At 60.5% G+C, this 57221-nt stretch carries 47 protein-coding genes and 2 pseudogenes (1 of these 49 running past the window's edge); 22 read left to right on the top strand and 27 right to left on the bottom strand.

Annotation, left to right across the window (positions count from 1 at the left end):
- Positions 1 to 72 precede the first annotated feature (72 nt).
- From G6N73_RS38525 to G6N73_RS07965, 3 genes are all read right to left on the bottom strand, one after another.
- On the bottom strand, positions 73 to 768 hold the full coding sequence (locus G6N73_RS38525; RefSeq protein ID WP_206078728.1) for a response regulator transcription factor: 696 nt from the start codon (positions 766 to 768) through the stop codon (positions 73 to 75).
- 332 nt (positions 769 to 1100) lie between these two features.
- Positions 1101 to 3332, bottom strand: a complete 2232-nt coding sequence (locus tag G6N73_RS07970) for an ATP-binding protein (protein ID WP_165025741.1) — start codon at positions 3330 to 3332, stop codon at positions 1101 to 1103.
- On the bottom strand, positions 3329 to 3856 hold the full coding sequence (locus G6N73_RS07965) for a putative pterin-binding protein (protein ID WP_165025739.1): 528 nt from the start codon (positions 3854 to 3856) through the stop codon (positions 3329 to 3331). The genes G6N73_RS07970 and G6N73_RS07965 overlap by 4 nt, the downstream gene beginning before the upstream one ends.
- 342 nt (positions 3857 to 4198) lie before the next feature.
- Here G6N73_RS07965 and G6N73_RS07960 point away from each other — a divergent pair, with 342 nt between their 5' ends.
- The 4 genes from G6N73_RS07960 (at position 4199) to G6N73_RS07945 (ending at position 11429) form a co-directional block, all read left to right on the top strand.
- Positions 4199 to 4477: a Flp family type IVb pilin gene (locus tag G6N73_RS07960; RefSeq protein WP_165025736.1), complete on the top strand. Its 279-nt coding sequence runs from the start codon at positions 4199 to 4201 to the stop codon at positions 4475 to 4477.
- 353 nt (positions 4478 to 4830) lie between these two features.
- Entirely contained in the window at positions 4831 to 5241 is a 411-nt protein-coding gene (locus tag G6N73_RS07955; protein WP_165025734.1) for a hypothetical protein, read from the top strand.
- Between the two features lie 339 nt (positions 5242 to 5580).
- Complete coding sequence (locus tag G6N73_RS07950; protein ID WP_165025731.1) at positions 5581 to 8169, top strand: CHASE domain-containing protein; 2589 nt, start codon at positions 5581 to 5583, stop codon at positions 8167 to 8169.
- The gene (locus G6N73_RS07945; RefSeq protein ID WP_165025729.1) at positions 8169 to 11429 is read left to right on the top strand and encodes an EAL domain-containing protein; all 3261 of its coding nucleotides are present in this window, start codon (positions 8169 to 8171) and stop codon (positions 11427 to 11429) included. Before G6N73_RS07950 ends, G6N73_RS07945 begins: the two co-directional genes overlap by 1 nt.
- On the opposite strand, the gene G6N73_RS07940 is transcribed toward G6N73_RS07945, so the two are convergent.
- The 5 genes and pseudogenes from G6N73_RS07940 to G6N73_RS07920 form a co-directional block, all read right to left on the bottom strand.
- Positions 11426 to 12298 (bottom strand): hypothetical protein, encoded by an 873-nt coding sequence (locus G6N73_RS07940; RefSeq protein WP_206078727.1) that lies wholly within the window; start codon positions 12296 to 12298, stop codon positions 11426 to 11428. The two genes, G6N73_RS07945 and G6N73_RS07940, sit on opposite strands and share 4 nt — an antisense overlap.
- 309 nt (positions 12299 to 12607) lie before the next feature.
- Complete coding sequence (locus G6N73_RS07935) at positions 12608 to 13615, bottom strand: hypothetical protein (protein WP_165025725.1); 1008 nt, start codon at positions 13613 to 13615, stop codon at positions 12608 to 12610.
- Between the two features lie 379 nt (positions 13616 to 13994).
- Positions 13995 to 14396 (bottom strand): hypothetical protein, encoded by a 402-nt coding sequence (locus G6N73_RS07930; protein WP_165025786.1) that lies wholly within the window; start codon positions 14394 to 14396, stop codon positions 13995 to 13997.
- On the bottom strand, positions 14389 to 15051 hold the full coding sequence (locus G6N73_RS07925; RefSeq protein ID WP_206078726.1) for a hypothetical protein: 663 nt from the start codon (positions 15049 to 15051) through the stop codon (positions 14389 to 14391). The genes G6N73_RS07930 and G6N73_RS07925 overlap by 8 nt, the downstream gene beginning before the upstream one ends.
- 574 nt (positions 15052 to 15625) lie before the next feature.
- Positions 15626 to 15952: pseudogene (locus tag G6N73_RS07920) on the bottom strand (hypothetical protein); the annotation flags it as partial.
- A gap of 318 nt (positions 15953 to 16270) precedes the next feature.
- On the opposite strand from G6N73_RS07920, the gene G6N73_RS07915 reads away from it, so the two are divergent.
- The 4 genes from G6N73_RS07915 (at position 16271) to G6N73_RS07900 (ending at position 22732) form a co-directional block, all read left to right on the top strand.
- The gene (locus G6N73_RS07915; protein ID WP_165025721.1) at positions 16271 to 17545 is read left to right on the top strand and encodes a metallophosphoesterase; all 1275 of its coding nucleotides are present in this window, start codon (positions 16271 to 16273) and stop codon (positions 17543 to 17545) included.
- Positions 17545 to 21066, top strand: a complete 3522-nt coding sequence (locus tag G6N73_RS07910; RefSeq protein ID WP_165025720.1) for an AAA family ATPase — start codon at positions 17545 to 17547, stop codon at positions 21064 to 21066. Before G6N73_RS07915 ends, G6N73_RS07910 begins: the two co-directional genes overlap by 1 nt.
- 218 nt (positions 21067 to 21284) lie before the next feature.
- Positions 21285 to 21767, top strand: coding sequence for a hypothetical protein (locus G6N73_RS07905; RefSeq protein WP_165025718.1), 483 nt, complete (start codon positions 21285 to 21287; stop codon positions 21765 to 21767).
- 221 nt (positions 21768 to 21988) lie between these two features.
- Positions 21989 to 22732: a thermonuclease family protein gene (locus tag G6N73_RS07900; protein WP_343044568.1), complete on the top strand. Its 744-nt coding sequence runs from the start codon at positions 21989 to 21991 to the stop codon at positions 22730 to 22732.
- A gap of 20 nt (positions 22733 to 22752) precedes the next feature.
- Here G6N73_RS07900 and G6N73_RS07895 read toward each other — a convergent pair whose 3' ends face one another.
- From G6N73_RS07895 to G6N73_RS07865, 7 genes are all read right to left on the bottom strand, one after another.
- A complete protein-coding gene (locus G6N73_RS07895; RefSeq protein ID WP_165025715.1) occupies positions 22753 to 23424 on the bottom strand; it encodes an OmpA family protein in 672 nt (223 codons plus the stop codon).
- Positions 23406 to 23795: a hypothetical protein gene (locus G6N73_RS07890; protein WP_165025712.1), complete on the bottom strand. Its 390-nt coding sequence runs from the start codon at positions 23793 to 23795 to the stop codon at positions 23406 to 23408. The genes G6N73_RS07895 and G6N73_RS07890 overlap by 19 nt, the downstream gene beginning before the upstream one ends.
- 128 nt (positions 23796 to 23923) lie before the next feature.
- Positions 23924 to 25189: a hypothetical protein gene (locus G6N73_RS07885; RefSeq protein ID WP_165025709.1), complete on the bottom strand. Its 1266-nt coding sequence runs from the start codon at positions 25187 to 25189 to the stop codon at positions 23924 to 23926.
- A 116-nt stretch (positions 25190 to 25305) separates the two neighbouring features.
- Positions 25306 to 25548, bottom strand: coding sequence for a hypothetical protein (locus G6N73_RS07880; RefSeq protein ID WP_165025706.1), 243 nt, complete (start codon positions 25546 to 25548; stop codon positions 25306 to 25308).
- A gap of 36 nt (positions 25549 to 25584) precedes the next feature.
- The gene (locus tag G6N73_RS07875) at positions 25585 to 25947 is read right to left on the bottom strand and encodes a hypothetical protein (RefSeq protein ID WP_165025704.1); all 363 of its coding nucleotides are present in this window, start codon (positions 25945 to 25947) and stop codon (positions 25585 to 25587) included.
- 175 nt (positions 25948 to 26122) lie between these two features.
- Positions 26123 to 27565, bottom strand: coding sequence for a hypothetical protein (locus tag G6N73_RS07870; RefSeq protein WP_165025701.1), 1443 nt, complete (start codon positions 27563 to 27565; stop codon positions 26123 to 26125).
- Positions 27566 to 27849: 284 nt separating this feature from the next.
- The gene (locus G6N73_RS07865; RefSeq protein WP_165025698.1) at positions 27850 to 28092 is read right to left on the bottom strand and encodes a hypothetical protein; all 243 of its coding nucleotides are present in this window, start codon (positions 28090 to 28092) and stop codon (positions 27850 to 27852) included.
- An 83-nt stretch (positions 28093 to 28175) separates the two neighbouring features.
- Here G6N73_RS07865 and G6N73_RS07860 point away from each other — a divergent pair, with 83 nt between their 5' ends.
- Entirely contained in the window at positions 28176 to 28757 is a 582-nt protein-coding gene (locus tag G6N73_RS07860; RefSeq protein ID WP_343044567.1) for a PIN domain-containing protein, read from the top strand.
- A gap of 55 nt (positions 28758 to 28812) precedes the next feature.
- Here the strand turns inward: G6N73_RS07860 and G6N73_RS07855 are convergent, their stop codons facing one another.
- Positions 28813 to 32073 carry a TM0106 family RecB-like putative nuclease gene (locus G6N73_RS07855; RefSeq protein ID WP_206078724.1) on the bottom strand — a complete coding sequence of 1087 codons (3261 nt, stop codon included), beginning with the start codon at positions 32071 to 32073 and terminating at the stop codon, positions 28813 to 28815.
- A gap of 128 nt (positions 32074 to 32201) precedes the next feature.
- Here G6N73_RS07855 and G6N73_RS07850 point away from each other — a divergent pair, with 128 nt between their 5' ends.
- Together G6N73_RS07850 and G6N73_RS07845 are read left to right on the top strand one after the other, a co-directional pair.
- A complete protein-coding gene (locus G6N73_RS07850; RefSeq protein ID WP_165025690.1) occupies positions 32202 to 33194 on the top strand; it encodes a helix-turn-helix transcriptional regulator in 993 nt (330 codons plus the stop codon).
- A 122-nt stretch (positions 33195 to 33316) separates the two neighbouring features.
- Entirely contained in the window at positions 33317 to 33496 is a 180-nt protein-coding gene (locus G6N73_RS07845; RefSeq protein WP_165025687.1) for a hypothetical protein, read from the top strand.
- A 172-nt stretch (positions 33497 to 33668) separates the two neighbouring features.
- Here the strand turns inward: G6N73_RS07845 and G6N73_RS38240 are convergent, their stop codons facing one another.
- Positions 33669 to 35762, bottom strand: coding sequence for a DNA (cytosine-5-)-methyltransferase (locus G6N73_RS38240; protein ID WP_206078723.1), 2094 nt, complete (start codon positions 35760 to 35762; stop codon positions 33669 to 33671).
- Positions 35763 to 35987: 225 nt separating this feature from the next.
- Between G6N73_RS38240 and G6N73_RS07835 the strand changes: the two genes are divergently transcribed.
- On the top strand, positions 35988 to 37433 hold the full coding sequence (locus tag G6N73_RS07835) for a DNA cytosine methyltransferase (protein WP_165025685.1): 1446 nt from the start codon (positions 35988 to 35990) through the stop codon (positions 37431 to 37433).
- Positions 37434 to 37954: 521 nt separating this feature from the next.
- Here the strand turns inward: G6N73_RS07835 and G6N73_RS07830 are convergent.
- Together G6N73_RS07830 and G6N73_RS07825 are read right to left on the bottom strand one after the other, a co-directional pair.
- Complete coding sequence (locus G6N73_RS07830; RefSeq protein WP_165025682.1) at positions 37955 to 38362, bottom strand: hypothetical protein; 408 nt, start codon at positions 38360 to 38362, stop codon at positions 37955 to 37957.
- Between the two features lie 12 nt (positions 38363 to 38374).
- On the bottom strand, positions 38375 to 39394 hold the full coding sequence (locus G6N73_RS07825; protein WP_165025680.1) for a hypothetical protein: 1020 nt from the start codon (positions 39392 to 39394) through the stop codon (positions 38375 to 38377).
- 570 nt (positions 39395 to 39964) lie between these two features.
- On the opposite strand from G6N73_RS07825, the pseudogene G6N73_RS07820 reads away from it, so the two are divergent.
- Positions 39965 to 40156: pseudogene (locus G6N73_RS07820) on the top strand (tyrosine-type recombinase/integrase); the annotation flags it as partial.
- A gap of 149 nt (positions 40157 to 40305) precedes the next feature.
- Here the strand turns inward: G6N73_RS07820 and G6N73_RS07815 are convergent.
- Positions 40306 to 41739 (bottom strand): IS1182 family transposase, encoded by a 1434-nt coding sequence (locus tag G6N73_RS07815; RefSeq protein ID WP_165025677.1) that lies wholly within the window; start codon positions 41737 to 41739, stop codon positions 40306 to 40308.
- 178 nt (positions 41740 to 41917) lie between these two features.
- The gene (locus tag G6N73_RS07810) at positions 41918 to 43513 is read right to left on the bottom strand and encodes a winged helix-turn-helix domain-containing protein (protein WP_165025673.1); all 1596 of its coding nucleotides are present in this window, start codon (positions 43511 to 43513) and stop codon (positions 41918 to 41920) included.
- Between the two features lie 245 nt (positions 43514 to 43758).
- Between G6N73_RS07810 and G6N73_RS07805 the strand changes: the two genes are divergently transcribed.
- The 6 genes from G6N73_RS07805 to G6N73_RS38520 all read left to right on the top strand — a co-directional run bounded on the left by G6N73_RS07805 (position 43759) and on the right by G6N73_RS38520 (position 49415).
- A complete protein-coding gene (locus tag G6N73_RS07805) occupies positions 43759 to 44520 on the top strand; it encodes an SDR family oxidoreductase (protein ID WP_165025671.1) in 762 nt (253 codons plus the stop codon).
- Between the two features lie 99 nt (positions 44521 to 44619).
- The gene (locus G6N73_RS07800) at positions 44620 to 45033 is read left to right on the top strand and encodes a cupin domain-containing protein (RefSeq protein WP_165025669.1); all 414 of its coding nucleotides are present in this window, start codon (positions 44620 to 44622) and stop codon (positions 45031 to 45033) included.
- Between the two features lie 88 nt (positions 45034 to 45121).
- On the top strand, positions 45122 to 46288 hold the full coding sequence (locus tag G6N73_RS07795; protein ID WP_165025666.1) for an HlyD family secretion protein: 1167 nt from the start codon (positions 45122 to 45124) through the stop codon (positions 46286 to 46288).
- Positions 46285 to 47526, top strand: a complete 1242-nt coding sequence (locus G6N73_RS07790) for an adenylate/guanylate cyclase domain-containing protein (RefSeq protein WP_165025663.1) — start codon at positions 46285 to 46287, stop codon at positions 47524 to 47526. Before G6N73_RS07795 ends, G6N73_RS07790 begins: the two co-directional genes overlap by 4 nt.
- A gap of 57 nt (positions 47527 to 47583) precedes the next feature.
- Positions 47584 to 49176: a DHA2 family efflux MFS transporter permease subunit gene (locus tag G6N73_RS07785; protein WP_165025660.1), complete on the top strand. Its 1593-nt coding sequence runs from the start codon at positions 47584 to 47586 to the stop codon at positions 49174 to 49176.
- Positions 49177 to 49232: 56 nt separating this feature from the next.
- Entirely contained in the window at positions 49233 to 49415 is a 183-nt protein-coding gene (locus G6N73_RS38520) for a group II intron maturase-specific domain-containing protein (protein ID WP_425484062.1), read from the top strand.
- A 312-nt stretch (positions 49416 to 49727) separates the two neighbouring features.
- On the opposite strand, the gene G6N73_RS07775 is transcribed toward G6N73_RS38520, so the two are convergent.
- Complete coding sequence (locus G6N73_RS07775; RefSeq protein WP_165025778.1) at positions 49728 to 50420, bottom strand: DUF899 domain-containing protein; 693 nt, start codon at positions 50418 to 50420, stop codon at positions 49728 to 49730.
- Positions 50421 to 50532: 112 nt separating this feature from the next.
- Between G6N73_RS07775 and G6N73_RS07770 the strand changes: the two genes are divergently transcribed.
- From G6N73_RS07770 to G6N73_RS07760, 3 genes are all read left to right on the top strand, one after another.
- The gene (locus tag G6N73_RS07770; protein ID WP_165025655.1) at positions 50533 to 50931 is read left to right on the top strand and encodes a hypothetical protein; all 399 of its coding nucleotides are present in this window, start codon (positions 50533 to 50535) and stop codon (positions 50929 to 50931) included.
- A 193-nt stretch (positions 50932 to 51124) separates the two neighbouring features.
- Entirely contained in the window at positions 51125 to 51724 is a 600-nt protein-coding gene (locus tag G6N73_RS07765) for a hypothetical protein (RefSeq protein ID WP_165025652.1), read from the top strand.
- Between the two features lie 41 nt (positions 51725 to 51765).
- A complete protein-coding gene (locus G6N73_RS07760; RefSeq protein WP_165025650.1) occupies positions 51766 to 52173 on the top strand; it encodes a hypothetical protein in 408 nt (135 codons plus the stop codon).
- A 113-nt stretch (positions 52174 to 52286) separates the two neighbouring features.
- Here the strand turns inward: G6N73_RS07760 and G6N73_RS07755 are convergent, their stop codons facing one another.
- The 5 genes from G6N73_RS07755 to G6N73_RS07735 all read right to left on the bottom strand — a co-directional run.
- On the bottom strand, positions 52287 to 53381 hold the full coding sequence (locus G6N73_RS07755) for a hypothetical protein (RefSeq protein ID WP_165025647.1): 1095 nt from the start codon (positions 53379 to 53381) through the stop codon (positions 52287 to 52289).
- A 118-nt stretch (positions 53382 to 53499) separates the two neighbouring features.
- On the bottom strand, positions 53500 to 53976 hold the full coding sequence (locus G6N73_RS07750; protein WP_165025645.1) for a hypothetical protein: 477 nt from the start codon (positions 53974 to 53976) through the stop codon (positions 53500 to 53502).
- Positions 53977 to 54294: 318 nt separating this feature from the next.
- On the bottom strand, positions 54295 to 55314 hold the full coding sequence (locus tag G6N73_RS07745) for a HupE/UreJ family protein (protein ID WP_165025642.1): 1020 nt from the start codon (positions 55312 to 55314) through the stop codon (positions 54295 to 54297).
- A complete protein-coding gene (locus tag G6N73_RS07740; RefSeq protein WP_165025638.1) occupies positions 55311 to 56237 on the bottom strand; it encodes a peptidyl-prolyl cis-trans isomerase in 927 nt (308 codons plus the stop codon). Before G6N73_RS07740 ends, G6N73_RS07745 begins: the two co-directional genes overlap by 4 nt.
- Positions 56238 to 56290: 53 nt before the next feature.
- Positions 56291 to 57221: the 3' portion of a hypothetical protein gene (locus G6N73_RS07735; protein ID WP_246251750.1), read on the bottom strand. Its footprint extends 263 nt past the window's final position; only the last 931 of its 1194 coding nucleotides appear in the window; its start codon lies beyond the right edge, outside the window — the gene reads right to left on this strand; its stop codon occupies positions 56291 to 56293.

The following is a 57221-nucleotide window of genomic DNA, read 5'->3' as shown; positions in this document are numbered from 1 at the left end:
CAGAAAAAGCGCGCCTTCCCCAAAAAGAGCGGGCGCGGCGCGGCGCTTCCAGTGGCGACCAGTGGCAAACACTCACAATTCACTATAACGGTACCCGAAACCGCGCACAGTTTGAATGCAATCCGCGCTTTCTTCACTCAAGAGCTTTAGTTTTTTCCTCAATCTGCTTACGTAGACGTCCAGCGTCTTGTCAATAGAATTGTATTCTCGAAAGAATGCGTTCTTGTATATAAACGATTTTGAACAGTTTCTGTTTCGATACGCGTAAAGCACTTCAACAATTCGTGTTTCTGCGTCCGTAAGTGTAACTTCATTACCTTTGTATGACATGATTCGTTTTTGCAGATCACAGCAGACAGGACCGAGGAAAACTTGTTCTCTTCTTGTCTCCGGCCGCAGCTTCGGTCTCTGAGCCGCGAGTCGCGTTATCCGGGCCTGCAATTCCCTTGTATGGAACGGTTTCATGACGTAGTCGTCAGCGCCAAGATCGATTGCGTCCGCCCGACTGTCAGCGGTTCCACCGCCGGAAATCAGAATGAGTGGGACATTTGTTTTCCGCCTGATGGAACGTAGTATCTCTATACCGTTTCCATCCGGAAGATTTATGTCAACGATAATACCATCGAAATAGTTGATTTCCGAGCTGTGTATGAAGTGCACTGACTGTTTATATGTTGAGATGAATCGAAGACGGTCAGACGGGACCGGCCATGTCCTTCTGATCGTTTCAGCCGCCAAAGGGTCGTCTTCAATGACAAGTATATCCATGAATAAGCTCTTTGAACAATATTTACTTTTGAACTTCTGCGCATTGCGCATTTCCTGCGAGCGCTTTCCATAGCCCGATAGCGTCTCCCCGAGCTCAGTCCAGCATGTTTCCAACTGTTGGTTGACGTTCGACAACGACACAACGACTGGATTTTTGTTCACTTAAAGGATTGTCGCTCCTGCGCGTTGGGCGCTCCTCCAGGCCAAGCACATTCCGGACCGCTGCCTCTACCCACGCCTCGCTAGCTAGCTAGCTGCTAGCAACAAGTCCAGAGCTTGGCTCGGCTACAGTTGCCAAGGTCGAGGTCTTCACGGCGGAAAAGCTCACTGACTTATTTTCTCCCCAGATTTCGCTTTTGCCAGTCATCCAGAATGCTTCTGACCTTCGCGGCTAAATCTTGTTTCCGATAGGGCTTGGGAAGCAACTGCAGACCACAGTCCAAGCTGCCGTCGCGGAACGCTGTGTCCTCTGCATAACCGGACGTAAAAAGCACCGGCAGGTCAGGGCAAAGCCGCTTGGCCTCGTCAGCCAGTTGTGGTCCGCTCATACCCCCCCGCATGACCACATCCGTAAACAGTAGGTCAAAGGCGTCTTCCCGCTTGAGCACTTCGAGCGCCTCTGAACCGCTGGGGACGCTTACGACGTGATAGCCCAGGCTCCGCAGTTGATCCTGCGCATGGTTGCGCACCATATCGTCATCCTCGACCAGCAGGACTTTCTCTGATCCCTTAGGCGCGAAGCTCCCCGAATCGTCCGGCTTTTCGAGGTCATCCGCATCACCGGGCGCGTGCGGGAGGTAGAGCCTGACGGTCGTTCCATGGCCAAGCTCGGAATATATCTTCACATGCCCTTTGGATTGCTTGACGAAGCCATAGACCATGCTCAAGCCAAGTCCGCTACCCCGGCCTACCTCCTTGGTGGTGAAGAAAGGCTCGAAGGCATGCGCCGATGTCTTCTCGTCCATACCCGTGCCTGTATCGGATACCGCAACCATGACATATCGGCCCGGCACGAGATCGTCATACCGCGCCCCCATCTCTTGATCGAAGTGGATGTTCATGGTCGAAATCGTGAGCCGGCCGCCCTCGGGCATAGCATCGCGGGCATTCAGGCAGAGGTTCAGAACAGCACTCTCCAGCTGAGCTGCATCGACAAGCGCCTTCCACAGGCCATCACCGGGAACAAACGCCATTTCGACATGCTCGCCGAGCGCTCGGCGAAGCAGCTCATCCATTCCACAGATCAGTCTGATTACGTCGGTTGCATTCGGATCGAGTGTTTGCCTACGAGAAAACGCAAGCAGCCGGTTCGTCAATTCGGCGCCGCGCTTGGCCGCCAACTTGATCAGTTGAGCAAGTGGCTGGAGTTGGCCTTTGGAGGGGAGTCGCTCGGCAAGGGCATCGGCATTGCCGAGAATGATCGTTAGAAGATTGTTGAAGTCGTGCGCGACACCTCCAGTCAGCTGGCCTACCGCCTCCATCTTCTGCGCAGTCGCCAGGGCCTGCTCCTGACGCTTGGAGCCGGTGATGTCAAATAGCAGGCCGTATCCGGTGACACGCCCGCCCGCCTCGCAGACAGTCTTCATCGTGTCGCGGACCCAGATGGGGTTGTTGGCGGCCACGGCAATGCGATACTCAAGTTCGGCATCCACAAGGTCTTGGGCGGCACGGCCCCGGGCGGCAGACAACTTGGCGGCCTCCTCGGCAACAACGTAACCATTCCAATCCCTGCAGGAGCGGCATTCCTCGGATGTGTAGGAAAGGATCTTCTCGGCCTGCGGTCCGATATAGTCCAGCATGCCAAGCGACAGATCCAGCGTGTAGGGAACTGCGCCTGTGCTTTCGACCAGATGTCTGTATCGGGCTTCGCTCTGTTGGAGCGCGCGGTTGGCTTCATCTACCTTTCTTCGCTGCTCGCCTTCCCATTCAGCCAGCCGACGACTCCTCGCTGCTTCGAATGAAAGGAAAGTAAGCAGAGCAGACGCTGTTCCAACAAGGGAAATCAGGAGCCACGTCGAGGTCACCTGGAGCTTGTCCAATCGCTCGTTGAGCTGGCGCGCGACCTCACCGCGCGAAGCGGACATGGACACTTCGGTCAAAGCGCTCTCGAATGGCTTGAGTGCGTGTCGGATCTGTTTGGCCGCCTCGGTATCCCCGGGAGCGAGGGTGTTCAGCTTAGCTTCGATCTCGTCCAGAACGCTCAGCAGCCTTGCAAAGGTCTCGGGAACACCTTGTACCGAACGAATGAGGGAAGATTCCGGTCCGTACAGGGCAACAGTCGGCCGGCTGTAAAGTATTTCGAAACGCAACATCAGATCACGAAGTTCGCCGTCTCCGCCATGATGTTCAAAGTGATCCACGGCCAACAGAAATCGCAGGTACTCCTTCTCAACTTGCCATGCGACCCACGCGTTCGTACGCAAAAGCTCGACGTTTATCTCGCGTTCTTTGTTCTGCCATAGAACGAATGCAAGCACTAACGTGACAAGGGTGAGCCCTGTCGCCAATACCCAGGTAGTCCGGTTCTTGGCAGAGGCCTTCAGCCAGCCAGCGACGGCGTTCATCTAAACTCCAGCCGCGACAGCTGCCAAACCATGCGGTCGTTATAGGGGTTTACTTTGCTGGATGAAGTCTGTGCAGATGGATAGATAATCCATAGCGGTCCCTTGTCGCGAATTCGCATATACTGTCCGTTATGCTTGATGGCTATTAGAACTGAAAGTTCATATGCATCCGACACGGGTATATTTGCCGCATAGTCATTGAGGGCCCTCGCCACAATCTCCTTGCCCGAGGCTCCTACCGCCTCAATCAGATCCTTGAGAAGAACCCCGGAAAATATCTGCAGCCCCTCCGTCCAGTCGGTATGTGTTCTTAATTCCGTCTGCGGAAGCTTCTCAAGGTCTTCGATGCTAAAATCCACTTCCTCTGCGTCACGATCTGCTTCCGCCCTAGGTGAAATCAAGCCTGAAACCGTAAGAACGGCAAGAACGGCGCCGTGATCCGAAGCATGAACAGAACTTTTGGCGCCAAAAAGTGGTAAGGTAACAAGCACTATTGCCAGTGTAAGGGCATTGATTTGTCTCATTTTTGGCTCCGCGATATCCCCGAGGTGATGCGTCCTGGTGAGTAGCGAATCGCTGTCGCATTCAGCTCGTCGCTACCGGCTGTACTCTTCCGCAAAAACGCTTATGGGGAAACTAACCGCGGGCCATTGATTTGAGCGTTTTACGCTTTTTTACTTTTGATTCATGTCCTGGCAACGCTTGGAACGGCAGTGTGCCACAAGCGCAAGCATCAGCACTTTCAGGCCGCTTGCTGTTCCAACGCGACGCGCCTCCGCCTCCTGTGGAGGATGCCCGAAAGGAATCTGCACCGGCAGAGGCGTGTTGAAGGGACTTTGTGGTAAATGAAAAGCGGAGCGTCCAAAATGAAGAAGCTTATTACGCGCTTTGGCAAGGAAAACCTTGGAGAAGCAGCGGTCGAATACTGCTTGCTTGCCGGCTTGGTTGGTTTTGCCGCTGTTGCCGGTGCTTCAGGGCAGGCTCGCCTGTTGAGCGTGAAGCTCGATCAAGTTGCTGGAGCCTTAGCGGCATTGCAGCCCGAAGAAAAAGAAGCGTCGAATTCGGTCCGCGTTCGGGTGCAGGAGCAACAGCACGTGCCCGGCCGCATAGTAGTAGAGCGCAAGCCGCAGGAGGCGCCCTGGTAAGGATCGCCAAAAGGGCAAAGGAGCGGGAGAAAACAGTGCATATCCCAACAGCGGTGCTGGGGCCACAGTTGCCTTAGGTCTTGGAGCCTGCGCCCTTTAAGTGCAATGACGTGCTCCTCGACACAAAGCCGAGGGACGTTATCGCCTCTCCAGGCAGCGGGATTACCGAGAACCTGGTCCACGAGGCGAGAAGGCTCGGGATGCCGGCTATGAGCCTGCCTTCTCTTTTCGTGCCAGCGTCTGATTGGTGCCGGCGGCTGGTTCATCCCAGATGCCCCAAGGCAACCACTCAGTGTGTCGCCAACATGTCAACATATGCCTTGATCTCCGATGAAGCGACCTCGAGAAGTCCGATGAAGGAGCAGTTGACCGAGTTACCCTTTTTAACTTGGCTTCCGCTGCCATTGTCACGCAATGAGCCCGAGGGCTATCGAGGGGAGTTCGGAATGAAAGGTTCACAGCAGGACAGGCTTAATAGCAGCGCAGACGTTATGGCATTCGATGCGATTATCATCGCGATGTTGGCGCGACTACAGAGGCTGGATCCCGCCGTGCGGGTATTGTTGTCGCAAATCTTGGAAGATGCCGCTAAATTCGTCGAGGCGCGAGCAACTGAATTCAGTGGAAATCGAAGAGAGCTGCTGTCGGCGTTAAACAAGATAGAGAACATTCGCGAAATCGCATTAGCAGTGGCAGCGGAAGTGCCGGACAGCGACGATTTCGGCAAGGCAAACTCTAAAGAAACGCTTTCTATAACACATTAACACATCGTGCGCTCTGCCTTGTCGGCTTCCGGCCTCAAGGCCGAACAACTTGCGCTCGAGATCACCGAATCCGTACTGCTTAAACATAGCGAGCAAACATTGCAAATTCTTCGGAACTGCAGTCAACAGGTGTGCGGAACTTGAGCCAATGCCCCACAATATATTTCTCATTTGAATATTGCTTGCTATCGATTGTTAAACATCGTCCTGCAATAGCGCTCTACATCTTTGATGTTAACAGAAACAACACCTCTGATTGGTGTAGTTCAGGACCGAGCGCTCAATGTCGTCGTGGAGTTGCATGTCATTCTTCGACACGGCGTTGAGGAGGGCAGCACATTGGACGAATTGGACTTGCCGCTACGCCCGTCGTTTCCCGAGACGGGACCGACCCACCTGGCGCGGCAAGGCGCACTGGCCCAGCTCTGGCTCCGGCTTCGTCGCCAGGCGACGCTTCTGTGGGCGGGATTGACGTTCCTGTCGCTCGCGCTTGCCGCCTTCCTGCTGTCGCAATCCGCCTCTGATAAGGCCATGCAGATCGCGCACGAGCGTTTCGAATTCAAGGCCAGCGAGGCTCAGTTTGCGATCCGGCAAAGGCTCCTTGCCTATGAGCAGGTTCTGCGCGGTGGGAGCGCGTTGTTCGAGGCGACGGCAAGCAGGGTCTCGCGCACGATGTGGCGCGACTATGTGGCGGGACTTGCCATTGACCGCAACTATCCTGGCATACAGGGCATCGGCTATTCCGAGCGCGTCTTGCCGCAGGATCGGGGGACGGTGATCGCGCGCGTGCGCGGCGAGGGCTTTCCGGATTTCGACATCGTGCCGTCCGGGGAACGCGAGGAATATACCTCGATCGTGTTTCTGGAGCCCTTCGACTGGCGCAACAAACGCGCCTTCGGCTACGACATGTTCTCCGAGCCGGTGCGGCGGGCAGCCATGGCGAGAGCGCGCGACAGCGGACAGCCTGCCGTTTCGGGTAAGGTCATTCTCGTGCAGGAGACGCAGCGGGAGGTCCAGAACGGCTTCCTGATGTACCTGCCGCTCTATCGCGACAACGCCCTCCCCGAGACCGCTGCCGAGCGTCGTGCGGCCTTGCTCGGATTCGTCTATGCACCGTTCCGCATGCGCGACCTTATGCAGGGCATACTCAGAAACGAGCAGCTCTCCAATATCCGGCTGGAAATTTTCGATGGGCCGGCCGCCACCGACGAAGCCCTGCTCCATGACAGCACAGACCGTGTGGCCTCCGCGTCTGCCCTCAACGCCGATCGTCAACTTCAGATCGGTGGCCACACCTGGACTATCCGTTACACGTCGCGGCCCGCCTTCGACGCCACCATCGACCGCCAGACACCGCTTATGATCCTTCTTGGCGGCTCCGTTTTGGCCTTTCTAATCGCTGCGATTGTGTGGTCGCTTGCGTCCAATCGCAGTCGCGCCCGCGAGCTCGCGCAAGCCAACAACGCCCTTCACGAGGAGATCGCCGAGCGCATGAAGCTGGAGACCGAGCTCATCGGGGCCAGGGACGCGGCGGAGGCTGCAAATCGAGCCAAATCCGCGTTCCTCGCCAATATGAGCCATGAGCTGCGCACACCTCTCAACGCGGTGCTCGGCTACGCACAGATGCTGGGCCGAGACAAGAGCCTGAGCGAGTGGCAGACCGGCGCCGTCGACACGATCCGCCGCAGCGGCGAGCACCTGCTCACGCTGATCGGCGACGTTCTTGACCTGTCAAAGATCGAGGCGGGCAAGCTCGAGCTCACATCGCGGCCGGTCTCGCTGACGGGCTTGTTGCGCGGGGTCGCCGAAATCGTGCGCGTGAGGGCGGAAGAAAGACAGCTCTCCTTCTTCTTCGATTTGCCATCGAGCCTGCCGTCCTTTGTGAACGTCGATGACAAGCGTCTACGCCAGGTCTTGCTCAACCTGCTCGGCAATGCCGTGAAGTTCACGGACTGCGGACATGTCCGCTTCGCGGTCGACCGGCTGGACGAGTCCGACCGCGAAATCCGGTTGCGCGTCAGCGTCGAGGACACTGGCATCGGCATCGAGGAAGACCAGTTCAAGACCATCTTCGAGCCCTTCGAACAGGTGTCTGATATCGGCCGCCGCTCGGCGGGCACCGGCCTCGGCCTCAGTATTACCCGCGACCTCGTACGCCTGATGGGCAGCAACGTCGAGGTCGCGAGCACGCCCGGCGGAGGGAGCCGGTTCTGGTTCGAGCTGACCCTGCTGATCGCCGAACGGCAGGACGAACGCCCGATCGCGGCATCCTCGATGAAGGGCTACCGTGGGGAGCGCCGGACGGTGCTGGTGGTGGACGACACGCCCGAAAACCGCGCGGTGCTCTGCGACCTCCTTGAGAAGGTCGGCTTCGGCGTGGTGCAGGCGACGAATGGCCTGGAGGCGGTCGAGACTGTCGAGGCGTCGGCGCCGGATCTGGTCCTCATGGACGTGATGACGCCGGTCATGGACGGTCTGGAGGCGATGCGACGCATCCGCGAACGCCCATCGTGGCGAGACCTGCCGATGATCGCGGTCTCGGCGAGCGTTGCGAGCGACGACCGAGCGAGGAGCCTTGATGCCGGCGCCGATGCTTTTCTCGCCAAGCCGCTGGACCACCTTCAGTTGCTCCGGGAGATGGGCAGGCTGCTCGACCTCGACTGGATCGAAGATGCCGCGGACGAGCCGGACGACGAGCCGGACGGGGCCATCGTCGCGCCGCCCGAATCGGCGGTGGCCGAGCTGTCCGATCTCGCCCGCGCAGGTAACATGCGCCGCATCAGGAGCCGCGTGGCGGAACTGGCCGAGCAGGACAGCCGCTACCGGCCATTCGCGGCCCGGGTCATGACGCTGGCCGCCGAGTTCGATTCGCCGGCGATATTGCGGCTCATGGCCGCGCATCTGGAAGAGAGGAAAGGAGCGGCCTGATGAGTGCGCTGAACACGACGCTTCCGCTGGAACCGACCGTCCTGATCGTCGACGACAATGCCTCGAACCTGCGCCTTGCCGCCGATTGCCTGGAGGCGGGCGACATGTCGGTCGTGGTGGCGCGCGATGGCGGCGAAGCGCTGGCTCGGGCGAGCTACGTTCGGCCGGACCTCATCCTGCTCGATGTCAGGCTGCCGGGGATGGACGGTTTCGAGACGTGCCGCAGGTTGAAGCAGGCGGCGGAAACCCGCGACATCCCCGTCGTCTTCATGACTGCGCTGGCCGATACCGCCGACAAGCTCGCGGCCTTCGAGGCCGGCGGCGTCGACTACGTCACGAAGCCGGTGCAGGCGGAGGAGCTGCTGGCCAGGGTCAAAACGCATCTGGCCCTGCGCGAGGCCCGCAGTCAGCTTCAGAACCGCAACGCGCAGCTCAGCACCACATTTGACAATGTCGAGCAAGGCATCTGCTTCTTCGATGCGGAGCAAAGGCTGATCGTTTCGAACCACCGCTACGCGGAGATCTATGGCCTGACCCCGGAAAGCGTCCGCCCGGGGATGACGCTCGGCGATATCCTCGAACTGCGTGACGCGGTCGGCTCGTCACCGGACATGCCGCGCGAGGATTATCTGGCCTGGTTCAATTCGGTCAACATCGACGGCGGGCAGCAATGCTGGACCACCGAGCTTCGTTGCGGCCGCTTCGTGCAGGTGCGACATCGGGCAACGGCCGACGGCGGCTGGGTCTCGACCCACGAAGACGTGACGGAGGCCAAGCGTGCGGAGAAGGCCGTCGCCGACGCGCGCGCCGAGGCGGAACGCGCCGAACGCGAGGCGCGGGAAGCTCACTTGCGGCTACTGGACGCGTTCAAGGTCGTTCCCGAGGGCCTCGCCCTCTTCGATGCCGAGGACAGATACGTGCTCTGGAACGAGCGTTACCAGCAGATCTATGCCGAAAGCGGCGACAATATCGCCAAGGGCATGCGCTTCGAAGACACGCTTCGGGCCGGTCTGAAGCGTGGACAATATCCGCAGGCGGTGGGACGCGAGGAGGAATGGCTCGCCGAGCGTCTGGCACGCCACGCACAAGCCAGCATCACCCACGAACAGGAACTGCCGGGCGGCCGCTGGCTGCGGATCCACGAACGGCGCACGACCGACGGCGGCAGCGTCGGTGTCAGGATCGACATTACCGATCTTAAGCAGAGAGAGACATCCTTCCGGCTGCTGTTCGAGAGCAATCCGGTTCCGATGTGGGTCCACGACCGCGAGACGCTGGCCTTCCTGGACGTCAACCAGGCGGCCGTCGATCATTATGGCTACGCGCGCGAGCAGTTCCTGTCCATGACGTTGCTCGACATCCGGCCGCCGGAGGAGCGGCAGGCGCTCAAGGAGGTCCTTGCCATCCCCGACGAGCAGCGTGACCGGTGCAGGAGCTGGCGCCACCTCAAGGCGGACGGCAGTCCCATTGACGTTCTCGTCTATTCGACCCGCCTCGGCTATCAGGGCCGGGACGCGTCGCTGGCGTCGGTCGTCGACATCACGGAGAGGAAGCGCGCGGAAAACGAGCTGCGCACCACCCGGGAGTTCCTCGACACGGTCATCGAGAGCGTGCCGGTGACCGTCTTCGTCAAGGACGCGGCCTCCCAGCGCTATCTTCTCGTCAACAAGGCCGGCGAGGAGTTCGTCGGCCTCTCCCGGGACCAGATAGTCGGCAAGACCGTCGACGACATCTTCGCGCCGGACATCGCGGCGGTGCTCCGGAGACTGGATGACCAGCTGCTGACGGTCGGCGGACCCGAAAAGATCGTCGGCGCGCCGATGGAGGTACCGAACAAGGGGCAGCGGATCGTCAACTCGTCGGCGATCGCTATCAGGGAAGACGACGGCGTCCCGAAATACCTACTGCGCGTCGTCGAGGACGTCACCGAGCACAGGGAAGCCGAACAACGCATTGCCCACCTGGCCATGCACGATGCGCTGACCGATCTGCCCAATCGCGCTGCATTCAGCGAGAGACTCGAGACTTTGCTGAAGGAGAGCGCCGCAGTCAGGAGCCAGTTCGCCCTGATCTACATCGACCTCGACCGTTTCAAGGAGGTCAATGACGTCTTCGGCCACAATGTCGGCGATGAGTTTCTCTGCCAGGTCGCCGAGCGCCTGCAACGGGCGGTCGACGGCGCGTTCCTCGCCCGTCTGGGCGGCGACGAGTTCATCCTGCTCGTGGATCAGGGCAAGCAGCCGGCTGCCGCGACGGCGATGCTCGACCGTATCCTTGCCGCCCTCGCGGAAGAGGTCGACATCGACGGCAACAGGATCAAGGCCGGCGTCAGCATGGGCGTCGCCGTCTACCCAGTGGACGGACAGAGTGGCAGTGCGTTGCTTGCCAATGCCGATGCGGCGCTCTACCGCGCCAAGCAGGAAGGGCGCGGAAGAGCCAGGTTCTTTGAGCCCGAGATGGACAGGCAGCTCCGCGAAAAGCGGTCGCTGCAGCGTGACCTTCAGGCGGCGCTGTCCAGAAGGGAACTGCATCTGCACTACCAGCCGCAGGCCAGCATCGATGGCCGGATCCTGGGCTTCGAGGCGCTGCTGCGATGGCAGCATCCGAAGCGCGGTGCCGTGTCGCCGACGACGTTCATTCCGGTCGCCGAGGAAAGCGGCGTTATCATGGAAATCGGCGAGTGGACATTGCGCGAAGCCTGTCGCGAGGCGACCAACTGGAGCGGCGGCCTTCATGTGGCGGTCAATCTCTCGCCGATCCAGTTCAGGCACGGCGACCTGCCTGGCCTGGTGCACGCGATCTTGCTCGAAACGGGGCTCACACCAAGCCGGCTGGAGCTCGAGATCACCGAAAGCGTACTGATCGGCGACCACGCACGCGCCATCGCCATCCTGCGGCGGCTCAAAGCCCTCGGCGTCGGCATCGCCATGGACGATTTCGGAACCGGCTATTCCTCGCTCTCCTATCTGCAGTCGTTCCCGTTCGACAAGATCAAGATCGACCAGTCCTTCGTCATGAACGTGCACCAGCCGCAATCGGCGGCGATCATCCGCGCCGTCATCGGGCTTGGGCGTGGCCTCCACCTGCCCGTGACGGCGGAGGGCGTCGAGACCGACAACCAGTTGGCGTTCCTGGCCGCGGAGGGCTGCGAACAGGTTCAGGGATATCTAATCGGCCGTCCGCTTCCGATCGAGGACTATCGAAGCCTGGTGGGCCACCAAGCGGCGGACGCCCGGTCGACAGGAACCCGACGATGCTAATGTTGGCGGACAACTGCATCTTGAGCACCTGAGAGATGTGGGAACCCCAGGCTCTCATCGCTCGATGCGAAGAGGCGGATCGCTGAAAGGATCGAACCGGCGGACCCGCAGCCTTCAAATCCTTGATGTTGCAGGTGACAAGGACGAGATCGTAGACACGCGCGGTCGCGGCGGGAGCGAGACCTGTTGCACTCTGCTAGTACCGTTTGTCTTCGCAGGTGTGACTCCGTTTCGAGGCACAACAGAAGCGGGCCTTTGGCGTTCAGCTGCGACTTCACCTGATCGAGCATCGGCGTCCAAAGCTCGATCCATTTTTCGGAGCTTACGAGCCGGTTGCCTTCCTCGAAGGCTCGCCGAATGCCTCGATCGATGGCCGTTGCCGAAGGCTGAAGGAAGCCGGTGCAGCGTGACTGCAGCAGCGTATAGGATACGAAGCGATCCGCGTGAATGTCCGCGGTGGGCGCCTGCGTCGGCGAAGTTACTTCCGGTCCGTTCTGTTCGAAAACTTCGATGCCTAGCGCCCGGGCGCGTTCCGGGGTCAGCAACAGGAACTCTTGAGGGCCTGCGACCGTGAAGTAGCGGATAGCTTCGATTCTCAGCCCCAGATGCGTCAGGAATGAACCGATCTCGGCATTGGCGACACCGCTTTCCCGGTACTCGCCGTTCTCCTCACGGTAGGCAGCATGGAATCCGATTTTCGAGTCCGGCGACATGTACCGCCGCGCGCCCGACACCCAGATCAACCCGCAAGCCGAGTAGCATTCGCCATCGGCGAACACCATTGTGGCGAAGTTCCGGAGCCTGATTTCCGCACCGATCTGCAGCGCTTCGCTGACGAGCCCACCGGGACTTTGCAGGACCACGGACACCCGGCCGCGACCGCTCGCGACGTCGTTGAACCGATGCGCGTCCCCGTCGGTGATCTCGCCTTCGATGCTGACGATGTCGACCTCGCCAGGAAGATCGAGAAGTTCGATCTCGGCCGCTGTTGCGCCGCTCCACGTGAGCGCCCCGAAGAACGCACTGATCAGTCCAAGTCGCCACATGCTCGCCAGCCCCTACCCCTGCTTCGTGATATCAGGGTCTGCTGGTCGATCAAGATCGGTCCACCATTCGGTAGCAACCGCCACCAAATGACAGGCTGCGTCTGAGAGGCACCCAGCCAGTCAGGATGCTGCTTAAGTGCACGAAGCCAACTCTCCAGACGCCGTGACCCCTTCGGATACGCGCCGGGCTACGACACGGTTCAGGAGCTCGACAAATCGGCCGTTCTCCTGGGCACACTTCCAGAAGTTCACAAATCGGCACACCAGCTGGACGTTCCCGATTGCATAATGACCATTGCTGTCGATGCGATCAGCTGAGGCCAGCATGTCGTGCTCAAAACCGTCCTGTCCGTCGAGGTGCATCGGGAGCTTCGTGATCGCACAGAGTCCCTGCTGGCTCTTCATAAGATCGGCGAGATGGGACCGCATCTCCGCTTCCGAGCATAGGAGTTTCTTGTCCTTCAGGGTCTTCAGAACGAGTTGACCGTTCGAATTCTTGACGGTGTCCCTGATCGAAAAAATCATGCGGGTTATCGCCATTTCGGAAAGCTCAACGTTCTTTCCAAGCGACTTGCCCTTGCCCTCCCCAAGCCGCTCCCTCCAGTCCGGACGTGTGTGCCACTCGTCCAGACCGGAACCATCGATCAGCGCACGCAGGTAGGCCTTCATGTCCTCGTTCGCGACCCTGAAGATCGCCTGTTGCGTGACCAGGTAGTCCTTGGCTTTCGGGTGTATTGAATTCCATGTGAGGGCGACGGTCTTCCTGTTTCGCCGTAACCATCCGCCGACCGGCTTCGCGATCATAACCTGATCATCGTAGGGCTCGAACACTGGCGCATCCGCGGTGGTTTCAGCCCAGTAAAGGTTGTTGCCGTCGCGATGCAACCAGACGTCACCTTCGCTCTCCGTGAGCCGTGTGGCGCGATTGAACCAGAGTGTCGCGCGAGCCTTGATGTCTCCGTCGAGAGAACCCGCAGACGCCGCCGCCCGTTCGAGCGCCAGATAGCCTTCGTAGTCTCCTGCATGCCATGCCTCGAAATACGGCCTGTCGAAACCAAGCGCGACCAGGTTCCGCTGCAGGCATTCCGCCCAGAGTTCATTTCGGTCGCCAGTCATCGATATGAATATTTCGTCTGCCATGATACCCCCCAAACCATGCACGTGATGACCGAAGCATCGCTCCTGTCGACGACGTTTCCGGGAAAATGCCCAGATCGGCTTTCGAAATTCTTACGTACCTGCCAGCCGCCAGCCTGCACATCCGGCAGTCAACCCAGACGGCAAGGTTCCACCCTTAGCGGACGCTTGTTGCCCGCGAGAAAACGCGAATCCGGTAACTAGTGGCGGTTACTCCCAAATACTGCGGAATTCACGCTTCTTGGAACATGGACCCGCCAAAAGCGCGGCATTCGGCAGCAAAGACCACCAAGTCTGCAGTTCGCTGTGGGATGGGAGACCGAAGGTCTCGCATCGGTTGCGTCATTACCGATTGTCCGCAGGCTAGCTCGACAGTCCGTTCCTATCGGGCGTACATCTCCTCCGCCCAATCGGCGAACTCCTCTAGCCTTTCAAGGGACCTCTCGGCATCGGCGCGCGTCTTCGCCCTCGAGCCGTACTGGACCAGGAGCGTCTTCAGATTGGATTCCTGCCTACGAGGCAAATCATTTCCTAACGCGGCACGTAGCAATTTGACTGCCGCTTGGTGGTCTTCCTGGTTTATCTCGCCCCTGTATTTGGCCGTTAGCGCGTCCGCATAGGCGATGACGCAGTTGATAACTGTCGACATCGCGGGATTGCCGATGTCTCCCGGATCAGCAACGGTAACGCTGTTGCGTGCATCCTTGAGGAAACCTCGGGCTACCACGAGTCGTCCAGAGGCATAGGCTCCATCCTTTTTCTTTGTCGAACCCGTCCTAACCATAGTTATGGCTCCTGTCACGGACGGGAACTTCTTCAGGTCGGTCACCAGCAAGGACGACAACATCCAATGTCGCGGTCAACCACCAGGGATCTGCGTCTCGAGCAAGCCGACTTACATCCTCTAAATCAAGACCGACAACGTTCGGAAGGAAGCCGAGCCTTGCTGCGGGCTCGCGCAAGTTCTCCCTGACTGCCTCCACGAGTCCGGACAAATACTCCTTATCCGCGATTAACCCGATGTCGAGATCGCTTTCTGGTCCGTCTTCCTTCCGAGCGACGCTTCCATAGATCCAAAGACTTCTGAGCAGTGAACGCTGCGTTCCGGCGCTGTTTCGGATGCTCTCAACGATGTCGGTGAATCTGTCTTTCTCCGCTACGTAGAGTGCAGCAATCTGCGGAGACAGAAAGTGCGCCGTATTGAACCGATGAAGCCTTGTCGCCAACGAACCCTCACTGACGACGATTCCTGACTTCTCCAACGAAATTAACCCGAGCCTCACACCGCTTCTGGACAGCCCCGACCTGCCCTGGATGTCGGAAGCAGAAAGAGCGCCGCCATGTCGAACCAGCTCGCGCAGGACGGCAACATTGGAATCGACGCCTAGAATGTGCGTCAACGGATTGCGGATCGCACTTTGTGACCTTGACCGTGCCATGGTTCTCTCTGGTTCGATATCGAGCCATGTGGTTCGATATTAAATCAATCGATCCGATATTAAACCAAGCATGGGGATTTGCAATCGCTCGGAAAGCCAAGGAAATCGATAACCGCCTGCGCATAAGGTGATCGCCGAAGCGCTATCGAGCTTGCGGCGTCAGATGCCTGCGCAGGCCTCGATGAGCGCGGCCAATGTAGCTTCCACGAACGCCCGGATGTGTCCCGAGATTGACCGCCGGATCACCAACCCGCGCCTCCCCTCGGCTATCCATTCCTGTAGGCTGTCCACTCTCATGATTGCTGACAACGGCCTTTGGCGTAGAAATTTGGCCCACCGATCCGATCGGCGGTCGAGGTATTTGTACGGCGGATATGAGGTGCAAGAGGCGGGACTTGAACGTCGGTCAACAATCTCTCATCCGCGGGTCGGGCCGCATGACCTTGTTTCGTTTGGGGCTGCCTCTGTCTAGATGGCGAGCGTCGAGGCTCATAGTGGAGACGAGGGCTCCCCGGCATTGTCCCGCCTCCAGCGCCGCATATCGCGCCGAGGCTGATGTTTGGGTTTTGCGATTGAGGCGGGCGAGCATGGTGGCGTCGCGACGGTTTGTCTTCACCCGATCGCCAGGCTTCCTCGGAATCAGCGATGGCGCCACCACGTCGCAGCGATGGCCCAGGCTTGCGAGTTGGCGATAAACGCCATAACCGCACGGGCCGGCCTCATAGCAAAACGCCAGCGGCTTGCCGGAACGCCCCAGACGATCGCACAGCTTGTTGATGGCATCAGGGTCATTGGCAATCTCGCCGAGATATTCCACCGACCCAACGCGTCCGCTCTCTGCCACCGCGATCGAAATCCGCTCCTTGTGAATATCCAAACCGACAAATCTGATATGGTCCATGTGGCCCGTCTCCTATGCATGAGGCTCTGCGCCGGCCAGCCGGCTTAACCCTCGTACCGTTGCATATCGGATGACGGGCCACCCTCAGGCCCAGCAATCATAGGGACTAGGGAGTTGGATCGACGGCAATGATGGTGGCAGTTGCTACCGAATGCCGCAAAAGCGCCGCGCGCCGCCTTCCATCTTTCCCTTCTCATCTAACAGTGCAGTTTCCTGGGGACACATGACAGGAATTGGCACCCACCACCGCTATGGCATGCAAACGTACGGTTCCTTGGGGAATCATCGGCAGCTGATTGGGAGCGGGAGGCTGGGTAAGTGGCGTATCGATTTGTTCACGCGGCGGATATCCATTTGGATTCTCCGCTCAGGTCTTTGGCTATGCGAAGCCCGGAGCTCGCCGACCTGATCGGGAATGCGACCCGGCAGGCATTCGTGCGTGTCATTGATCTCTGCCTTCGAGAGCAGGTCGACGCGCTGCTGCTGGCCGGCGATCTCTACGACGGCGAGCAGACATCGATGAAGACGGCGCGGTTTCTCGCGGAACAGGTGCGTCGGCTGCACGAAGCGGGCATTCGTGTTTTCATCATCAGGGGCAATCACGACGCCGTCTCGCAGATCACGAAGGAATTGGTCTTTCCGGAAACGGTGAAGGTGTTCAGCGGGCGGGCCGAAGCCATTGCGGTCGAGAGAGCACGAGGCGACTTCCCCGTCTTCGTTCATGGCCTGAGCTTTGCCGAGCCACACGCCCCAGAAAACCTCGTGGGCAAGTACAAGCCCATGATCGACGGCGCCTTCAACATCGGCATCCTTCACTCCAGCCTCTCGGGATCAAGCGGCCACAATCCTTATGCCCCATGCAGCCTCGCCGACCTCGATGCGACGGGCTTCCACTACTGGGCGTTAGGCCACATCCACAAACGATCGGTATTCGAAGGAAAATGTACCGTGGTCATGCCCGGTATGCCCCAGGGACGCGACATCAACGAATCCGGCGTCAAGTCGGTGTCCCTCGTAACCGTCTCCGACGACCTGTCAGTCCGGATCGAAGAGCGCTTCACCAGCGTCGCGCAATTCGAACGCGTCGAAGTCGATACGAGCCAGATAGAAGACTGGGCCGGTCTGGCTCGGGAAATCGGAAAGGCGCTGGAACGAACGCGGACGGATGCCGCTTCCGATCACCTGGTTGCGCGCGTCCGCCTGACGGGTATCACTCCCCTTGCATGGCGCATGCGACGCGACATCGATCTCCTCAAAGCCGAAGCCGATGACCGGGCATCCACGGTTGGCCGCTGTTGGGTCGAAAAACTTGAGGTCCAGAGCCAACCACGCTCGGCTGCGCAGGTCAATTCCGGAGATCCGCTGGCGGAGCTGCGGCGCCTAATCTCGGACGAGGTAGCAGGCTCGGATGCATTCAAGGCGGCGGCATTCGAGGTCGCGGAGGAACTGAGAGGACAGCTGCCTCCGGAATGCCGTCACATACTCGGAGAGGAAGAGACCGCATTCGACCTCGTCGTTGCTGACCTGCTGGATGAGGGCGCGGACAACGTAGTCGCGCGCCTGCATGCCGACTCGGACGTGGAGGCTGCCTGATGCGTATTCGTCGTCTCGACCTCGCCCGCTACGGAAAGTTCACCGACCACACGATCGACTTCGGCCAACGCACCAAAGGCAGCCCGGACCTGCATATCGTCTATGGTCCCAACGAAGCTGGGAAGTCGACCGCGCTCGCGGCCGTCCTGGACCTCCTGTTCGGCATCGAGATGCGCAGCCCCTACGGCTTCCTGCATCCCTATCCTTCGATGCGGCTCGGTGCGGCTTTGGATCTGACGACGGGTGAGCGAGAGGTCTTTCGCATCAAACGCCCACAGAACAACCTCCTCGACGCGGATGACCAGCCGATTTCCGAAGCCGTGCTGCGCGCTGATCTCGGAGGCATCGATCGGGATTCGTACCGGACGATGTTCTCGCTCGACGACGACACGCTCGAGGCAGGCGGCAAAAGCATCTTGGCGAGCGAGGGCGACCTCGGCGAACTCCTGTTTTCGGCCAGCGCTGGCCTGGCTGACTTGAGTCATCGGCTTGGCGAACTGAGAACGGAAGCCGACGCCTTCTACAAGAAGCGTGCACGGAGCGGAGAACTCGCCGAGCTTAAAAGCCAGCTAGATGCATTCAAGGAGGAGCGGACAAAGATCGACACGCTAGCCAGCCGATATGCCCAGTTGGTCGGCGCGCGAGAAAGTGCCGCGTCACGGTATGAAGAAACGATTGCGACCCGCGGCCGCATTCAGTCGCGTATCGACGAGATCCAACGTCTGCTCGCGGCGCTACCCCGCCTGACGACCCTACGAACCGTCCGTGAGAAGCTTGCCCCGCTTGCCTCCCTGCCGGAGGCCCCGATCGGGATAGCAGAGGAACTCGCAACGCTTCAGAATGTTGAGATCGAGCTGGCGACGCGTTCAAAAGGCGTAGCTGAGAACATCAATGAACTCGTGTCGGAGTTGGAGAAGGAGTCCGTCGACGATGTTGCGCTGAGGCTTGCCGATCGCGCGTCGCGGCTGCCTGACCTGCGGGCTCGCTATCTCACCGCGGCGAAGGACATCCCCGAGCGTCGATTGCAGATACGCGAGGCTGACGCTGCGATCACAGGGATTCTGCGTCGGATTGGCCGGGAGGATGAGGTTGATCCAACACGGCTGGTTCTTCAGACTTCCGTGGTCGGCTGCCTCCGAGAACTTATCGAGAGCCGTTCCGGCGTGACGTCGTCGCTTCGGTCGGCAGAAGGCGAGGTTTCAGGCGCCCGGCGTCGTTTGGACGAGGCTCGAGAGAAGCTCGAGGCAGCGGGACAAGGAACAGTCGTCACATCCAATAGCGACTCCGTCATGGCAGGTCTCGCGACTGCGCTGGCCGCGCTGCGAGCCGACGACCACGGCGTCCGTCTGCGACTGGCTGACCGTGCGCTTGCCTCACATCAGGAGACGCTCTCCACGAGGCTGCGGGGCTTGACGCCATGGACCGGGGACCCACAGCAACTTCTCGAGATGGCGGTGCCGGACAAGTTTACCGTCGAACGGTGGAAGGCTGACCTGGCAACGGCGCGAAAGACGGTCGAGCGTCACCAGCAGGAGGTTGAGCGTCTGGCATCGGACCGGAAGCGCCTGACCGCCGAACTCGATGCGTTGGAAGCCATCGCAGGCGTGGTGACTGATCACGAAGCTGGCACCGTCCGTGCGGCCCGCGAGCAGGCATGGGCAGAGCATCGCCGGAAATTGGACGAGAGCACGGCCGGCGTCTTTGAAGAAACCCTCCGGCGCGACGACCTCGCAACGAACGCCCGCTTCGTGCATGTCAATGAACTGGCGAGACTTCATCAAGGCCTTCAAGCCGCTGCTGTCTTGGACGCAGACATTGCCCGCGCCGAAGAGCTCCTGGAAGCCGCGAAAACGCACTTCCAAAGCTTCAACCACGAAATCGCCGAGGCATTCTCGCATATCGCGCCGGGCTTCCGGGGAGATACTTCCCCCGAACGCCTTGAGGCTTGGTTGGGCTCGCGCGACCTCGCTCTGGAAGCATTGTCCACGGTTCGTGAAGCTGAGCGGGACAGGCAAGCAGCGAGGGCCGATGGTGCCGCCGTCGGTGATCGTTTGACGGCCGCTTTGGCCGTGGCTGGCGTGTCGCACGATCCGGCCGCCAGCTTCGAGGCGCTCGTGGTGTTGGCGCAGGCCGTCGTCGACCGGGGATCCGAAATCAAGCGGCTCCGGCAAGACTTCGAAGACCGTGCGCGGGAACTGGCAGACCGCGAGCGCATCCATAAGGAAGCCGCCGCGGACGATCAGCGGTGGACATCCGAATGGACAGCGGCGTGCTCCGCATCGTGGCTGGGCGTTGAAGGGCCGCGGCCGGTCGCGGACGTTCGAGAGATCTTGTCAGCCGTCAGCGATCTCGGCTCCTTCATCGAGAAGACGAGCGGGCTGGCGGATCGCGTCACGAAGATGGAGCGGGACCAGGCCGAATTCGCTGCCGAAGCAGGCCGCCTCGCTGAGGAACTGAGCATCCCCGCACAAGAGTCCGCACCGCTGGATCTCGCCGCGGCAATAGAAAATCGCATTCGCGAAGCCGTGTCCGCCCGAAGCCGCCGCCTCGAGAAAGAGCAGGCTGTCCAGGTCGCGAGGGAAAAGCAGCACGAGTTGTCTGACGCCACGGCGATCCATGGACGACGGAAGGCCGAACTCCTCCAGTTCTTCGGCGTGCCCTCGCTTTCGGACATCGGTGTGGTGCTGCGCCAGTTGGAGCAGCGAGCCGCGCTCAGGGATGACGCTGATTCCGCCGCGGCAGACATCATCAACGCTGTTGGATCACCTACCCTCGACGAAGCCGAAAAGTCTCTTGAGAACGCTGATCGGGCGGCCCTTGAAACGGAGGCGGCAGAACTCAAAGGCCGTTTCGAGGATCAGGATCAACGAAGCCGGGAACTATTCACTGAACACAGCAAGGCGGCTGACGCGGTCAGTGCGATCGGGGATGACGATTCCGTCGCGCGGATCGAAGAGCGTCGTCGAACTGTGTCTGTTGAGATCGAAGAGAAGGCTGTCCGCTATCTCAAGCTGTGTATTGGCGTCGCAGCTGCCGAACAGGCGCTTCGCATTTACCGGGACCGCCATCGGAGTTCCATGATGGCTCAGGCCTCCGAGGCGTTCCATACGATCAGCAGGGGCAACTATCGGGGCCTCGCCACCCAGCCTGATAAGGACACCGAGATGCTGGTCGCTGTCAGCGCAGACGGCGGATCGAAGATTGCGTCCGCGCTGTCGAAGGGAACGCGGTTCCAGCTTTATCTGGCGCTTCGTGTCGCCGGCTACCATGAGTTCGCGTCTTCGCATCGGCCAGTGCCCTTCCTTGCCGACGACATCATGGAGACGTTCGATGACTTCCGGGCTGAGGAAGCGTTCCGCCTCTTCGCGGGAATGGCGAAGGTAGGTCAGGTGGTTTACTTCACTCACCATCAGCATCTCTGCGACATCGCGCGGAAGGTATGTCCGAGCGTGACGATCCACGAGTTGCAGCAGCCATCGGCGTCGTTGCACCTGGTGGAGAGCAGCCAAAAGGTCGCCTAGTCTCGGCGCTGCACATCGCTATCACGGCTTCAACGATACTCACAAAATGACAGGCGTGAGTGGTTCGCCAAGATTTCTGTCAACTTTCTTGACGTGAACTCCGGTTGCCATCGTCTGGCACGATATACTGTCAACTATTTTATCTGTAACGGTGTCAGCCGGACCCAAGATCAGCAGCCTTCAGCCGCCTCAGCAATGAGGGGACAGGAGTTTTGACGATGAAACAGGTGCTCTTGGCGGTCGGACTGCTGCTCGCTTGCGCTGTGTCGACTTCGGCTGCGGATTGGGGAAGCTACGGCAATGCTCGTTTCGGCTACTGGATCGACATTCCACCAGGGTTCTCGAAGGTGGAAGCGTCCGAAAACGGCGATGGCGGGATATCGGTGTCGCCTGACGGCGACACCGAGCTGAGGATCTGGGGCAGCCACATTACTGAGGGCGAATTCTTGTCAGAAGTCGGTTGGCGCATCGACCAGGACAAGGCGGAAGGCTGGGAGATAACCTACGAACGCAAAACGCGGCGGTGGGCTAGCTGGTCCGGTCGAAGGAGCGAGCGCGTTATGTACGAGCGAGCCATTCCGTTGTGTCGGGATCAGGCTGCCTATTTCCAAATCGAATACGATCGTTCCGACATCGAGCGAAACGGCCCCGTGGTGGAACGGCTGGTGAAGTCGCTGAGGCCGAACGGCGAATGCCGCTGAATGGCTATCTCGTGGGAGGTCGGTTTGATTAACCGAGGTACGCTCGACGAATAGCGGAATGCCGTGATTTCGGGCATAGTGTCCGAGGCATCAGGGGTTACATGGGCGAACTTATCCGAATTGGTCGGCGGCAAAGAAGCCGCTCGAAGGCCAGGCGTTCACGAGGGAGGACACCTCGAAGCGCTCGATGGCTGATTGCGGCTGCACTGCTGGCCGTGGGCGTGGCTGGATACGCAGGGGCAAACTTCCTCTCTGGCACTGGCGAGGCCCTTGGATTCGGGACGGTCCTGCGACAGACGACCTCCGCCTCAGCCGCCACCCTGGTTGGGCGTGCCTCCGTCATTGATGGGGATACTATCGAGATCCACCGCGAACGCATCCGTTTCAACGGGGTCGATGCGCCGGAGTCATCGCAGACATGCGAAGACGGCAATGCGAAAGCTTATCGCTGCGGTGCCAGGGCAGCGAATGCGTTGGATGAGTTTCTGAGTGCTTCGTCTCCGGTCCGATGCGAGTTCGTCGAGCGTGATCAATATGGTCGCTTCGTCGGCGACTGCTTCCGTGCGGACGGAACCAGCGTTCAAGAGGCGCTCGTCCGGAGCGGGTGGGCAATGGACTGGCCTCGTTACAGCAATGGCGCCTACGCAGGCCAACAGGAAGCCGCGAAGGCGGAACGGCTCGGAATCTGGGTCGGGGCATTCCAGCCCCCATGGGAATGGCGCGCCGCGCAGCGCGGTTCGAAAGAGGCACCGGCTCAGATAGCACCGCTTGTCGGGGTGTCGTCCAGCTCCATCCCTGGAGCCTGTGACATCAAGGGCAATATCAGTTCCAAGGGCGAACGGATTTATCACCTGCCTGGCCAGGAGCATTATGGCAGGACCAAGATCTCCACCAGCAAGGGTGAACGGTGGTTCTGCTCAGAGGCGGAGGCGCGCGCCGCCGGGTGGCGGGGCGCCCGTCGCTAACAAGGAGATCAGCGCCTTTCTCAATTCTCTGCGGTCGCAGCGTCGGTTGCCGCTGCGGTGCCATTCCGTTTTCGAACTCTGATCTCGATGCGCCGACGAGAGGCGACGTCGCCAGCCTGAGCGCCATTCGTCAACGTATCGTCCGGCAGGATCAACTGCGCGCCAGACATCGGGAGGACGGTGAGCCCGTCGAGCCCCGGCACGTCTTTCAGGATTTCAGCAACGGCAATCGCCCTGGCCAGGCCCAACCCCGCATTGTCAGCCGGACGCAGTATCTTCACAGGCGTAGCGCCACTGAGCACTCCCTGAAGCGCACCATCCAGGTTGGATTCGATCCCGGAGATTTTCTGTTCGTCGGTGTGCCCGATCACCTCGATAACGTCGACGTCATACCGAGCGGCAATGTCCGCGATCTGCTCGGCGGTTTTTCCTTGCAGGCTCGCGAGGAAGGCAGGGCTGAGTTCGGCGCTGCCGGACCGGAAGAAATAGCCGTTCGTTTCGCTGAGATTGATGATCGGCGGCCACTCGTGCGGCATGGCTTCACCGTCCGCGGCCTGCGCCTTGCGCACGATCTCCAGCAGTTGGTCCTCGGGTGTCTGTTCGGCGGGCGCGACAACGACCTGATCGCGCAGCACCTTGATCGCCGGCGCGAGCCTCTCGATGTCCTTCGCTGTCAGACCCTGTTCGAGCAATTCCTTGGCAGCGGGGGCAAGGATCTCGAAGATCTCAGCGTTGATTTCCTGTTCCTGGAGCTTGCGGAATGTTCGCCCCCAGCCCTCACCTCTTCAATGGTGACGTCCCGCGCCTTCAATTCGCGAAGGATAGGAGCCTGCTTCTTGACTTCCTCAAGCGTCAGCCCGGTTTCCACAATCTCCTCCAGTGAGGCCTTGGCGAGTTCTAGCTCGCGCCATTCCTTCTCGAGCGCATCCGGGTCAGTGACCGCCTTGCGAAAGACCTCGAGCTTCTCAGCTAGCAGGGCATTTGCGTCCTTCTGCGCCCTGAGTTCCTGCCCTATGGCAAGTTTGTCCGCCTTCGCCTGCTCGGTCGCCGCCTTCTCGCGCATGACGATCGCTCCGGCGGCCAGAAGGAGGCAGAAGACGAGCAGCAGCATCGACTCCGCCATCGTGAGGCCGAGGATCAGGCCGCGGCCATATCCTCGTTGCTCGCCCGATACTGATGTCCCCTGGATGCTCAACGGCGTTGCCACCAACGCTTGGCGTCCGTGTCTCCGGTCGAAGACTCAAGTTCGTCGAAATTGATGTCCACATTCACGCCAGTGCCGCTCTCGGGAGCCGTCCGCGCCGGCTCTACAACTTCCGCCGCTGTCGTCGCCGCGATGACCTCCTCCAAGGGCGCCGTCGGGACCGCTCCTGCCGCAGGATGATAGCTGCCGCCGTTCAAACCTCCAGACACGCCCGGGGCAGGCGCAAAGGACTCAAAGACGGCAGGCTTCGGAGCGGGGCGGAATTCAGCCACCAGCTTCTCGAGGAGCTTCTGAATGTCTGCGTTCTGCTGCTGGACATGCTGTGCCAGACCGTCCGTGCTTCTCTGAACGGCCGCAGAGGCCTCGACAGACCTCTCCATCATCTGAACAGACCTGCCCGTCGTTTCCACGATCTTGGCGACAGCCGCGGTGATCAGGTCCATGCGTTGAGCCTGCTCCCGGCTGACGGCCTCAGTCTTGGCACCGTAATCGACGACGATCTTTCCGAGTTCCTTGACGAGCGGACCGAGCTCGTTCTTGAGCACGGCTTCCGGAACCATGACCGCCTCCAGCTTCTTGGAGATCGCCTCCACCTGAGTGCCAAGCTGGGTCGTAGAGTTCGCCATCCCGCTGTTGGCCTTCTCGAAGACGTCACCTGAACTGTCGACCTTCTCAGCGATCTCGGAGAGCTTCGACGCGATCTGCCCGAAGCTGGCATCGATGGCCGAGCTGAGTTTGGACGATGCCGCCTCGACAGGCTTGATGGCCTCGTTGGCCATCTTCTCGAGCGCGTCCTTGAGCTGCACGCCTGTCGTGTCCGCCTGTTTGACGATCTCGTCGAAGCCTTCGCTGATCATTTGATTGCTGACGCGCCGGAAGTCCGCGAACTCCCGCGTTGCGTGCTCCAGTTCCGACCGCACGCGGCGCGTCATGTCGGCCAGTTCGAACCGTGTCGCGCGCTCGATGTCGAGGACGTCGCGCCGCGTCTGATTATAAAGGATGCGAAGGGCGATGCCGACGATCGTGGAGGTAATCGCGATGCCGAAGTTGCGGATGACATCGTCCGTCGATGCTGCCGACGTGAACTGATAGAGGGAAACTCCCATGCTCGACAGGGTGAACAGAAATCCCATGTAATAGAGGTTGTCGCCAGTCTGTTCTCCGTGCAGCCGGATCCGTCCTGCGAAGAGGGACAGTCCCAGATATCCGAACATCAGCAATATCGGGACCACCATGGCGACGAACGGATTCACGCCCCATAGCTTCGAAATCGCGATGAAAACACAGCCCGCGAAGGTGAAGGCGGCAAAGGTGTAGAGTGGCAGGTTCAGCAGAAATCCGCCATTCCGCTCCTCGGGTCTAACGTAACTCAATTCACGCCCTCCAGCCGCGGTGACGGCAGCATGTTGCCGTGTGACCGTTGTATCCATTCGGCCCAGAACTCGAGGTGATCGCGGCCGCTGAACGCCTTGGCCTCGCGGTCCACATACCAGACGGCGACATCGATCCCGTCGAGCGATGTCCGGTATTCAGCGTTCGCCGCGCTATCGGCGTAGGTATCGTACGCGATCCCCGACTTGTACTGGGAATAAAGGCTGGTGTGCTCAATCATGTCGGACGCCACGATGAGTTGCTTTGGTATGCCCGGCTAGTCGAACCGATCAAAGACCGAAAGCTTGATGTTCTGGATCGCCGCCATGATCGGTGACGCGTTCCCCGCCTGCCCATCCGAAATCTTTCCGGAGACTTCGTCGAGCGGCTTGCTGAAGGCCTCTTCCCACCGGCGCTGCCGTCGAACTGGATTATTCGTCCATTGGTCGACGGTGGAGCCATCTCCCGGATTGCAGCCGTCGAACATCTTGACGAGTTCCCCGGGCTTCTCCGTCAGTCCGTAAATTTCGAGCAACCCTCCGACTGGGATTGCCGAGACGGCCTTGCTGAACTTGTTCTTGACGTCGATCAGCGTCGTTCTCGAGATCGGGTCCGTCGTGTCGATCAGGAAAGCGTTCACGGCTATCGGACCGTCAATCGGGCACAGCGTTTGCTTATCAAGCTTCGCCTGGGAGTTGGCCCTAGCGTATAAATAGCCAAGGCCACCGATCAGGACGACGGATGCTAGCAAGAGGCAGACACCGCCTACGATGGCTCCAGTCCGGCCGCTTCCGCGGGTCCTTCTTCGTCTGCCTCTAGCCATTTGCGGCAGTCTCCGGATGCAGCCTGTCGAGTTCGCGGTACTGGTCGATGCCGTCGTCGCAGACAGCCGCAATATTCCTGATCTGCTCTGACAGCTCGGACTGAGCCTTCCGGATGGAGTCGGCGACGTCCCTGTCGGTCAGTTCGCTTTCCCCGGCCTTCGTCGGCTTGATGCGATCAAGCTTCCAGGCGTTGTCGAAGTACTTGGGAGCGTTGTCCGACCGGGCCTTCACGTTGGCTTCCCGATAACGCTTCAGCAGCACATTGGCGGTGCGCTCGAGCTGCTCCTGATATTGAACGAACAGCGAAAGGAGCTTCGCGCGATGGGCGATGATTGCGTTGTGTTCCCTGCGGCGCCCGCTCAGGTTCTTGATGATGAAGTCGACCTTTTCGTTGTGGTCGTCCCGGACGCTGAGAAGGTCCTCGATCAATTCTTCTTGGCGACTCGAATATTTGGAGCGTGCCGCGATCAGCCTTTTGTAGACGCCGGCGTACCCTGGATAGGGATCGCGCAGGTACCAGCCATCGATGAAGGCGAAGATCGAGAACATGAAGCCGATGCCGAACAGCAACCACGACTTGATGTCCGTGAGGCCCAGCGGATCGGTCAGGATCCTGTTCATCACGAGCGGACCTGCGTCCTCAAGGATGCTTCCGGTCACCTCGCGGTAATGGGCGAGTCCAAGGTTCAGGGCGACCGCCAGCCCTGCGTACAGGACGATGGAGAGCGCGCCTATCAGTTTCAGAAAGTATGACCGATGCGCGACGAGACTGACGCAGAAGAGCGCGAATACGAGTGCGATGCCGATGTTGAGGAACGAAAAGCTGAAGGCTTCCGTGATCCCGCCCACGATGCCCATGTCGCTTCCTTTGGCCAGGAAGATGCCGTTCATAATCGACTCGACGAGGAACAGGAAAAACAGGAACGAAATCTTGAAGAACCAGACGTAGCCCTCGGACACGCGCGGGGCCCGCGTGATCCGGTGCCGCTTCCGGAAATCGGCATAGTCCTCTTCGGCCGCGCTGAGGGCTCGCCTGAGCCCATGGAGCTCATTGCGGCCTTTGACGATCTCCGCCTTGAAATCCGAAACACCCTCGGCGTTGGCCCTGTGGAGGTCAGAAAACTGCCCTTCGAAATCCAGGCTGCCTAACCGTCCAGCAAAGAGCTGCAGCTGATCCTCGAGATTGTTGTAGGCGGTGCTCTTCGCATCCTCGAGCTTCCCAACTACCGCCAGTTCGATGTCGTCCAGTGATTTGGAACTCTTTGACGGCTGGTCGAGTGCTCCGCGGTTCTTCCCTTCCTCTGCCAGATTCATGTCCCTGGCGACGCGCTCGACGTCAAGGTTGGGGAATATTTCGGTCGTGACCACGAACTCGTGGCTTGACCCCCGAACCTTCTCCAATAGCCGATTGAATCCGTCGAATGTCTTCGCCAACGCCCCGCCCTGCCCCGTTACCGCTATTAGCCGTCCCTTTGGATCCTGTAGCAAGAAACGCGATGGGAACACTACATATTACTGTCGCCGTCCACCTTGATTGAACGGTCACTGCCTGCCCAATGACATAGACAGGCGACAAAATCTGTCGTAGGGCGGCGCGAACTACCTTGTTGCTGCAGATTCAGCGACTGATCCGCGCCGGGAATAATGTCGTGTGCGCGACCGGCGCTGCTGACACCAGAAAACCGATATCAGGAAGTAGGTCGTATCACTCTCGGCAGTCAGTCATTGGGGAGATTGTCGTCCTCAAGGGGACCGCCTCCCGCAAGCAGCGCCCTACCCTTCGGCGAAGAGCTAGCCCGGTCAAGTGTCACCTTGAATTGCCGATTGTCGTCGCGAATGATCTGCGGACCACGGCTAGCCGCTGCTTCTAGCAAATCATCGAACCTCTTACGTGCCTCGGGAACGTCCCAGACGTTGGAGTCCTTCGACGCACCCGATTCCTTGCCCAAACCAGTACTCATTGTGTTCCTTGTCCACAAGCAAACCGCGGATTAACGGAATGCCGGTGACTCCGACATAGGTTCAAGCTGTTTACATAGCATGGATGGTCGCCTTGAGCCCACTGCCTAGCATGTATGTCCTGGATACGAATGTGCTCAGCGAGCTTGCGCACAAACGGCCGAACCCCACCGTCGTCGACTGGGTGGCATCGGAACCTGCCGCCATGAGCATCCCGTTCGGCGCCGTGATCGAAATTGAAAGGGGCATCGTCAATCTTGCCAGCCGCGATATTTCCGGAGCGTATCTGTTTTCGGAGTGGCTGGGATCGCTTCTGGCCTCGGACATTGTGTTTCTGCCGATGGATTCAGACACTGCTCGCCTCTACGGAAGAATGACGATGGTACCGGCACTCCGTGACCTCTGGTTTCCATCCACGCCGCCCAAGAAGCTGAAATTGGGCCAAGACCTTTCGATAGCGGCGGTGGCGATCATCACGGGAGCCCCGATCGCGACCATGAACATCAAGGATTTCCTGCGGATCGACAGATATTTCCCGTTGCCGGGCCTCTACAATCCTGCGATGAGCGAATGGTGCATTCGGCCCAGGGTGCCCTCCGCAACGCATCAAGATGTGTCCGCACGCAAAAAAGATGATCGCACCAGCACAGCGTGTAGCTCCCGCTAGCGCGAGGTCTCCACCCGTCGGCTCACGGAGTGAAAGCAACAACCTTCCAGCTACGCTACCCGACAGCGCGCCGGTCGGCACGGTCACGAACCATGCAGAGCGAGTTCACAAGTCGCATTTCCTCGAGGGTCGAGCATTGGACGTCGAGCAGGCGCGGCGAGCAGAACAGCATGGCCAGCGCCTGCGCACGCGAGATCGCCACGTTCAGACGGTTCAGGCTGAACAGGAAATCGATACTCCGCGGCATCTCGGCGCCGCTGGAGGTCGCGAATGAAATCAGGCACGCCGGAGCTTCCTGCCCCTGGAAGCGATCCACTGTCCCAACGCGTGCGCCGTCAGGAAGTTTGGAGGTCAGCAGATTGACCTGAGCGTTGTAGGGAGAGACGACGAGGATGTCGTCGATCGTCATCTTCCGCTCCACGCCCTCCCGGTCGATGAACGATGCGTCCAAAAGCCGTTCGAAGGCAACGCATACGGCATCCGCTTCTTCAACGCTCTCCTGTGAATTCCCCTCATGCGCAATGTCGATGAAGGCCACTCCGGTGGAGGGCAATCCTCCTCCGGAGAACCGGATCGCCTGCCGCGCGGCGTCCTCGTCGCTTTCGAGGCGGCCGTCATAAGCCAAGCGCGAGACCAAGCTGCACACGTTTGGGTGCATCCGGCGCGAAACAGGCAGGAAAATGCCGCTGTCGACAGCGACTGCATGCTGTCCCTCGAGGAGGTATTCGAGCGTCGACGATGCAGTTTCACCCGGATGCACGCCCTGAATTGGCTGCGGCAGTTGCATCTGATCACCTACCAGCACGATGTTTCTGGCACAGCCGCTTGCGGCCATCAGGTTCGCAACCGAGACCTGCCCGGCCTCGTCGATGAAGATGTGGCTGAACGTGCCCGAGAAGTCAGGTCGGGCGAAGAGCCAGGCAGTTCCGCCCACGACGGAGGCCGTCATCAGGACCGTGTCCTCGTTCTTTGAAGTCGAGATGATCGTCGGGTCGTCAGGAACGTCTTCGGGTTTCGAGATCTTCTTAGCGATCCGGATAGGCCTCCCGGCCTCATGCGCCCTCTTCGCGACCTCGACCAGAAGGTTGTTGATCGCCTTGTGGCTGTGCGACATGACGGCCACCCGGCAGCCGTTCTGCACCAGATCGAAGATGGCCTTGGAACTCACATAGGTCTTGCCCGTGCCCGGCGGTCCCTGAATCGGCAGGCATCCGCCGTCGAGATTTCGGATCGCTGCTACGGTTTCGCCTACGCGCTCCCTTCCGGGGATCACTGGATCGCCAGCTACCAGTCCACTGATACGAGGGGCTTCGCGTCTGAGAAAATCGGCGAACGCGGAGCCCGTGAAGCCGGCTGCGATCAAGCTGTCCGTGGCCCTTGCGACGGCAGCTCGGAGTACCTTGGCGTCCAGAGGCTGTTCGGGAACGAGGTCAACGCTATCGGGCGGGTCGATGACCCTTGGAAACTTGACCGTGATCTCGCGTCGTTCGCGGTCGAGCGCGACGATGGTCGCCTTGCCCTTCAGCCCGCGCATGGCGGCGCCGCTGCCTTCCCGCATCTTCGTCTGCTGCGTCGGATAGCTGTATCTTCTCTCTGTCCCAGACGCTCGATCGATCGCGGATAGCCCGCCGATGCTCTCCAAGTCGTCGATCAGTTCCGCCGTCTCCCTGTCCTGGCGGTCGAAGTATTCCCACCAGGCTGGCTTGTCGGCGCGCTTGTGGAAGCCATTGAGCTCGAAAACCAGGTCGGCCAGCCGATCCCCGATATCCGACCTGCATGCATCAATGCGATTTCGGAGCGCAATCCGTTCCGGCTCCTCGACGGGCGCCGAGTTTTCGGCAGCGACCGGAACGAACCAAGGCATGTCCGACGGCCTGACTTTCGCCACCAGCCAATTTCGCAACCCTTTGGTGGATCGGCAATCCACCTCATTGTAGGCGCAGATGTCGTCGAGGATTTTCTGATCCCCGGTTTCGAGCCACTGCTCGTATGCAACGATGCTCGCGCCGGCGGTCGCAACCTCCCCTTCTCGCTTCTCCATGTAGAAGGCTTCGAGATCCTTGATCGAGTAGCCGGGCTCCGAAGCCACCAGACCCTGCTGGACGACGCGATACAGATCGACGAACTTCAGCGTCCGCAGCAGGTGATCGAGATGATGTTCGGCGACGCCATACTTGGTGGCCAGCCGCTTCAACGCCGTCACCTCGTAGTGGTTGTAGTGATAAATGTAGGCGTCGGGATGCGCGGCAAGATGCGCCGTGAAGAAGGACAGTACGCCGTCCGCCGCCTGTCGTTCCTGCTGCTCGTCGTGAGCCCACCAGGTCCGGAACTCCGGTTGGCCGCCCGTCTCATGGTACACGCCGAAGAGGTATTCACGTCCGCCATCCACCAGCGGATCGCCTTCCATGTCAAAGAAGAGATCGCCGTTCGCCGGACGTGGCAGGCGCAAGAGTCCGCGACCCGCTTCAAGAGGTCGCAAGACGAAAGAAGGCGGCCCGCCATCTCGTCGGGTGTTCTGAAGACGCGCCTGGGTCCGAAGCCTCCACAACACGGACTCCTGGATTCTGGCAAGGGGCTCCTCGCTTTCAGAAAACGCGCGCATCGTCGTGATCCCGGCAGTGGCAAGCTTCCTGCGCTGCTGCCGGGTCATTCCCGCAACCTTCACGAGGCTGTCCGTCGCGATCCATGATGCATCGCAATGCTCACGCCATCGGCAGAGCCCGCATGCTGAGACAGGCTCCGGTACGGTCTGCCAGGGGGTCTCGATGAATTGCTCAAGGCGCTCGGCCAACCGCGAGGCGTAATAGATGGCATCTTCGACAGGAAAGCTGGCCCGCTCGCCGCTTCCCAACTGCACATGGGCGGCCCCTGGAAGGGTCGCTTGGATGCCTGAAATAGCCCTTGAGTAGATGCTGAGCTGAAGGGCATGCTTGGGATCCGCACGACGCTTCAGTTTCGTATCGACCGCCTCATAGCCGAAATCGCCGAGCGCCGACGGACGCTCCACCCTCTCAAGGAAATCTGAGTATCCTTGCCATCGCCCGGTCCGAAGGGCTCCCTGATAGACGACGTCGAATCCTTCCCGCATGGCGGCTTCGGTTGCGGACGCGGCGTGATCGAAGTCGTGACCATTGCTCTCGATCACCACGACACGCCGTCCAGCCGAGGTCAACGTGGCCAGATAGGCAGCTTCGTGCTCGTGCCCCTTCTTCTGCAGGAGCAATGCGTCCTCGCTCTCTTCGGCGGGACTGATGCATTCGCCCCGAAGGAAAGCCAGGTCGAGAGCCGACGCGTGCTCGCAACCCTGAAAACGCATCAGGTCTGTCGGGGACAGTATGATTTCTTTAGTTCGTGACAGTCTCATTACGAGTTACCCAAGCCGACTGTGACAGTAACCATGCGCTAAAGGTATTGCGCGACAATTACTGTCACCCGAGGGGAAAAATGTCGTTCGAGAAGGCAAGGAAGCTCATCGAGCTTGCGGCTATGGTCCGCGCCCATCGTCAAGGGGTGACCCTCGACGATGTCGTCGATCGGTTCAACGTCGCAATGCGCACGGCGCAGCGAATGGTCCACTCCCTCGAAGACATGTTCATCGACACGGAGAGCTTCACCGATGAATTGGGTCGCAAGCGCTGGCGCATGCGCGGCAACGGGCTGCGAGATTTCCTGACGGTTACGGCCGAGCAGACAGCCGCATTGGAAGTCGCCATCGATGCCATGGTTCGCGAAGGCGCGACTGCCGAAGCCGCGCATCTCCGGACGATCCGCGACGTCGTGCACGCGCTTGTCCCCGACAACCGAGCCATTCGCATCGAGACTGACCACGAAGCTCTTCTCGAAGCCATGGGGCTTCTGGCGCGTCCGGGTCCCCGCCCGCTGGTCGACGACTCCGTCTCGGCCGTCGTCGCTGAGGCGATCAAGGGCTGCACACTGATCGAATTCGACTACACCTCCAACGACGGCAGAACCCGAAGGCGTACTGTTGCGCCGCTCGGAGTGCTCATCGGCAACAGGAGGTACCTGGTCGGCCGTGACGGCGATGATGACGACGGCAGGCCGAAGCATTTCCGCATGGACCGCATGTCGGATGCCCGCAGCACCAACCGGTCCTTCGTCCGCCCAGAGAAGTTCGACGTCCGGCAGTTCGCTGCGAAGGCGTTCGGCGTATTCGAACGGGAAGATGAGTTCGGCGAGGTCGTTTTGAGATTTTCCGCCGAGGCGGCGAGCGAGGCTCGATCTTACGAGTTCCACCCGTCGCAGACTGTCACCCAGTTGGAAGATGGCGGACTCGAAGTCCGATTTCATGCCTCCGGACACCTTGAGATGGCATGGCACCTCTACATGTGGGGTGATAAGGTCGAGGTCCTAGCGCCCGAACGGCTGCGTAATCTGGTTGGCAATCACCGTCGCGGCGATTTTCCGGCTCTCCCCTAGCCGGTTTCTAGGTTCCCTTCGCATCCGCACCGTGGAAACCACGGCGCCTGGACCGCGCAGCCGCATTTTGATGCATGCCCCTCCGGGCGGATTGATGGCAGATTCACTCGGGAGAACCGCCAATGTCGCGCACACGAACGATCGTTAACGACAGCGATATCGTCACGCGTTCGGACGGAACCAAGAAGTGGCGCCGCGACGCCAGGCTTTACCGCGAGGACGGGCCTGCCGTCGAATTGCCAATGGGTATCAGGAGTGGCGCTTTTGCGGCCAGCCGTATAGCGAAGACGGTCCGGCCGTGATCTGGTCGGGCGGATACGAGGAGTGGTACCTCAGCGGCGATGACGTCACGCGAGAGGAAGTGCTCGGGCGCGTGCCCAGCCTATAGCGATATTATCGCTTGCGGCACCGGAACCTAGATCGTCAGGTCCGTGCCGCCCCAGTATCAAATCACGTCCCGCGATCCGCAGTCAACTACGCCAAACACCGAAGCCTCCTCAAATCCAGTCCCCGCCCCGTGGGAATCGGAGACGCTAGCGCCCGCTCCAGATTTACCTCGGACCCGGTGAGCGCCCGCATGATCGCCAGTCCCATTGCACGAGCCATCCTCGGTGGGAACGCGTTCGCAATCTGTCGAAACTGCTGCTGCTTGCTCCCGCAGAACTGCCAGTCGTCCGGGAAATCCTGAATCCTGGCCATCATGCGGAGGGTCAATTTCGGGAGAACATTCGCTGGAGAATTCTCGTCAGGAATCGACTTCGCCAGACCGCTCGGTTCGACGCCCAAGACAGTCCAACTTTCCCGACTCTTTTTTTGCGCGAGATCGATGCCCTTCTTCTTCTGGCTGCCACCGATCAGCGTCGGTGCGAGGCCATTGGCTTTCTCGGCCCATGCATCGACGTGCTTCCAGCCCTTGGCACCCACTAAGTCCTTGAGGGTCTGGCCGACGGTTGGTGGCGCAGTCCGAAGCGGTGTCGGCCACCTGAACCTGTGCATGATGCCGGGCTGGAATGCTACCAGGATCGCCCGTTCGCGCTTCTGACACAGTCCGAACTCAGGCCCGTAAAGTGTCCGCCACTCGGCGTCGTAACCCATGGCGGCCATTTCGGCGAGGATTTCAAGCCGATACATGCTGTTGGTGCCATGAAGCGCGCCCGTCACATTCTCCAACATGACCGCCTTCGGCCGAAGCTGTTTCACGAGCCCCAGTGCCTCGGGGAACAGGTCCCGCTCGTCGTGCCTGCCCATGCGCTCGCCGGCGGCCGAAAATGGCTGGCAAGGCACCCCACCCGCGAGGAGAGCGATCCCTTTGTAGGCTGCGAGATCGAGCTCCCTGAGGTCCGCCTGCACGACGTTCCATCGAGGCTTGTTTAGGCGCAAAGTCGCCGCGGCATCCTTATCGATTTCGACGAGGCCAGCATGCGCGAATCCTGCGGCATGGAGCCCGAGGGCCTGGCCTCCCGCGCCGGCACAGATCTCAAGGACCGATACGCTCTGCTCAAGTTCGGGCGCAACGCGATCATCATCGCTTACGGTATCGAGAGGCAGCCTGCCGCTGAGGCGCAATCGCCTGCGCGATGCACGCGGATCGTTGTCCCTGTCGTGGCCAAACGCCCACGCCAAATCCCAGACCAGCAACTGGTCGATCTTGAGCGGAGCGCTGTTCGGCCAGTCCCAGTCGAGGTCCACGAACAGATCACGCCGGGCAATACGGTCGAGTGCGGAAACAACTCGCGGCCACCCTGCCCTTTCGACATCGAGTTTGGGCGTCTCGGATGTCGCGAGAAGATCGCCGTCGAGGAGATCTGGCATTCGCGCACGCAGCTCCTGCGCCTTCCGGCAGAGCTGTTCGACACGAGCAATCGTCGCCTCAGACCTGTCTTCAAAGGCCTCGATGCTCGAAAGCTCAAGGAGCTCGTTGATCATTCCTTCCAGGTCCTGCAGCCAGCTCGTCGCTGCCTGGCGCGCCTTCTTCGCGGCGGAATTCTTGAACGCCCTCTCCCGTGATTGATCAGGACTCTCGCTTCGCACTGATTCAGCCAATCCGATATCTCTTTTCAGGGCGCGCAGCTCCTTTGGCTGGAGGCTACGACCCGAGCGGATCATCGAAAACGCTTCGCGCCGAACGGTCTCGTTCTGCTGAGCGAGTTCGAGCATCACGGTCACGGCTACGCCGCTGTCGATTAGAATTTCACGCTGCTTTCCGAGCACGGAAACCAGCTTCGCGTACTTGGCGACGTCTTTGCGCGGCACTTGGCACTCGTTCGCAAGGAAGGCGGCAATGCTTGCTCGCGGCAGCCTCTCCTCTAGGCTCTTCCAGAGGTCGCCAATCCGGAAAGCTTCCCGTGCCTGCCTGGCGCGCCACGTCACTACGGACTTCTTCAACTTGACGAGTTCCCGGCCGTACGCCGCTTCGAAACCGCGATCAAGAAGCACGGCTTCCGCATCGTTTTGGGCGATCGCGTCAGCTCGATCGTCCCCTGCCTCCAACGCCTGCGCAGCCTGTTCGGCTACGGCTTCCACCAACGGCTCTTCAGCAGCCGGATTGATAGCTTCGTGTCGATCCACCTAGTTCCCCTCCACCTGGAAATTATTACAGATCAAGGGGCTACAAGAAGACGCTTTGAGATGACGTTAGAGATACCCGTAAAATTCGAGGCAATATTTCTGCCCCAAATCGCCCATTTAACGAGCCCTTACCCAATGCCTCTATTTTGGCGGTGTTCCTCAAACGATATCGAAACCCGGCTGCCCTACGTCTGTCCGCCTAACCACAACGAGGGAGGAGTTAGAATGAAGGTAGTCGATCTATTTTGTGGTTGTGGCGGCTTCAGCCACGGAATGAGAAAAGCGGGTTACAACATCGTCGGGGCGTTCGACTTCAAGCCGGAGGCCCTTGCGGTCCACGCCGCGAACAATCCTGCCCTGGGCCCGTCCCCGATGCCAAAATGGATGGCTCATCGATATCGGAAGAAGCGCGAGTTCGTGCACGCGGATCTTGGCAATCTGCTACAGTGGGTGCCGGAGATCAGCCAGCTGAAGCCGGACGTGATCGTCGGCGGCCCGCCCTGTCAGCCATTTTCTCCGTTCGGCAGACGCGGCGGCGACAACGACGAGAAATCCTTATTGAGCTTGGCGTTTACGATCATCACGACATCAGTCCATCCCCGATTTTTCATCATGGAGAACGTACCCGAGCTTCAGAAGACAGAAACTTTCCGCAAGGTGACGGAGCTATTTCGCAACTCGGGCTACGGCCTGACGCAGCGTGTCGTGACGACAAGCGACTACGGGTCGCCCCAGAACCGGAACCGTCTGATCCTGGCAGGTTGTGTCGGAGAAACCGACGGTTGGCTCAACGAATACCTGGACCAGACGCGGCATGAACATAAGCCTGTTATCCGAGACGTTCTGGGCGAAGGCTTCGGGCCGCTCTTTTTCCGGCGAGGCCATTACGCCGGGCAACGCAGGTCGTTTTTCAGGACTGACGAACGCTGCCCCACGATCACCTCCACGACAGGAAGGGGGACGCGCTCGCCATATGTGCTGAGGCCGGCCGACATCCGCGTCCTTCGGTCAGTGGGTGAAGGAATTACTGTTCTTGGAAAGGGTCCCGACTACGTCCCTCAGGCGGGGGATACGATTCCTGCCAGGAATCTTCCCGTCGGCGGCCAGGAAGAGCTCGCGTTGCTCGCAAGCTTTCCCGCCAACTGGAAGTGGGCGCCGGAAGGCGGACGGGCGCCGACCAAAGCCGACGTCATGCAGATGATCGGGAATGCGGTTCCGCCCACTTTGTCCGAAGCAGTCGGTGAGAGCTTGCGGCTATACCGCATCGGCAAAATGGAGGAGACACCTGACGTCCCCGATTCGATCCACCCCCTGTTCTACGAGTGGCTACGGGACGACAAAGCCTTTGACGAGACCCGTATCGAATCCGTGCGCCGTCACGGTGCACGGGCACGGGCCCTGGTTGCTCCTCGCGCGCTTTCGATGCCGGAACAGGAACTCAAAGCCTTCGATCAGATCGTCAAGCTGAGACCTCTGATCGCCAATGACCCGGATCAGGCGGCGATGCGTGAAGCCATGTATCTTGCCTATGAATGGTCACAGGCTTTGGAAGGGAGGCCTCCAGAGGGTTTGTTTTCCGATGACTTTGAGAACGAACCCGCAGCTGAAGAGTATAGCGGCCCTCCTACTACACGGCTCGCGCGACTTCTGAACGCTTCGGCTCCGGCATAGATTGGTCCAGATTCTGGCTACGCGGGGTCTACGTGCCGATCCCGTCAAGAACATCAAACTTTACGGGGTCTATCTCGCGCGTTGGCGAGATGGACCCCGTTCTGTAGTAGCAACCATGAGGGCCGCATTTCGTCCTGTCGCGGGCTCCTGAAGGGCGATCACAGAGCAATTCAGCGCGGTCAATACGAAGGCGCGGCGCATGCCCCGGCGCTTCGCTTCCTCCAATATCTCGTCCGCGGTCCGATACGTCATTGGGTCACTTTATCCTCCAATCGGAGTGCGACCGACCGGTTGTTGTTTGCTGGCGGAGCCATAGCATGATGGGCGTCGCGCGGCCCACAGCAAACAGGGATGCGGAATGCGCAATTCACTACTTCGAAGATGTTGCGGTTATGGTTGTTCGGGAAGCTCGGCGTAACCGCCAAGATCAAGGGGGACGAAAGAATGATTCCAGACCGGATCGTTACAGAATATCCTGCGCGATGCATAGATCTGTTCGACATTGCGTACGCAGGCGGCTATTAAAGTATTCCGAGACTTTTCAACACGACAACAGCCCAACCCGCAATGAACCCTGGCAGCATGCTGTAAAGGATCCAATGCAGGATCCAGATCGCCACTTGCTGAGATTGCGGCAGGGACGTCGAATCGCCGTATAACATGGCAAAGACGATCGCGCCTGCTATCAGAACCACCGAAAGGATGGCTAGGGTTCTAAACCAGAGACCCGCCGCAATCGATATTACAAATATCACAAAGAACAATAGCATCCACGACCGATGCCCGTCGATCCAACCGTTATGATAGAATGGGTCCGGGAAAACCTGCAGACCAAGGAGGCCGTTGCCAGCGAGGATCAACAGGCCGGTGACCCCGAAGACGACTAGATCGGCGATCTTGTCGACAAGTTTTGCGCCAAGCGACGACATCGGGAGCAGTCCTTACATAGGGCAACTGTTGAGATCGAAATCGACCGCGAATGGCGAGTAGGACTTCACCCTATAACAATATGTGACTTCGTTTGAACGGACCATGATCGGGTGATCAACGAGAAAGATCGATCCGTCGTACAGGCCGCCCAACGGCATTTCCTGAGTAAAATCTCGGCTGCTGAAGTCGCGGATAGGATCTTTTGACTTCTCTCTGAAATTCGAGACAAAGGAAGCGTAGTTGTCGACGCTGTTTGCCGCCTTGGTATCCGCTAGCGCTTCCAGCGCCGGTATGAAGATGGATGCTGACGGTGCGGCATCTCCGGACAACGCGACAGCCGTTTCAAACCGCACATTGTCACCTTCGCGCCTCGCCACCGAACTGACCGTGAGATTGAAGCCCGCTCCGCTGATTTCCTCCCTGATAGGGTACACATTCGAGTTCGAAGCGCTGACATTCACCGCAAAGGCCGGACCGGATGCCAGGCCTTGTTGCTGCAAGAACGCAGCCAGATTTGGCTCCAGCCTATCCAGGGGCATGGCGGTAAGTTGCGCATAGGTTGGAGGCTCGGCCTGCGCTACTGTGGCATCCGTCATCCAGACCTTTGGCGTGATCTTCTCATTCGTGAACGCGTTCAGCTCGGTCGACCGCGGTTCCGGCTTCTTGATGCTCAGCACCGTCCTCGTCCGGGACTGACGATACACCGAACCGGGAGGGAACTTGTCCATTCTGATGCCGGCGAGCTGCCAGTAGACGTTCTGTATATCGTGGGAACCTACGTTCTCAACTTCGTAGCGCAGGCAAAACTCAGCGTTGTTGCCGGTCGGTGCCATGTCGGAGAACGACCGAACGGGGTACGTCTCCGTAGAGTTATAGAATTCGCTCTTCTCAGAAAGGATTTCCCCGCCGCTTTCGGGAAGTCCTCCGTCGTCATTTTTTGTAAGGCAGGCCGCAGGACTCGAGCCAAATGACGCCGTCGGCGCAAACATGCCAAAACCCAACAGGCCCAGAAATACAACCAAGCGTCTCATGGAAGCCCCACCCCAGCCGATGAACACTACAATAGCCAGATTGGTTCAACTGTCATCGGCAAGTTTTCTCAGTCGAGTGTCAGGTGCAGTCCTCGTCTCGGCTTACCCGCTGCCGTCGTGACGCCGAATGTGCCCCGATTGGCACGCAACCCGGTCGCGCTAGGGTGCATCCCTGATCTCGAACCTGCATTTTTTGGATTGGGCTGCCTTTGCAAACGACCCGCAAGATTCTGTTGCGGTCAACACAAGCGGGGCCTCACGAGGATATTCGTCGAGCCACCGGCTCCGCCTATTGTTACGCCTATCGTCAGCTCCAGCGGCAGGCAACACCCCGAACAGATCTCGAACTACTGTACCAGTACCCGCCGGCTGTTCGCTCCGATCGAAGGCGTTCGGAGCCCTAGACAATAGCCTCTGGGTTCTTCGCCACTATTTGGCGATCAAGTTCGCCACCGCGGCGTCGTTGACCGGATCAGCCCAGTTCGCCTTTGAACGGAATCTTCTGATCGGCGTGCCGTATTTCAACTACTACGCGGTTCTTAATACGTGCAGGGCTTATCTCCTGAAGCGATCGGTCTTCGCCCCGAGGATTACGGTACGCATTCGCTTCGTCGGACCAAGGCCTCGATCATCTACAAGGCAACCGGCAACCTTCGAGCCGTCCAAATCCTGCTTGGCCACACCAAGATCGAGAACACTGTTCGATATCTCGGCGTGGACGTCGAAGATGCCCTGACCCTCGCGGAGAGAACTGAGGTCTGAGTTCGAAAGCGGATTTCGCTTCCTGGTGAGAGGCCGCAATGGCGGCTACAGGTCATGCGGAGATCAATTTTCGCATGACCTGGACGGGTGGAGGCTGTGTGGAAACGTCTTTGTCAGGTGGTCTGGTGACGCGCAGACGATGTGAGGGTTCAGGCCCTCATTGCCTTCATCAACTCCGGCGCTCCGAGGATGGCGATCGCCCGTTTGAGGTTGTAGGCGAGGACGTGGAGGCTCATCTCGGTTCCGACATTGCGCAGCCGGCGGGTAAGGAAGTGACCTCGGCCCATCCAGTCCTTGATGGTCCCGAAGACATGCTCGACGGTTTGCCGCCGAACCCGCATGGCATCGGGCATGCGGTCGAGCCTGGCCTGCATGGCGTCGATCACCTGCTCATGCTCCCAGCGCCGGATGCGCCGAAGCTTCTCGGGCGTACAGCGAGGCTTGAGTTCGCAGGTCGAGCAGGCGGTCAGATGACGATAGAAGATGATGTCGCCTTCGCGGTCCGATCGGTATTTGGCTCTGGTCAGTTCCTGTCCGGCTGGACAGACATACAGATCCCGGTCGGCATCAAAGACGAAGTCCTGCTTGCCGAAGAAGCCACGTTTCAGGCCGCTTGAGGTGAGCGACTTCGGCACGATGGCCTTGATGCCCGCCTCGTCGCAGGCCAGCACTTCCTCGCCCGAGAAGTAGCCGCGATCGGCCAGCACGGTCAGTTCATCCGCGCCGGTCGCCTCCCTCGCTTGCTGGCCCATGTTGGTGAGCTGGGTGCGATCGTGACCGACATTGGTGACCTCGTGGGCCACGACCAGGTGATGCTTCGTGTCCACCGCCGCCTGGACGTTGTAGCCGACAAGTCCCGTGCCCTTGCCGTTGGTGGCCATGGCGCGGGCATCCGGATCGGTCAGCGAGACCTGGCCGTCGGGGGCTGCCTCGACGGCTCGCTCCATCGCTTTCAGATCGCGCATCTGCTGACGCAGGCGTTCGAGGCGCTCCGTCAGGCGATCCCTGCGCATCTCCGCCACCTCGTCCTCCTGACGATCGGCCGTGTCGAGCATCGACAAGTAGCGCTCGATGCTTGCTTCGATCTGCTCCACCCGACGGCGGATTGCGCCAGGCGTAAAGTTCTTGTCGCGCGTGTTCACCGCCTTGAAGCGACTGCCGTCCACCGCAACCGTGCCGCCGGCGATCAGGCCGATCTTGCGGCACAGCACCACAAACTGGCGGCAGACGGCCCGGATCGCCTCACCATTGTCACGCCGGAAATCGGCGATCGTCTTGAAGTCGGGCGCGAGCTTGCCCGTTAGCCACATCAATTCGATGTTGCGGCCCGCCTCACGCTCCAGCCGTCGGCTCGACTGCACCTGGTTGAGGTAGCCATAGAGGTAGAGCTTCAGCATCGTTGCGGGGCTGTAACCCGGCCGCCCCGTCGCCGCTGCCGCGGTAAAGCCCAAATCGCTCAAATCCAGTTCGTCGATGAAGACATCGACGACGCGGACCGGGTGGTCTTCGGCGACATAATCATCGAGGCATTCCGGCAAGAAAAGCTGTTCCTGGCGGTCCTTTCCCTCAATGAAACCCGCCATGCCGAATCCCCGCTCAACCCGTAGTAGACTAGCATGAGCGGGAGTTTTCACACAGCCTCGGTGGTGAGCAGTCTTCCACGGCCGACACGCGGGACGGCCAAAAATGCAGACAAAAGCGGTCATTCTTGCCAGAGCTGGCCGCAAAGCCGCCAATATAAAGTTTCGGCAATGTGCCGCGTCACTCGGGCAGCCCGGCCAGGCGCAGCCCATCCGCAAACTGCCCGAGATCGTCGGGCCGGTGAATTGGCAGCCAGTCCTTGAGGTTGGAGACACGCAGGGATGGATCAAGCTCGCGCACGCGCTGCATCGCCTGCCGCGCTTCCACTGCCCGCCCGCCAAGCGCATGGCTCGCCGCCACCACGGCGACCGCGACCAGAAGGCTGGGCAAGTTTCCCAGCGCCCTTTCCGCCCAAGCCGACGCAGCATCGAAGCGCCCGGCGAAGAAATGCGCGAGCGCTATTCCGGCCTGCATGCGAAACATCTCCGGGTCCAGCGGGCTCAGGCGAACGGCATGGGCGAAATTCTCGATCGCGCTCTCCGATTCACCACGGAAAACGCGTAGGAAGCCGCCGAGGAACCAGGCGGGGGCGAAGTTGGGATTGAGAAACTTTGCCCTGTCGATGAGCGCGATGCCGCCGTCGAGGTCGCCGGCGAGATGGCCAAGCGCGTGCCCGCCTCTCGTCAGCGCCACCGCATCGTCCCGGCCAAGTTCCACCGCCAGCCGTGCCAACCGCACGCCCTCAGCGATCTCCTTGTTCCGGTCAGTCATCCAGCCGTTCACCTTACGCCAGAAATGGCACCAGGCTGCCCCGCCATAGGCCGACGCAAATTCCGGGTCGAGCTCGGTCGCCTTGTAGAACAAGGGCAGCGCCGCGTCGATCGCTTCACGGGTTCCGCTGTGCAGGTTCGCCATGCCGCGGAGATAATAATCGTAGGCGTCCAGGCTTTCCGTCGGCTTGCGCTTGGCGCGCTCGATCTCCGCCCGCTCGAGCTGGGGAGCGATCGCGCCGACGACGCTTTCAGTCATCTGGTCCTGCAGTTCAAAGATGTCGTCGAGCGTGCCTTCGAAGCGCTCCGCCCAGAGATGCGTCCCGGTCGTGGCGTCGATGAGCTGCCCGGTGATGCGCACCTTGTTGCCGGACTTGCGCACGCTGCCTTCCAGCACGTATCGCACGCCAAGCTCGCGGCCGACTTCCTTCACGTCCACCGCCCGGCCCTTGTAGGTGAAGCTCGAATTGCGCGCGATGACGAACAGCCAGCGCATGCGCGACAGGGCGGCGATGATGTCCTCGACCACGCCGTCGGCGAAATATTCCTGCTCCGGATCGCCGCTCAGGTTCTGGAAAGGCAAGACGGCAATGGAGGGTTTGTCCGGAAGGACGAGCGCGGACGGCGGCTCCCTCGATTCGCTGGAGGTGTGCTCGACGACCCTTGAACCGCCGGGCAGTCGCGCTTCCCCGATCTCGCCGACCTTGATTTCGCCGACGAAGCGAAAGCCCTTGCGGGCGACCGTCCGAACCAGGCGCTGCTCCTCGCCGCTGTCGCCGATTGCCTTGCGAACCGCGTTGATGTGGCTGGTGATGGTCGATTCCGAGACGATCCGGCCGCCCCACACCGCCTTGAGCAGGTCGTCCTTGCTGACGACGCGGTCGCGGTTCCTGACGAGATGCAGCAGCAAATCGAAGACCTGCGGGCCGACAGCCACGACTTCTGCGCGAAGTGTAAGCTCCCGGCGTTCCGGGTCGAGCACGTAGTTTCCAAACATGAACTGCACGCCGGCATCCCCTGGCCGAGCGCCGCGGCTCCCTGGCCGGGGCAACTGGCGAATGTTTCTGTCCATGGATAGCACGGCAACGCGTGGTTAGAGCATCCCATCCCGATCGGGCAACCGTCTTGGATGAATAATCAAGCTTTCCTGAAGGGCAATTCAAGGTGACTACAAGGACTTCCCCGGAGCGCGCAGGCAATCTCCACGCACATCGACGGCACTGGTTGCGGTCGGAGAATCGGAGAGAAGCCATGAAGATTGTCGTCATCGGAGGCACCGGCCTCATCGGAACGAAACTTGTGAAGAACCTCAGCGAGCGCGGCCATGACGTGCTCGCAGCCTCCCCCAACACGGGCGTGAACACCATCACCCGCGAGGGTTTGGCCGAAGCGCTCGACGGCGCCGATGTCGTCGTCGATGTGGCGAACGCGCCGGTATGGGAAGACAAGGCCGTCCTCGAGTTTTTCGAGACGTCGGGCCGTAACCTGCTGGCTGCGGAAGCGGCCGCCGGCGTGCGCCACCATGTTGCCCTGTCGATCGTTGGTAGCGAACGGCTTCCCGACAACGGCTATTTCCGGGCGAAGGTCGCGCAGGAAAACCTCATCAAGGCGTCCGGGATTCCCTACACCATCCTCCGTGCGACGCAGTTCTTCGAATTTGTCGGCGGCATTGCCCAGTCGGCTACCGTCGGCGAGGAGGTTCACCTGTCGCCGGCCCTGATCCAGCCGATCGCGTCCGACGATGTGGCAGCGGCGCTCGCCGATGTCGCGGTCGCACCGCCGGTCAACGGCACGGTAGAAATCGCCGGTCCGGAGGCGATCCCGCTCGACGAGCTGGTCAGGCGCTTTCTCAGGGCAACGCAGGGCACACACAAGGTCGTGCCGGATGTTCACGCCCGCTACTTCGGCGCTGTTCTCGACGATCAATCGCTGACCCCCGGCGACAACGCGCGCCTCGGCGCGATCCGCTTCAAGGACTGGCTCGGCCAGTCGACGGCCCAAGCGGAACGCTAAGGCTCCCACGGACATATCAGGCCTATGGACAAACTAGGAAAGCGTCGACCCGGCACCGGATCGCGCCTTCACGACAGATACACTCGAAGGAGAATTGCAATGTATACAAGATTTCTCTCAGCCGTTGCCTTCGCAGCGCTCTCGATCACCGCAGCCTCGGCCGGCGACCGGCCCGCGGGCAAGGTGACGATCGTATTCGACCGCGCCCTTCCCAACGTCCCCGGCAAGAGCATGAAGGGCGTGCTCGTCGAATACGAGCCGGACGGCGCATCGCCCGCCCACACGCATCCCGACTCCGCCTTCATCTATGCGACGGTGCTCGACGGCGCCATCCGCAGCAGCGTCAACGGCTCGCCGGAAAAGATCTACAAGGCCGGCGAAAACTTCTACGAAGAGCCAGGCTCCCATCATGGAGTAAGCGCGAATGCCAGCGACACGGAGCCTGCCCGGCTGCTGGCGGTGTTTGTCGTCGACACCGACGAAAAGGAACTGACCACGCCCATCGGGGAATGAACGAACGCGCTTCGATGCCGGCAGTCCCAGCGGGAGGTCCCGCGGGCTGCCGTCGTTGCCACCCACATCCAACAGGAAATGAGAAAAAATGGACTCGCTCGAGGACAAGGTCGCCATCGTCACCGGCGAACACTCCGGGCCCGGTGTCGTCGTGGCGCGGCACAACAAGAGAAAAGTAATCGGCTTGTTGCTATGCCTCGGCGCCGCGGTAGTCGGGGCAGCCGGATGGGCTTGGGCCCTTTCGAGCGGCGAGACGTCGACCGACAACGCTTATGTCCGAGGAGACGTGACCTCGCTCGCTCCAAAGGTTGCGGGCTATGTGACTGCGGTAGAGGTTGAGGACAACCAAACCGTTCGAGCGGGGGATGTTCTGTTCCGGATCGACGATCGGGACTACCGCGCGCGGCTCGCGCAAGCCGTGGCCAATGTCGACGCCGCCCAGGCTCGCCTCAGCAGTGTCGACGCCGAAATCCGACTTCAGCATGCCCTAGTTCGGCAGGCCGAAGCCCAGAAACTTTCGACCGTGGCCGAGTTGAGCCTCGCGGCACGAGCATCCGATCGTCGCCGCGAACTTGTTCGCAGCAACGCGGTGAGCCAGGCCCAGGTTGATGAGAGTGACGCCGCGCGATTAAGAGCCGAGGCGGGCGTATCAGCGGCATCGGCCACGATAGAGGCGCAACAGCAACGCATTGCTGTTCTTGAAACTCAACGCGAAGCTGCCATTGCCGCCGTCGCGCAGGCACGGGCCGCACGCGATCTCGCCCAAATCGATCTCGACAGCACCGTGGTACGTGCGCCAGTCAGCGGCGTTGTCGGCAACCGCCAGGTTCGCATCGGCCGACTCGTCGCGCCGGGCACCTCCCTGCTCGATCTCGTTCCAGTCGATGTGTGGGTCGTAGCGAACTTCAAGGAAACACAGATCGAGCATATCCAGGCCGGTCAGCGCGTCCGTGTGACCATCGATGGCTACCCCAACGTGAAGTTTGAAGGGGTGGTAGACAGCTTTGCACCCGGCAGTGGCTCTGCCTTCAGCTTACTCCCCGCAGACAATGCGACCGGCAACTTCGTTCGCGTCGTTCAGCGCGTTCCGGTGAAGATCCGGCTTATCGGCAATCCGTTGCCCGGCCGCCTCGTGCCCGGCCTATCCGCTCGTATCGAGGTCGTTCGAGGGAGCGGCGCAGGGAGAACGAAATCGCCAGACGAGGCTCGCGGTCGGCACGATGGAAGTGCTGAGACGAAAGAGCCGGAACAATGATCGCAGGATCCGCCAAATCCGAATCGCCGCCGGTCGCCGGCGGCGGCTCAGCCAGTTCGGCAGCTACGGTCGAACTGATCGAATGGCTGGTGGGGGATGAATGCCACGAACTCGACGACGCCGGTCTGGCAGCAGGATTTGGACGGCGCCTCCGTGCGGCCGGCTTGCCGATCGACCGGCTGACGCTCCATTTGAGGACGCTTCACCCGGAAATTCTTGGTCGCAGCGTGGCATGGGCACCCAACGAAGCCGTAGAGATCCATGACAGGGAGCACGGCACCGAGATTTCGCCGGGCTTCGCCGGCAGTCCGCTCCGGCGCGTCATGGAGACGCGCGAGCCACTGATCGTGCGCCTCGATGGCTCCATCAACCCGGCGTGGGTCTATACGGACCTTTTCCGCGGACGCCGTCTCGTCGAATTCGTCATCGTCCCGCTGTGCAATGCCGATGGCCTGGTCAGTGCCGCATCCTTCTCGACCATACGCCCGAGCGGCTTTACCCCATCCGAGCGAGCTGTGTTGGACCGGATCGTTCCTCCTCTGCGCAATGCCTGCGAGCTGCGTACTCTCAGGAGAGTCGAGTTGACGCTGCTCGATACCTATGTCGGCGCGACAACGGCGCGGCGCGTCATGGCAGGTCGCATTCGCCGCGGCGAACTCGAAACGCTCGAGGCCGGGTTGATGCTCTGCGATCTGCGCGGCTTCACGGCGCTCTCCAACCGATTGCCTGGAGAGCGCGTGCTCGAACTGCTCAACGCCTACTTCGATTGCGTCGTGCCGGCAATCACCCACGCAGGCGGTGAGGTGATCAAGTTCATGGGCGATGCGGCACTCGCCTTTTTCCATCGCGATAGTCCCGCTGTATCCTGCTCTGCCGCCTTGCAGGGCGCTCTGAGTGCGTTGGATGGCTTGAGTCGATTCACCGCACCCGATGCTGAACTCCACACCGGCATCGCACTGCACTACGGAGAAGTCGGCTACGGCAACATCGGCTCGGGCCAGCGCCTCGATTTCACGGTGATAGGGCCTGACGTAAATTTGGTGAGCCGGATTCAAGCTGTATGCAGCGCGACCAGCCATCCGCTCCTGATGTCCGAGCGATTTGCGATGCTCCTTAATTCCGGAACAGCGGTTGCGATTGGCCGCCATGAACTCAGAGGATTTGTCGAGCCGACCGAACTCTACTCGCTCACCGACAGCTTTGCTCAATCAGATCGGTGGACTCCACATGGGACGTAAGAAACGCGGATTCCCCTATGCCGAAGTGCGTGTCGAGATTGATCGAGGAAGCGGCTCATGACCACGGCCGTCGCCGCCACGCCGAGTCGCGACCGACCTGCGACAGGAGCCCTTCTCGTCGCGGGCGTAGTGCTCGCCGCACTGACGGAGGCGATCGCAAGCACAGTCCTGTCGCTCGGGCGCGGCGATATCATCGGCGACACGTATGCAACTCCTGATGAGTTCGCCTGGCTGGATATCGGATACACCGCCCTGAAGCTGATAGGATTCATGGCCGCCCCTTGGCTGATGAATCGTATCAATCCGCGCAGTCTGATCATCGGCTCAACCCTGGTCATGGGCATGGCCTGCGCCTTCGCCGCGATCACTGCTCGGTTGGACCTGCTGGTCGCCCTTCGAATTATTCAGGGCTTCTCCGGCGGCACCCTGCTTGTCGGGGGCCAGGCGATCATTTTTCTCGCCTATCCGCGACACCGCCAACCGATCCTTCAAGCCCTGTTCGCAATGGGGTCGGTCGTTGCCCCCGCGACGATCGCCCCGGCCCTTCAGGGGTGGTTGCTCGATAGCCAGTCGTGGACGTGGATCTTCTTCAGCGTCGTTCCGGTGGCGCTGGCGGCCGCCGGACTCCTGCTGCTCGCGGACAGCCCGACGCCCGCTAAGACCGCGCGCCGTCCATTCGACTGGGTTGGTTTCTCACTCATCTCCATAGCGCTCTTCTGCTTCACATACGTGTTCAGCCAAGGCAGCCGATGGGACTGGTTCGAGGAACCGCGTATTATGTGCCTGACATTGATCGGCGCGGCCGCTCTGCTGGCATTTCTTGGCCAGCAAGTGATGGCGAAGGGCCAGGGCCTGCTCGATTTCACCTTGTTCCGCTTCGACGATTTTTCCTTTGCCTTCATCGTCAGTTTTGTGGCTGGTGCCGCGTTGTTCGGGAGCGCGTTCCTGATCCCTTCGTTTGCCGTGTCCGTGCTCGCCTTCACACCGACCAACGCCGGCCAGCTCCTGTTACCCAGTGGCGCGCTCTTCATCGGCGCGCTTTTCATTGCTGCCTTCCTCATGCAGGTCCGCCGCGTTCCTCCGATCGCCACAGTGCCCTTTGGAATCTTGATGATCATGGTTGCGATGTGGATGCTGTCCGGCTCGACCCGCGAAAGCGGCGCCGACGACATGATGGCTGCCATCCTGTTGCGCGGCTTGGGCCTTGGCTTCCTGTTTTTATCGATCACCCTCATCGCCTTCAGCAACCTCAACAGCCAGAACCTCGCCTCCGGCATCGGCCTCTTCAATACGGGTCGCCAGCTTGGCGGTCTTATGGGAGTCGCCAGTCTCCAGACACTGATCGACCATAACGTCGCCGCCAATGTCGCGGCGCTCGGCGCCAACGTCACCGCAGGCGTTCCTGCGGTCAGCGAGCGTCTGACGACGACGACAGCCGCGCTCGTAGCAAGAGGAGGAATGGACGCGGCGGCAGCCAGCAGGGCAGCCACGAGCCTCCTGGGCAAGGTCGTCACCGGTCAGTCCACCGTGATCGCCTTCGACACAGCGTTCAACGCAGTCGCCCTGCTATTTTTAATCGCCGCGCCCGTGCTGGTCGCGATCAAGATCGGCCTCTCCCGATACGCGAAAGCGCGCGCTGGCGTACCTTAGCGTGAGGCTGCGGCTCCAGCCGCGCCCTCGGGAATCAAGGGAGCCGCGTTCTAATCGTGCGGCGGCTAGTAACGTGCAAGGTCCGCTTCGGCTTCTGCCAGACCCCGCGGGTGCTTACGAACTTGGAAGCGTGGACCCGCCGAAGATTACGCATGTATCTTTGGCGGCAATGGGGGAACGGGCACAACCGCTACAAGGAGTTGCGCCGTCGGGCGTGCCAAAGCTCCGGGCCGCGGTAGCTGCCGGTTCACCGACGGGATTCTGTCGCATGTCAGGACACCCGGCGGTCCAACAGACCCTGCGCAACCACCACTTCGAGTCGCTCGGTCTCCCCCGTCTCTATGTCTCTGTCTAAGCTTAATCCGGTCGAACCGCCGTGGTACGTGATCCGTATGCCCGGTGGTGTGGGAGGGGCGGCGCCGCGAGGCGTCCCCCTATCCCGATCTTCGACCTCTAGATACGAGGGCAAATTGCCGGATGCAGGTAAGGTCCGGCAATTACCCCATTTCTCGTTTACCATCCGGGCATCATTCCACCGTCCCCCGCCGGGACTACGCGTAGCGGTCGTGGCGGCGCACCCAGTCCATTCCCTCCGCTTCGTTGCGCCCCTTCGGCATGAGGTCGAGTATGGCGTAGGTGCCCATCATCACCTCTACACCGCGGCCGAAGGTGGAGTAGGTGTGAAAGACATCGCCAGCCTCATCCTTGTAGAAGGCGCTCAGGCCAGGCCATTCCTCGCCGGTTTCCCGCCATTCGCCGAAGTTGTAGTCGATGTGCCCGGTGGCCACCTCCTCGGGCGTGAAACTAACCCGGAAATCGTAGTTGAACGGATTGCCGTTCGAGGACACCCACCTGAACTGCCAGCCCATACGTCTGCGATAGCGCTCGATCTCGGCAAGCGGCGCGCGCGAGACGGCGATCATGGTAACGTCGTGATGCGCCAGATGCTTGTTCATGCCGCCGGTGTGATCGGCCATGAATGAGCAGCTCGGGCAGCCTTCCTTCCATCCCGGCGCGAACATGAAATGTTGTACCAGAAGTTGCGAACGGCCGTCGAAGAGATCGGCGAGCGCGCGCGGACCATCCGGCGTGTCAAACAGGTATTCCTTCTCGATAGGCACCCATGGCAGGGCGAGCCGCTCGCGTGCGACCTTGTCGCGAAGATGGGTGAGTTCCTTCTCCGCTTGCAGGAGGTCCCGGCGGGCGGTCAGCCAGTCATCGCGTGAAACAACAGCGTGTTGCATTGTCAGTCTCCTCGGTTTGGGTGACGGAAGTGTTGCGGTAATGCGAACGGGCGGAAAGAGCTTCAGCCACGGCGATACGTGAAAGAGGCTCATCAGCAGGTACATCAGGGCCATGTCGTTGATCGGCATGAAAGCCGAGGCGGCAGAGCACATGGTCATGTCCGGCAAGCCGACGGCAGAAATCCAGGCCATCAGTGCGAAGGTCGGGGTGGCGGCGAGCCCGAGCCAGCCGGCCAAATCGACCGCCTGCCCGAGCAACGAAGCGGCTTTCCCTTTGGCTGCAAACATCGTCATTTCCGGTCCTCCGGTCGAATTCGCCGTTTCCAACGGTTTCGATACGAAGACGCTAGCTCGGGCGGAGGGGGAGGTGAGAGTTACAAGTGTGACGGGATTTCAATGGGGGGCCGAAAGCTGCCGGCCCGCTTTTCAGCACGGAGCCGCGGAAAGCAGTCGTTCCAGTAAGGGCTTCGAGCTCAGCGGAAGGCTTCTCCTTCAGGGCCTGTCGTTGTAACACCTCCCGCATGCCATTCTTCGAGACTACACGCTTTCAAGGCTCATTGTCGGGTCACAACAGCAGCGTTCCGGTCAGCTTCGAGGTGACGGTGGACGACCTCGGCGTTCTCCAACTCAACCTTGACCGCATCCCTTTCTGACCTGAGGCGTACGCGCTGCATGTGGACGGGCGACCGGGAACGCCCGTCCACATGATCACCCTTGAGGGCAGGAGCGAGGTGGGGCACGTCTTCCGGTCGGATTCCTTCCACATCGTCCAGTTCAGCCACGGCTCTCAACCGGGACAGGAGCTGAGCTACCAGGGCGATTGCTACGACGCTGAGCTCGAGCTGCCGCCTCGCGCCGAGCGAGAGCCCCGACACGACACCCGCGTGTGGCTGGTCCGGCAGTTCCGCACCTTCAGGCGCATCGCTCACGAGACGCCACTCGGCCGCGTCACCATCGGTGGTCCTCGCCAGGATCGCGAGGCGCAGGAGCCGAACGGCTTCATCACCCTGCACCGGCCGGGCGATGGCGGCAGCGCAGATTGGTGGGAGGAGAGCGAGCGCCTGCTGACCCATGTGGCGCGCGTGCTTTCGTTCGCCTCCGACACCTATCTCCGTCCGGTGATTGAAGAACGGTATCACGCGGGAGTTGTCATGGTCCGGATCGCGCGGCAAGGCCGCGCCTCGCCACCCTTCATGGCACCGTTCCACGAACTCCACCTCGAGCCGATCTTCGCTTGCGCGTGCGACAGCTACTTTGCGCGTCGCGCAGCGGTGGGGACCTCGACGCCGCGATCCGCTGGTTGACGGCGCCGGTCGCCTACGACGAGAGTCGCCTGATTAATGCGATGAGCGCACTGGAGAACATCCTCGACCGCTGTGGCCTCGAAGAGGTCGACACGTTCATGGGCCCGAGCGCCTTCAGACATGTCGCCAGGCGGGTGCGCGCGCTGCTTACCGAGATGGGCGCTCCCGTAGGCATGGCCGGCAAGGTTCCCGAGCTGAACCGCCGGACGTTGGGCGAGAAGGTTATGACCTTACTCCGCGCCTGCAGGATCGTTGTCGACGACATGCCCGAGAACTGGCTGGCGACCGTCCATGGTGATCATCGACGTCGACAGGGCCGTAGCCCTCGTCGCGCCGAGCCGACAATACCGCGCAACTGGAAGACGAGGCGGTCCGTCCGCATCCATCCCGGCGTTTCCCGAGGCGGTCACGCCATCCCCGTCACCAGCCGAAAACCTAAATCCCCATAGCCATCGCCCGTGGCCCGCGGGTTCGTTGCTCGGGGACTACGGATGCTCCTTTGAGCTCATGCCAAGTGTACGGGAACCGCTGTCAAATGCGGGGCAGTATGTTCGTCCAGCCGTCAGTTGCCGGCCTTGCCGAGCCCTTCCTGCTCGACCTGATAGCTGAGGATAACGTCGGCGACGTCGTCCAGCCGCGTGTCCGCCGGCGCCATGTCCATGACGCGGCTCCAATTGTCTGACTGGTCGAATTCAATGTTCCCTTCGGAGAACGCCAGATCCCAGATGTCGTTCTTCGCCTCCAGCGGCTCCAAGAGTTCGGACAACGTCCCAGCCGGGCGATAGAATACGCGAGGGCTGTCGATGGCGGAGTCGAAGATGCACCAGACAAAGTTTCGGCCATCCGGCGTTTTGGTGATCGGCATGACGGCGATCCACGAGGACGCCGTGCCCTGGTTCACCCGCCGGACGGCGAAGGAATACTCTTCCTCGCCGTTCCCCAGGAGCCTGCTGCCCTCCTTGAACTCCTCCGTCACCTCGATCGCGATCCCATAGCCGGGATAGGCGCTTCGACGCTGAAGGTGATACCAGCGGTTGATGCACATGTTCTGGACCATCGCCGGCGTGATCGATAGCAGGTCGCGGAATTGGAGCGTGTAATCGGTATAGCCGATGTCGAGCATCCGGACGGCGTCGACGGTATCGGCCATGAAGAAGTCGTCGGGATCAGGTGCCAGAAGCCGAGGCAGCTCCGCCGGCGTCACGTCGAGGCGATCGGCGATCTCTACGAGACGGGAGATGCTGTAGACGGCGACCGCATAGGCCGCCTGGACCATGCCGGCATCGTACTGGTTCTCGGGAAGCTGCAGATAGGGGGCGTGGAAGCCGATCTTCGCCCCCGCTTCCATGGACCGGTCGGGCGAAAGGTCCGGAATCGCCTCGGGGTCCGACGTCGGAAGCGGATCCCGCAGCGTCTCGGACCCGCCGAGGAACGCGATGGCACAAGCGGAGTAGCAGCCGGCATCCGCCTCGACGAGCGTGGCGAAACCCATCCGACGAAAAAGGAGAGCGAGGTCGAGGCCGACCGAATAGCTTCCGCCCGGACTGGACAGCGAGAACACAGCATGCGCGCCTGGCTCGACCCCGGCCTTCGCGACGGCCTCCCTGACCCGCTCGACATCCCCGTCGACGATGTCGCCCTCGAGCCGGAAACGCATTTCCCGGATCCCCATGGGCTCGATCCGACCTTCAAAGGTGACGGTAGCCGCTTCTGCACGTCCGACGACGGAGAGGAGGAGACAGAGACCGGCGGATGAGAGGAGTCGGATCACGAAGCTAGTCGGCGATGCCGGGGCAGAGCGCCTGGAAGGCCCCGAGCGCCTGCCAGTAGCCGGACGCCGAGGAACCGTCGAGAACCTCGTCAGTCTCGACCCGCCGGATGACATAGTCCGCTATGATGTCGTCGGCGGCGACGGCGCGGCCGAGGAAGACGAACTCCTGGCCGAAGACGTCCCAGGTTCGCGCCGGGCAGTTCGCGGTCACCTTGTCCTTGATCTGGACCTCCGCCAACGTCCGCCGGACGCATGCCATCGAGTTGTCCTGCGCATACTCGACGCAGAAAGCCTTCGCGTTCCGCGGCAGGTGCTCGACCTCGATCACGGCATTGGCCGTACCGATGCCGCTCTTCCCGGTCGTCGTCAGGCTCATCCCGGCCCGAGATCCGTAGTATATCTCGTCTTCCTGCGCATGCACAGGCATATTCGAGGACATGAAGGCGCCGGCTGCGATGCAGAGAATGAGGCGATTAATCATTGTGGTTCGGATGGCGGAGGATCTGATCGAATCGCAAACTGGATCCGGCGTCCGGCTCACCCGGTGCGCGGGAGAAGCCTACACGCGATGCCCACTGCGTTCAATCGATCGAGTTCGGGATTAACGAAGTGTCGAGGTTTTCGGCGTCGATCAATTGCCTCGCGTGCAACCCCTGCTCATTTGACGAATACTCAATAGAATGGCGATGCCGGTTCGCACAGCGGAAGTTAATTCAGGTAGATCTTGGGCCGAAAGCCGTCGGTCGGCTTCAAAGCCCAAAAGGCCAAATACTGATATTAGTGCGCGTGCGACAAGCGACTAGACAAACGTCGAATGCAAACGCTCAGCACACCAGAATGCAGCAATGGTTCCTATTACGTAGGCAGATGCGACGATCGCTTTCCGGGGAATTTGGAAGATTTGTCGGATCGAATGGACGACTAGCAGGATCGCTCCGATGAACATCAGTTGACCGAGTTCGACGCCAACGTTGAAGGAAAACAAAGCGAGCGGTATGTCGCCTTGCGGCAGTCCGAAATCGGCAAGCGCGCCGGCAAATCCAAAGCCGTGAAGCAGCCCGAAGAAAAATGCGACAATCCAGGGCCATTCTATCGCCAGGCTGGTTCCGCCGCGCTCCATCCTGATGATCTCGGCGCCAACGAGAACGATGCTGAAGGCAATCATGATCTCCACAGGCCCCGACGGCAGGTTTACCCATCCCATCGTGGCGCAGGTCAGCGTGATCGAATGAGCCACGGTGAAAGCTGTTACCGTCTTAAGCAGCATGCCCCAGCGGCGGACGATCAACATCAGCGCCGCCACGAACAGCAGATGGTCGAAGCCAAACAGAATGTGCTCGATGCCGCTGACGATAAATACCTTGACCACCTCAAGTGTGGTCTGCCGCGCCTGAATGTCGACCCAGGGCTGCGACGGCCGGACAAGCGTCGTGGTTACCGACCCGTCTTCCAGTTTCACCCGAACCATGACATCGGTGATGGTCGCCTGGAGCCCGACAAATGTTATGCGCTCGCCGGGCAGGCCGCCGGAGGATTCGACTATGCTCCGCTCGATCACGGAGTCAGACAGTTCACGCTCCAACGGCTCGGTCACCGGCTTGATGCCGTCGGAAAATTTCAGCAGGACGGGCAGCCGCATCCCGGACAGGATGGGCGTTCGCCAGAGTACGCTGAAGCGGTTGTGCCCGACCTGATCGATCTGGAGATAGGCGGGCCTGATCTCGTGCGCGGAAACCGCAGCGGTCATCGCAATAATGGAGATGAATAGGGTGAGCAGCAGCGACGTACCAGCCCGGCAGATTTGAGCAGCCTGGCTCATTGCGAGACCGGCTCTTGGGCCGCGTTTGCCGCGTCCTGACTGTTCAGATTGGTCAGGTCGACGTCATCCAGGGGAACCGCAACGACCGTGTAGCGGGAGCGCATTTCCTCTAGCGCCGTGCGCTTCACCTCTTGGTAACGGGCGTCGAGCCATGCCGCCTTCACGTCGGGCTTCACTTCCTCGTAGAGCGGAACGCGACCGGGCTCGATCGACTCCACCCAAACGAGGTGCCAGCCATAGCCGGACTGCACCGGCCCCTGCCACGCGCCGGGTTTCAGGCCATAGAGGGTCTCCGCGAAGGCCGGGCCAAACTCCTTCGCCGTTTGCGCCGGGGTGGAGTCGCCATAGAAATTGCGCAGCATGAATGGATCGGCCAATGTCTGGGCCTGGAGCGCATCCGCAGATTTACCGGCCAGAACGGCGAGTGCTGCAGTCGCATCGCCGCGTGCCCCATCTCCGCGCTTGTCCGGAGAGAAATACAGGTGCCGGAAGCTTGCATGCGGAGGCAGTGCAAAGCGGTCGGAATTCTTAGAGTACCAGTCCGCCAATTGAGCTTCGGTCGGCTCCTCCAAGGCTGCCAGATCGGCCACCAGAAAATCCATCTTCTGCGCAAGGCGCCGCTTAATGATCTGGTCGTCCCGGTCGAGACCGAGCGCGACCGCTTCGCGGGACAGGATCTCCTCTGTCACTTTCTGGTCGACAAGGCTGCGCAGTTCATCCGGACTCGGCTGTGGTCGACCTTGGGCGAGCCAGGAGATCGCCAGCTGCTGTACGTCATTTTCGGTCAATTCGATACGCTGCGGGTCTACTGCCTGTTCCGGTTCCGGGTTGAAGAAGCGGTAGCCGCCGAAAACCAACACCCCGACGACGAAAAAATGCAGTAGCGGCTCGCTAAGAATCTGCTGCAATCGATGTCTTGACATCTGTTGTTACCGTCGTTTCTGTTGGAAGCGTTTGATTGCTTCGTGCATCGGGGTCATTCGGCAGCAGGCAGTAACGCCGCTTGCCCAGCGGTCAGCGGACTGCTCTTCAGATAGCTTAGAATCGCAAACTGCCCGGCGGGGTCCTTCACGACATTCGATCTGATGATGTCGACGTAGTCAGCCGTCGCATCCCATGCTTCCCAATTCGCAAGTTCCATCGCCACGAAACCGGCCATCGGCTTTCGCGCCCTGATGAACGATCGATAGGCTTCGATCACCTGTCCGCGCGGCACCGCCGCGTCCGCTTCGCCCTGTACGCTCAGCGCAAGCAGGGCTGCGTCGATCTCGGGCAGCGTACGCCGCCGATCCGCGAAGAACGTCGCGTGGAGCCAGCTCAGTCGAGATGGTCCGCGCAGTTCCAGATCGGCGGCAAGCATCGCCGAAAGGTTTGCCGTATCCTGCGCCAGCAGAGCCTGGTCGATCCGTTTCTCCAGCTCTGCGGCGTCGTTCTCGTCTCCGGCTATGCCGAGCAGCAGCGTGTGTACCGGAAGCCGGGACAACTGTTTCGGATCGTCGATCCAGAACCTTATTTTTGCAGCTTCCAGCTGTGGCTTCAGGCCACGCATGATCCGGTATGGCGTCCGCTGCAGTTCGCCATAGGCGATTTCGGCAGCCAGCAGTTCGTCAGCATCGAGATAGGGCAGAACTATCCGAGCACGTTCCTGCCATTGAGCGTCCGTCAACGGTGACCAGCCCATCACCTTCGATGGCCACAACTTCACCGGCAAGCCGTCACCGTCATGCTTGGTCGCCGCCAGCTGGCGCAGCCATCCGGCGTATTGCTCCCCGATCACGCCGATGCCTGTCCAGGTTTCGGACATCCTGTTGCGGAAGAGAAGCAGCGGCTTGCCGTGGCCCGTCGTGGACAGCTTGGTGACCGCGCTGCCGCCATCCAGAAACGTTGCCAACTTCGGCACATCCAGT

The organism is Allomesorhizobium camelthorni, assembly GCF_011045125.1.
Taxonomy (GTDB): Bacteria; Pseudomonadota; Alphaproteobacteria; order Rhizobiales; family Rhizobiaceae; genus Allomesorhizobium; species Allomesorhizobium camelthorni.
The sequence above is the reverse complement of the archived record's forward strand: the minus strand, read 5'-3'. Positions and strand labels throughout refer to the sequence as shown.

What these genes read in the sequence shown, in the direction of transcription:
- G6N73_RS38525 (WP_206078728.1), bottom strand. Translation starts at nt 768, where the DNA reads ATGGATATACTTGTCATTGAAGACGACCCTTTGGCGGCTGAAACGATC.
- G6N73_RS07970 (WP_165025741.1), bottom strand. Translation starts at nt 3,332, where the DNA reads ATGAACGCCGTCGCTGGCTGGCTGAAGGCCTCTGCCAAGAACCGGACT.
- G6N73_RS07965 (WP_165025739.1), bottom strand. Translation starts at nt 3,856, where the DNA reads ATGAGACAAATCAATGCCCTTACACTGGCAATAGTGCTTGTTACCTTA.
- G6N73_RS07960 (WP_165025736.1), top strand. Translation starts at nt 4,199, where the DNA reads ATGAAGAAGCTTATTACGCGCTTTGGCAAGGAAAACCTTGGAGAAGCA.
- G6N73_RS07955 (WP_165025734.1), top strand. Translation starts at nt 4,831, where the DNA reads ATGAAGGAGCAGTTGACCGAGTTACCCTTTTTAACTTGGCTTCCGCTG.
- G6N73_RS07945 (WP_165025729.1), top strand. Translation starts at nt 8,169, where the DNA reads ATGAGTGCGCTGAACACGACGCTTCCGCTGGAACCGACCGTCCTGATC.
- G6N73_RS07935 (WP_165025725.1), bottom strand. Translation starts at nt 13,615, where the DNA reads ATGGCAGACGAAATATTCATATCGATGACTGGCGACCGAAATGAACTC.
- G6N73_RS07930 (WP_165025786.1), bottom strand. Translation starts at nt 14,396, where the DNA reads ATGGTTAGGACGGGTTCGACAAAGAAAAAGGATGGAGCCTATGCCTCT.
- G6N73_RS07925 (WP_206078726.1), bottom strand. Translation starts at nt 15,051, where the DNA reads ATGGCACGGTCAAGGTCACAAAGTGCGATCCGCAATCCGTTGACGCAC.
- G6N73_RS07910 (WP_165025720.1), top strand. Translation starts at nt 17,545, where the DNA reads ATGCGTATTCGTCGTCTCGACCTCGCCCGCTACGGAAAGTTCACCGAC.
- G6N73_RS07905 (WP_165025718.1), top strand. Translation starts at nt 21,285, where the DNA reads ATGAAACAGGTGCTCTTGGCGGTCGGACTGCTGCTCGCTTGCGCTGTG.
- G6N73_RS07890 (WP_165025712.1), bottom strand. Translation starts at nt 23,795, where the DNA reads ATGCGCGAGAAGGCGGCGACCGAGCAGGCGAAGGCGGACAAACTTGCC.
- G6N73_RS07880 (WP_165025706.1), bottom strand. Translation starts at nt 25,548, where the DNA reads ATGATTGAGCACACCAGCCTTTATTCCCAGTACAAGTCGGGGATCGCG.
- G6N73_RS07865 (WP_165025698.1), bottom strand. Translation starts at nt 28,092, where the DNA reads ATGAGTACTGGTTTGGGCAAGGAATCGGGTGCGTCGAAGGACTCCAAC.
- G6N73_RS07860 (WP_343044567.1), top strand. Translation starts at nt 28,176, where the DNA reads ATGGTCGCCTTGAGCCCACTGCCTAGCATGTATGTCCTGGATACGAAT.
- G6N73_RS07855 (WP_206078724.1), bottom strand. Translation starts at nt 32,073, where the DNA reads ATGCGTTTTCAGGGTTGCGAGCACGCGTCGGCTCTCGACCTGGCTTTC.
- G6N73_RS07850 (WP_165025690.1), top strand. Translation starts at nt 32,202, where the DNA reads ATGTCGTTCGAGAAGGCAAGGAAGCTCATCGAGCTTGCGGCTATGGTC.
- G6N73_RS07845 (WP_165025687.1), top strand. Translation starts at nt 33,317, where the DNA reads ATGTCGCGCACACGAACGATCGTTAACGACAGCGATATCGTCACGCGT.
- G6N73_RS07835 (WP_165025685.1), top strand. Translation starts at nt 35,988, where the DNA reads ATGAAGGTAGTCGATCTATTTTGTGGTTGTGGCGGCTTCAGCCACGGA.
- G6N73_RS07830 (WP_165025682.1), bottom strand. Translation starts at nt 38,362, where the DNA reads ATGTCGTCGCTTGGCGCAAAACTTGTCGACAAGATCGCCGATCTAGTC.
- G6N73_RS07825 (WP_165025680.1), bottom strand. Translation starts at nt 39,394, where the DNA reads ATGAGACGCTTGGTTGTATTTCTGGGCCTGTTGGGTTTTGGCATGTTT.
- G6N73_RS07815 (WP_165025677.1), bottom strand. Translation starts at nt 41,739, where the DNA reads ATGGCGGGTTTCATTGAGGGAAAGGACCGCCAGGAACAGCTTTTCTTG.
- G6N73_RS07805 (WP_165025671.1), top strand. Translation starts at nt 43,759, where the DNA reads ATGAAGATTGTCGTCATCGGAGGCACCGGCCTCATCGGAACGAAACTT.
- G6N73_RS07800 (WP_165025669.1), top strand. Translation starts at nt 44,620, where the DNA reads ATGTATACAAGATTTCTCTCAGCCGTTGCCTTCGCAGCGCTCTCGATC.
- G6N73_RS07795 (WP_165025666.1), top strand. Translation starts at nt 45,122, where the DNA reads ATGGACTCGCTCGAGGACAAGGTCGCCATCGTCACCGGCGAACACTCC.
- G6N73_RS07790 (WP_165025663.1), top strand. Translation starts at nt 46,285, where the DNA reads ATGATCGCAGGATCCGCCAAATCCGAATCGCCGCCGGTCGCCGGCGGC.
- G6N73_RS07785 (WP_165025660.1), top strand. Translation starts at nt 47,584, where the DNA reads ATGACCACGGCCGTCGCCGCCACGCCGAGTCGCGACCGACCTGCGACA.
- G6N73_RS07775 (WP_165025778.1), bottom strand. Translation starts at nt 50,420, where the DNA reads ATGCAACACGCTGTTGTTTCACGCGATGACTGGCTGACCGCCCGCCGG.
- G6N73_RS07770 (WP_165025655.1), top strand. Translation starts at nt 50,533, where the DNA reads ATGTCGTTGATCGGCATGAAAGCCGAGGCGGCAGAGCACATGGTCATG.
- G6N73_RS07765 (WP_165025652.1), top strand. Translation starts at nt 51,125, where the DNA reads ATGATCACCCTTGAGGGCAGGAGCGAGGTGGGGCACGTCTTCCGGTCG.
- G6N73_RS07760 (WP_165025650.1), top strand. Translation starts at nt 51,766, where the DNA reads ATGAGCGCACTGGAGAACATCCTCGACCGCTGTGGCCTCGAAGAGGTC.
- G6N73_RS07755 (WP_165025647.1), bottom strand. Translation starts at nt 53,381, where the DNA reads ATGCGTTTCCGGCTCGAGGGCGACATCGTCGACGGGGATGTCGAGCGG.
- G6N73_RS07750 (WP_165025645.1), bottom strand. Translation starts at nt 53,976, where the DNA reads ATGATTAATCGCCTCATTCTCTGCATCGCAGCCGGCGCCTTCATGTCC.
- G6N73_RS07745 (WP_165025642.1), bottom strand. Translation starts at nt 55,314, where the DNA reads ATGAGCCAGGCTGCTCAAATCTGCCGGGCTGGTACGTCGCTGCTGCTC.
- G6N73_RS07740 (WP_165025638.1), bottom strand. Translation starts at nt 56,237, where the DNA reads ATGTCAAGACATCGATTGCAGCAGATTCTTAGCGAGCCGCTACTGCAT.